The organism is Pseudomonas sp. S1(2024) (genome assembly GCF_046557535.1).
This window is the reverse complement of the sequence record NZ_JBKGFP010000034.1, coordinates 56,009-107,487: the sequence shown is the minus strand read 5'-3', so window position 1 is coordinate 107,487 and position 51,479 is coordinate 56,009. Positions and strand designations below refer to the sequence as shown.

The window sequence follows — 51,479 nt, the reverse complement described above, 5'->3', positions numbered from 1 at the left end:
GAAGCGGGCTTGCCCGCGAAGCCAACACCGTGGTGGATGGCACGGGCTTCGCCCGTGTTCGCGGGCAAGCCCGCTCCCACAGGGATCGCGCCAGCTTTTTGAAATTGAGCAAGACAGTTGCTCCCACCTCGACCGCATCGGCCTCGAGCCAGGTGCTATCCCTGTGGGAGCTGGCTTGCCGGCGATGAGGCCAGTACAGGCAACACAAGACAGTTGCTCCCACAGGGGTCGCACAAGATATTGAGATTTTTGGTTATTAATAAATAGCTTCTTATTCCTTTACTGATATAACTCCCTCCCTATACTTGTCTCCAAGCACGCAAACTCACTGGAGGCGTCCCCATGCGCAATGAGTCGATTCGTTACCTGATTGTGCCGGGCTGGCAAGGATCGCCAGACAACCATTGGCAAAGTCACTGGCAGCGCACCTTGCCCAACAGTGCCCGGGTCGAGCAGCACGACTGGCTGACCCCGCAACGCCAGGACTGGGTGCAGGCACTGGAGCAGGCGATTGCCGCCGAGCGCTCGCCGGTGATTCTGATTGCCCATAGCCTGGGCTGCATAACCGTCGCTCATTGGGCCGCGCAGGCCAGCCCGGCCCTGCTGCGGCGGGTACGTGGCGCGCTGCTGGTGGCACCCGCTGACGTGGAGCGGCCGACCTGCGCGCCAGCTCTGCGCAACTTCGCACCGATCCCGACCGAAGCACTGCCATTCCCCAGCCAGGTGGTCAGCTCGGACAACGACCCGGCCGTGAGCGTGCCAAGGGCGTTGTATCTGGCCCAGGTCTGGGGCGCCGAAGCAGGGCTGCTGACCAACGCCGGGCACATCAACGTCAAGTCCGGCCATGAGCGCTGGGAACAAGGTTTCGCCTACTTGTATCGCTTGCAGAGCCGGGTCGAGCAGCGCGCACTGCGCCGCGCCTGATCGCCCTTACTGTTTACCGTTTGCCTGACGCCCGGCCATTGAAGGCCTGGGGCGGGAGTTCGTCATGACTTTTCAAAACCCTTTTGGCCAGCCGTTGCTGACCTTCCCTGAACTGGACAAGAGCCCGCTGAGCATCCGCGCCAAGGCGCTGGTGTTCATCGACCCACGTTCGCAGCAGTTGCGCGAGGAGCTCGAGCACCTGGCGCCACAATCCTTGCCGGTGCTGATCCGTGGCGAAACCGGCACCGGCAAGGAACTGCTGGCCCGGCAGATCCACCGTGCCAGTGACCGCAGCGGGTTGTTCGTGTCGGTCAACTGCGCTGCCATCAGCCCCACCTACGCCGATGCCGAGCTGTTCGGCTACAGTGCCGGCAGCCAAGGTGGCACAGCCAGCAGCCGTGCCGGCTGGTTCGGCTCGGCCAACGGCGGCACGTTGTACCTGGACGAGATCGCCGACTTGCCGCTGGCCATCCAGGGCAAGCTGCTGGCCGCCCTGGAAAACCGCGAGGTTACCCGGGTGGGCGCGCAGCAGCCGCAACCGGTGGACGTGCGCCTGGTGGCCGCTACCAGCATCGATCTGGCGCGGGTGGTGCGCGCGGGGCGCTTCAACGAGCGCCTGTACCAGTACCTGCGCGAGGGAGCGCTGGAGCTACCGCCACTGCGCGAGCGGCCGGGCGATATCCTGCCGTTGGCCGAGTACTTCGTGGGCATCTACAGCGTGCGCCTGCAGCGGCCTGTGCCGCTGGTGAGCGAGGCGGCGCAGCAGGTGCTGGAGGCACACCCCTGGCCCGGCAACACCCGTGAACTGGAGAATGTCATCCACTTTGCCTTGCTGGTGAATGATGGCGAGGAGATCCTGGCAGAGGACCTGGACCTGCCCGACCCTGAGCGCTAGACACTGCTCAAAAGCAAAATGGCTGATAGCATTTAGTTTTGGAATAAGCAGCTAAATAAAAGATATTTTTACGGAATAAAAAATCTGGGTATTGTCCGCCTCACGCCCGCTGGTGAACCGGTTGGGCACCCGATTCGCCATCGTCGATGGCCCAGAACCAGAACAAGGATCACCATGAAGAAGACCCTGCTGACCACTGCCCTGGCCGCTGCCCTGTCGTTTGCCGGCCTGGCTACCGCCGCCGAGAAACTGGTTGTCGCCGCCACCCCGGTACCGCACGCCGAAATCCTCGAGCTGATCAAGCCGACCCTGGCCAAGGAAGGTGTGGACCTGCAGATCAAGGTTTTCACCGACTACGTGCAGCCGAACGTGCAGGTTGACCAGAAGCGCCTGGACGCCAACTACTTCCAGACACTGCCTTATCTGCAGAACTTCAACGAAGGCAAGGGCACCCACCTGGAAACCGTGATCGGCGTGCATGTCGAACCCTTTGGTGGTTACTCGAAGAAGGTCAAGAGCCTGAGCGAACTGAAAGAAGGCGCTACCGTTGCCATCCCTAACGAGGGCAGCAACAGCGGCCGCGCCCTGCTGCTGTTGCAGAAGGCTGGCCTGATCACCCTGAAGGACCCGAAGAACGCCCTGGCCACCCCCAAGGACATTGCCGAGAACCCGAAGAAGCTGAAGTTCCGCGAGCTTGAGTCGGCCATGCTGCCGCGCGTGCTGGACCAGGTCGACCTGGACATGATCAACACCAACTACGCCCTGGAAGCCGGCCTGAACCCGGCCAAGGACGCGCTGGTGATCGAAGGCAGCGACTCGCCATACGTGAACTTCCTGGTCGCCCGCCCGGACAACAAGGACAGCGAAGCCATCCAGAAACTGGCCAAGGCCCTGACCAGCCCGGAAGTGAAGGAATTCATCGCCAAGAAGTACCAAGGTGCGGTGCTGCCGGCGTTCTGATGCGCTTGCATTACCTTGCATGACCCAACGCCGACACCCTTGTGTCGGCGTTTTTGTTTGTGGCGCAGGACCCTGTGGGAGCGGGCGTGCCCGCGAAGCAAGCGACGCGGTGGATGGCACCGGCTTCGCCGGTGTTCGCGGGCGCGCCCGCTCCCACAGGGTGCTGCGCGACGTCTCGGTGATATGTTTATTCTATAAAGGTATTTATTAAAAAGTTTTTAGATCATTAGAGTCTATCTGTCGTGCCCACGCGCACCCTGCAGACCTGCTTTACCATGACCCTCGACACCGCATTCATCCTCGGCACGCTGCCCGCCTTCCTCAAGGCCGTGGGCGTGACCCTGCAGGTCGGCCTGATCGCCATCGCCACCTCGCTGCTGGTCGCCCTGGTCAACGCCACACTGCTGGTATTACGCACCCCGTACCTGTGGCGCCTGGTAAAAGCCTACGTGGAGCTGGCCCGCAACACGCCGCTGCTGATCCAGCTGTTCTTCGTCTACTTCGCCTTGCCCAGCCTGGGCCTGAAGATTTCCGGCTTTGCCGCAGCGATCATCACCATGACCTTCATGGGCGGTGCCTATCTCACCGAGGTGCTGCGTGCCGGCATCGAGGCCGTGCCCCGTGCCCAGCTGGAGTCCGGGCGCTCCATCGGACTGTCCGAAGGCCAGCTGCTGCGCCATGTGGTGCTGCCCCAGGCCGGCATCCTCAGCCTGCCGGCACTGTTCGCCAACTTCATCTTCCTGCTCAAGGAAACCACCGTGGTGTCGGCGGTGGCCGTGCCGGAAATTCTCTACACCACCAAGAACTACATCGCGCTGTACTACAAGACCTATGAAATGCTCACCGTGCTGACCCTGCTCTGTGTGCTGCTGTTCCTGCCGCTGTCCTTGCTGCTGCGCTATATCGAAAGGAGGCTGCAAAATGGCCAGTTCGGCGTCTGAACTGCTGCTGCAGGCATTGCCGCAGCTGGCTGGCGGCGCGGCGCAGACCCTGGCCATCTCTGCGCTGGGGATCCTCTTCGCGACGCTGGGCGGTGTGCTCTATGGCGTGCTGGCAACCTTGGGCAACCGGGCCCTGAACATTGCCTTGCAGGTGTACCTGGAGCTGTTCCGTGCCATCCCGGTGCTGGTCTGGCTGTACCTGGTGTTCTTCGGCCTGCCGATCTTCCTGGCCCTGAGCATCCCCAGCTTCTGGTGCGCGGTACTGGTGCTGGGCCTGTGGGGCGCCAGCGAGGTGGGCGAGGTGGTGCGTGGCGCGCTGCGCTCGCTGCCGCGCGGCCAGCGCGAGGCGGGGTTGTCGATCGGCCTGGCCGGCTGGCAGCTGTATGGCTACGTGCTGTTGCCACAGGCGCTCAAGCGCATGACCCCGCCGACCATCAACATCTACACGCGGATCATCAAGACCAGCTCGCTGGCGGTGCTGATCGGCGTGGTCGAGGTGATCAAGGCCGGCCAGCAGATTATCGAACGCACCTACGAGTCGGTGCTGATCTACGGCGCCTTGTTCCTGTTCTTTTTCATCGTCTGCTATCCGCTGTCCGCCGCTTCACGCGTGCTGGAACGCCGCTGGGCCCACTCATGAGCGCATTGATCGAATTTCAGGGTTTCAACAAGTTCTTTGGCGAGCAACAGGTGCTCAAGGACGTCGACCTCCAGGTGGCGGCCGGCGAGGTGGTGGTCATCCTCGGCCCCAGCGGTTGTGGCAAAAGCACGCTGCTGCGCTGCCTCAACGGCCTGGAGCAGGCCCACGGCGGCCACCTGCGCCTGGCCGGGCAGGAGCTGCTCGACCCGCGCACCGATTGGCGCGAGATCCGCCAGCGGGTCGGCATGGTGTTCCAGAGCTATCACCTGTTCGGTCACATGAGCGTGATCGACAACCTGCTGCTTGGCCCGCTCAAGGTACAAAGGCGCGAGCGCGCCGAAGCCCAGGCCCAGGCCGAGGCGTTGCTGGCGCGGGTCGGCCTGCTGGACAAGCGCGACGCCTTTCCCCGGCAATTGTCCGGGGGCCAGCAACAGCGCATCGCCATCGTGCGTTCGCTGTGCATGAACCCCGAGGTGATGCTGTTCGACGAGGTTACCGCAGCCCTCGACCCGGAAATGGTCAAGGAGGTGCTGCAGGTGATCCAGGGCCTGGCCCGCGACGGCATGACCTTGCTCATCGTTACCCACGAAATGGCCTTCGCTCGCGCGGTGGCCGACCGCATCGTGTTCATGGAGGCCGGCAGGATCCTTGAACAGGGCGACCCCGAGAGCTTCTTCACACGACCGCGGACCGCACGCGCGCAGCAGTTCCTGGAGAAATTCTCCTTCGTAGAAAGCCTGCCGAAGACACTGCACAAGGAACTGTCATGAAAACTGCCAACCTCACCAAACTGCTGGCGCCGTTGTTCGGCCTGGCCCTGCTGGCCGGCTGCAACAAGGCTGAAGAGCCACCCAAGCCGGCGGCGGCCTCGCCGGCCACCAGCTACCTGGAAACCATCAAGGCCCGCGACAAGCTGATTGTCGGCGTGTTCACCGACAAGCCACCGTTCGGTTTCGTCGATGAGCAGGGCCGCTACGTGGGCTTTGATACCGATATCGGCCGGCGCCTGGCCAAGGACCTGCTGGGTGATGAAAACAAGGTCGAGTTCGTTGCCGTGGAGCCGGCCAGCCGTATCCCGTTCCTGCAGAGCGACAAGGTCGACCTGATTCTCGCCAACATGACCGTGACCCCGGAGCGCAAGGAAGCGGTGGACTTCACCAACCCCAACCTGCGCGTTGCCGTGCAGGCCATCGTCGCGGATGGCAGCCCGGTGCTGAAGCTCGACGACCTGGCCGACAAGACCATCATCGTCACCACCGGCACTACCGCTGATATCTGGCTGACCAAGAACCACCCCGACTGGAAACTGCTCAAGTTCGAGAAGAACAGCGAGTCGCTGCAGGCGCTGGCCACCGGGCGTGGCGATGCCTATGCGCAAGACAACCTGATTCTGTTCAGCTGGGCCAAGCAGAACCCGGGCTACCGCGTGCTGCCTGAGCTGCTGGGTGACGAGGCACCGATTGCACCGGCGGTGAAAAAGGGCAACACCGAGCTGCGTGACTGGGTGAATGCCGAGCTGGCCAAGCTGGGGGAGGAGAAGTTTCTGCTGAAGCTGTATGACCAGTATGTGCGCAAGGAACTGAGCGATGACACCAAGCCGGAAAGCGTGATCGTGGAAGGGGGCAAGTGGCAGGGGTGACTGTGCCATTGGGGCTGCTTTGCACCCTCTTGGGGTTTTCCCCCCCCCCCCGTTGCTGTTCGCAGGCGCCCTTTTGGGGGAGCGGGCGAGCCCGCGAAGGGCCGCAAGGCGGCCCCAATGACTTCAACGGTTACGCGGTAGCCAATTCAGCAAGAATTCATTCACCACCCGCGGGTTCTCCAGGCTGGAGATATGCCCCGCAAACGGAATCTGCGCCGCCAGGCAGCCAACGATTCGCGCCATTTCATTGGACTCTTCCGGCGGCCGCGGAATGTCCTGGTCGCCGCACATCAGGATGGTTCTCTCGCTCGGCAGCTGCTCGAGTCGCTCCAGAAGGTCGTGTCGTCCAAAGATTATCCGCCCCATGGGATCAAGGCTCTCGCGAATGGTTTGTGCACTGCTTGCCTTCAGCTGAGCACGAAACCGCTCACGGATTTCAGGCACGGTCTGGCCGCCTGCGTGGAAAAATATAGGCACGATGATGTCGAGCAGCAGGTCGCTGAATTCGCCGGCTTCGCTGGCGGCATCCAGCAAGGCGAAGTACTTGAGCCGAGTCTCCTCCGGCTCGGCGCCCAGGTAAGTGTCCATGAGCACCAGGCGGTCCACCCGCTCGGGGTGTTCAAGGGCCAGTTGCGCGCCCCACATGCCGCCGACCGACAGGCCGACCAAATGGCATTTGCCAATGTCCAGGGCGTCCAGCAGTGCCAGATGCTGGCGGGCCAGGGCGCTCATGTCGATGGTCGTGGCAGGCGGAGCATCGGAGCCGCCGTGGCCCCAAAGCTCGGGGACGATGACGCGGAAGTGTGCTGACAGGGCTTCGATTTGCGGCTGCCACATCTCGGCGGACCACAGGTAGCTGTGGCCGAGCAGGACCGGGAAGCCTTGGCCCTGGTCGATGTAGCTCATGCGGGCGCCGTCGATTTCGATGAAGTGTCTTTGCATGGAATGGGTCTCGGCTGGGAGCGCTGTAGGGTATTCGAAATTGTCGGGGGCCGCTTTGCGGCCCATTCGCAGCACAAGGCTGCTCCTACAGGGGATCGCGGTCTCTTGTAGGAGCAGCCTTGTGCTGCGAATGGGCTGGCACCAGACGCAAGGTACTCTGCGCCGGAATCACCCCCATCTGCGCCTTCTGGTACTGCCCCTGCACATAACCTTCGGCCTGATCCGCAAAATGCCTGTCGAACGGCACACCACTCTGCCCGACCGGGTTGGTGGTCAGCGCCTGCCCGGCATCGGCAAAGTCGACCAGCCGCCGCGTCGACGGCCCATAGGTCACCGGCCATGGCGCCGGGCCGATCTTCGCCGAGAGGTTGCTCGGCACTTCATGGGTGCCCGGTGCGGCGAACGGGCCGACGTTGAACAGCAGGTTCAGCGGCTTTTTGACCCCCAGCGGGTGGTTGTGGGTCAGGGTATGGGCCTTGCCCCACTGCCAACTGGCCGGGTCGTTGCCCAGGGTTTCCCGCAGGTGCTTCAAGCTGTTCAGCCACGCCATCCGCACCACGGCGTTGCGGTCGGTGCGCTGGTTGGCTCCGCGGGTGTTCCACCACGGTGAATCGGCATCCGCCGCCAGGCGCGGCAGGGCTGCGTCGATGGCGCGGGTGCTGATCAGCACCGGGAACCAGGTGTCGCCCAGCTCGTCATGCAAGGCCGCGAATGCCAGCTCGTAGAGGAACTGGTTGAACAGCGTGGCACTGGTCGAGTCGAGCGGGTAGTCGCCGCTCCAGGCTGCCAGTTGCTCGACCAGCTCCTTCTCTTCGTCACCTTCGGCCACTGCGCGTAGCGTTGCCAGCAGTGGTGCAAGGGTGCGCGGGCCATAGTCGCTGGCAGTGTCCAACTGCAGCGCCTGGCTATTCTGGGTATCCCACTTCACATCGGGGTTGGCCAAGTGGCGATCGAGCTGGCGGCCTCGGTCCGGCAGGTTGTAGTAACCGGGTATCGGCACTGCTGCTGGAGGCTGGTAGTTGGCCGAGACAATGTAGCCGCGTGCCGGGTTCTCCTGCTGCGGGTTGACGCTGAAGGGGTAGAAGCCGAGCTTGTCCGCCTGCGCACTGGCACCATCGAGGATGAACGCGGGGTCGACGCCGTCGGGGCGGATCGGCAACTGCGCCGCCGCCCACCAGCCGATATCGCCACGGGCATTGGCCCAGACCAGGTTCAGCCCTGGCGCATGCACCTTGGCCGCAGCCTCGCGCATCTTGCCCAGGGTATCGGCGCGGTTGAGCTGGTAGAAACCGTCGAGGATCGGGTTTTCGGTTTCCAGGAACGCCCACCACATGGCGACTGGCGTGGGCCCGGCAGTGGCACCCAGCACGTCGTTGACGATCGGGCCATGGGGCGAGCGGCGGAGGCTGAGGGTGACCGGTGCTTCGCCTTTGACGGCAATCTGCTGCTCGGTCTTTTCCAGCGCCTGCCATTTGCCATCGACCATCACCTGGTTGGCGTCGGCAGGGTTGGTTCGCTCGGCGATCAGGTCGACGTCGTCATTCTGGAACATGGTCAGGCTCCAGCCGAAGTCGCGGTTGTGGCCGAGCAGGGCGAACGGGTTGAGCGCCTGGAAGTAGCCATACAGGTTGAAGCCCGGCGCCGACAGCTCGGCCTCGTACCACACCGCCGGCACCGCAAAACCGATGTGCGGGTCGCCGGCCAGCAGCGGCCTGCCGCTGCGGGTGCGGCTGCCGGCCACGGCCCAGGCGTTGCTGCCCTCGAATTGCGGGACGCCCGCATCGCCCAGCGCGTCATGGCTGAGGCGGGCGAGGGCCTCCAGGCTTTGCCAGTCGGCAGCGGCCAGCGGTGTACCCAAGGCGCCCTCGGGCTGCCAGGCGAGATCGAAGATGTTCAGGTACTCAGGGCCCAGCTGGTCGCGGATATAGGTGAGCGCGGGCTCGGTGCGAAACGCGGCTGCGAAGCTGTAGGCCAGGTAGCCGGCGATGCTCAGGGTGTCTTCGGCGCTGAAGGGGCGTGGGGTGATGCCGAGCAGGTCGAACTCCACGGGTTTTGGGTGGCTGGCCTGCCAGCTGTTCACCCCGTCGAGGTAGGCCTGCAGGGCTTGCCAGGCGGGTGACTGGCGGTCCTGACGCTTGGCCATCAGTGCTGCCTGTTCGCGAATGCGCAGGCTGCGGAACAGGGTGTCGGTGGGCAGCAGCTTGTCGCCCAGTACCTCGGCCAGCTCGCCCCGGGCCAGGCGCCGCAGGATCTCCATCTGGAACAGCCGGTCCTGGGCATGCACGTAACCGAGAGCACGATACAGGTCGGGCTCGCTCTGCGCCTGCAGGTGCGGCACCCCACGGGCGTCGTAGCGCACGTTGACCGGCGCCTGCAGGCCGGCGATGGCCACGTCGCCCTCGCGTTGCGGCAGCTTGCCCTGCACATACCAGTATCCGGCGCCGGCGGCCACGGCAACCATCACGGCCAACAGGGTCAAGCTGCGCTTCATGCAGGCTCCTTGTGCGTTCAAGCGAAAAATGTGGTCCGATGATCGGCGGATTCGCGACCAGAGCATAGCCCCAGGAAGGAGTTTCCATGTCCCTCAGCGAAAAACAGAAAATGCTTACAGGCCAGCTCTATCACGCTGGCTGCCCCGAGCTGCAGGCCGAGCAGATCGCCAACAAGCACTGGATGCACCGCTACAACAGCAGTGTCGAATTGCTCAACGACGCACGTCATGGGCTCCTGGTAGAGCACTTTGGCCAGGTCGGCGAAGGCGCGGTGATCCGCCCGCCGTTCTATTGCGACTATGGCTACAACATCAGCGTCGGCCGCAACACCTTCATGAATTTCAACTGCGTGATCCTCGATGTGCTGCCGGTGCGTATCGGTGATGACTGCCAGATCGGCCCCAACGTGCAGATCTATACCGCCGACCACCCGCTCGACCCCGAGGTGCGCCGCACAGGGCTGGAGAGTGGCCGGCCGGTGACCATCGGCAACAACGTGTGGATCGGCGGCGCGGCGATCATCCTGCCGGGGGTGACCATTGGCGATAACGCCGTGGTGGGTGCCGGTAGTGTGGTGACTCGGGATGTGCCGGCTGGGGCGGTGGTGGTGGGCAACCCTGCGCGGGTGCGTCAGCCGGCCCAGGGGCAGTAGCAGCCCACCGCCAGGGTATTTGAGGCACTCACCTGGCGGCCGTCGAGTAGCGCCTTGAGGATCGGCTCGATGAAGCTGTTGCTGGCATTGCACACCGCGCCTTCGCTGTAGGGGCCGAAGTAGGCCAGGTGGCCTTGCCGGTCCCAGATGGCCACGGCCGGGGAGGCGGGCAGGTGTTCGCTGCCGGGCAGGCTGGCGAGTGGCTTGAGGGCGGTGAGGTTGTCGGGCAGCTGGCCGTGGCTGTCGGGCTTTTGCAGCACGTGGAAGGTCACGCCCTGGCTGGCGAACCGGCTGACCAGGTCGCCCAGGTGCTGCTGGTTGCCGACGTTGCACGGGCAGGCCGGGTCCCAGAAATGCACTACCCGGATCGGGCCGGGGCCGGCCAGTTCGGGGGGCAACTGCAGCTGGCTGCCGTCGAACAGCGTGGCCTGGTTGTCGAACGGGCGCAGGTAGCGGGCCTGGAAGGTGGTGTAGGCCTGCCAGACCAAAGTTGTGCAGAGCAGCAAGGCGAGGGCGAGCAGGACTGGTTTGGCAAGGCGGGTCTGCATGGATGTTTGTGGGTGTCTTGTGGTGGGTTCACTGGCCCTATCGCCGGCAAGCCAGCTCCCACAGGATATCACCAGGCCTGAGGCCGGTAGGCAATCTGTGGGAGCTGGCTTGCCGGCGATAGGGCCGGTACAGGTGACACATAGCCCAAGCTTGCCACGACGCCAGCCAGAGCTGAATATCCCAGATCAATACTTGCTTCACTGTGGATGTACCCGATGCCCGCTGCCTTTCACCCAGACCTCCTGCGCACCAGCCTGGCGCCGTTGACCGCCCGCCAGCCGTTGTCGGCGCAAGCGCAGGACTACCAGCGCTTCTATGGCCTGAACCTATCGGCCCACAGCTGGCTGGGCGGCTTCCAGGCCGCAGGCTTCGAGCTGGTCGGGCAGGCCTGGCTACCCGACCAGCCGAGCGCGACGCTGTTCCTGCTGCACGGCTATTACGACCATATGGGCCTCTACAGGCATGTGATCGATTGGGCGCTCAAACAGGGGTTCGCCGTGATCAGTTGCGACCTGCCCGGCCATGGCCTGTCCAGCGGCGAGCGGGCCAGCATCAGTGATTTCGCGGTTTACCAGCAGGTGCTGGAGGCTTTGTTCGAACAGGCGCGCACGCTGCAACTGCCGCGCCCCTGGCACCTGTGCGGGCAAAGCACCGGTGGCGCCATCGCCGTGGACCACTTGTTGAACCAGGGCGCGCGCAGCCCCATCGATGGTCAGGTCATCCTGTTGGCACCGTTGGTACGGCCTTGTGCCTGGCGCTGGTCGAAGCTGAGTTATCGGGTGCTGCGCCACTTCGTGAGTGGCATCGAGCGGCGTTTCAGCGAGAACACCAATGACCCGACCTTCCTGCCGTTCCTCGAAGCCGACCCGCTGCAACCGCGCCGTCTGCCAACCGCCTGGGTGGGCGCCTTGATTGCCTGGGTCAAGCGTATCGAAGCCGCGCCGCGCAGCTCGCGGCGGCCGTTGATCGTGCAAGGAGAAGCGGATGGCACAGTGGACTGGCCGTACAACCTCGAAGTACTCAAGGCCAAGTTTGCCGAGCCGCAGATTCTGATGCTGCCCGAGGCCCGTCACCACCTGGCCAACGAGCTGCCGGGCATTCGCAAGCGCTACTTCGACTTCATCGACCAGCGCCTGAACTGATCACTTCAGGTCGTTGGTGCTCTGGCCAACCGCCAGGCCTGCGCGTACAGCGGCCAGGGCTGCCTGGTAGTAAGCCTTGCCGTCCGGCGACTCGGCAAAGGTGGCGAACTCTTCCAGCTCGGCATCGGACAGGTCGCGATATACATACAGCAGGGTGTTGTTGAGGTCTTCGCCGATCTGGCCCATCAGGCGCTGGCGCTGGCCGTCGAGCAGGTTCTGGGCCTGACCGCCGCCGAACAGGCCGGGGATCATCGAACTGAGGCTGTCGGCAGCCACGCCGGCGATGGCCAGGCTCACTTCGGCGCCGGCTTCGCGCGCCGGCAGTGCCTGGGCCAGATGCCCGATTATCAGCAGGCGATCATCGCTGGCCTGGATCTTCGGCAAGCCCTTGGCATTCCTGGCCAGTTCGTCCTTGCGTGTGGCCTTGAGCTCCGCAGCCACCACCTTGCGCCCCAGCGGCGACCGGAAGAAAGCCAGCGCCGGTGCCGGGTTGGCCAAGGTTGCGCGCAGCTGCGCCTGGGCGCGACGGTCCACCGCCTGGGCCTGGAAGCGCTGGTTGCTGTTGTTTACCAGCGCCTGGTACACGGCGGGTGGCAAACTGTTGCGGTAGCGTTCCTGGGCAGCGGTCAGGGCATCATTGAAATGGGCGCGCTGGTCGGGCCAGCCGGCGGCCTTGTACAGTTGATCCAGGTTGTCTGCCCAGACAGGCACGGTGCAGATCATCAGCAGAATCAGGGAAAACAGACGGCGCATTCAGGACTCCTGTCGGCAGGTGGCTATTGTCCGTGGCCGGGCGCCGGTTTGTCGAGATATCCGCGTGCTTCTCGGCCAAGTGGCGCTGTGCGCCGGCATGGCTAATGGATATGATGCGCGCCATGCACATCTCCCCTGAACACCCGATGCTTGCGGCCGTCGTCGACGATCTGGCCACCCATGGCTGGTCCCAGCAGGCGCTTTTTCTGCCTGCCGACCTGGTGCGTGCGCTCGCGGCCGAGTGCCGGCGCCGTGATGCCGAAGGCGAACTCAACCCTGCAGGGGTTGGGCGCGGTGCTGCCCAGGAGGTGCGCGAGGCCATTCGCGGCGACCAGATCCAGTGGATCGACCCCGGCCAGGCCGAGGCCTGCGACCAGTACCTGAGCGCCATGGACCAGCTGCGCCAGGCCATCAACCAGGGCCTGTTCCTTGGCCTGGAAGACTTCGAGTGCCATTTTGCCTTGTACCCGCCAGGGGCGTTCTATCGCCGGCACCTTGACCGCTTCCGCGATGATGACCGGCGCATGGTGTCGGCAGTCCTGTACCTGAATGAGAACTGGCAGCCGCAGGACGGTGGCCAGTTGCGCATGTTCCTGGCGGACGGTGTCGAGCATGATGTCGAGCCGGTGGCGGGCTGCCTGGTGGTGTTCCTGTCGGGCGAGGTGCCCCATGAGGTGCTGCCGGCAGGGCGTGAGCGGCTTTCGTTGACCGGCTGGTTCCGACGCCGTGGCAATGACCCCTTCTGACCTGCCCAAGGTGCTGGTCAGCGCCTGCCTGCTGGGGCAGCCAGTGCGCTATGACGGCCGCGCCAGTGGCCACCCCGACCTGTTGCAGCGCTGGCAGGCCGAAGGGCGCGTGGTGCCGTTGTGCCCGGAAGTGGCGGGTGGCTTGCCGACTCCACGGCCGCCTGCAGAGATACCGGGCGGGCAGGGTGAGGAGGTGCTCGATGGTGACGCGCAGGTGCTTACGGTGACGGGCGAGAATGTCAGCGCCGAGTTCCTGGCCGGGGCGCAGCGGGCGCTGGACCTGGTGCGCCGGCATGGCATTCGCGTGGCCGTGCTGAAGGCTGGAAGCCCTTCGTGTGGCAACCGGTTGACCTATGACGGCACGTTCAGTGGTGTGAAGGTTGCCGGGGAAGGGGTGACCACGGCATTGCTGCGGCGGGCGGGGGTGCTGGTGTTCAGCGAGCTGGAGCTGGAGCTGGCGGAGCAGGCGCTGGCTGGGCTTTCAGCTTGAGCCTGTTCCGGCCTCTTCGCGGGCTCGCCCGCTCCCACAGGGATAGCACCCGCTCCCGGGCTTGTGATTAACCTGTGGGAGCGGGCGTGCCCGCGAAGAGGCCAGTACAGGCAATAAAGCGCTTACTGCCCGGACGCAGTCTCAGGCAAGCCCTTGAACCACTTCTGCTCAAGTTCGGCAGTCCGCCCGCTGTCCTTGAGCCGCTGCAGTGCATTGTTCACCGCGCTCTCGAACGCCGGGTTGTCCTTCTGGAACGGGATCACCAGCTGCTTCTCGCCAAACGGCAGGCTCATATCGAGCTGGCCGTCAGCTTTGGGCGATTCGCTCGACGGGGTCAGTGCGATGTCGTACTTGCCACTCTCGACACCGGGCAGTACCTCTGCCGCAGGGGCTTCGATGAACTCGGCGCGCAGGTCCAGTTCCTTGGCCAGCGCCTGGCCGAAGTCGATCTCGAAGCCGCTCAGGTGGTCATTTTCCTTGAATGCGTACGGCGAGTTGTCGGCCTGTACGGCTATGCGCAGTTCGCCCCGGTCGGCAATTTCGTCTATCAGCTCGGCCTGAGCCAATGGCGTGATCAGTATCGCCAGCATTACTCCTATGGTCGAACGCATTAAAGCCCCTTTTCTCTTTGGCAGATGAATAACCTTCGCCACGGCTTTCTTCCTCGCCGTGGTCGAGCGCAGCCTATGACCTTGAAGCCTCGGCATTGTTTAACCCTGATTGAAATATTTCTGCCTGAGGATGTGAACATCTGGGCAAACATATCAACTAAGGTGAACCACCGCCGCCACTGGAATACTGGCGGCGGTCAATAAGTGAATCACAGGAGAAGTGAATGAACAGCCTATTTTCGCGTGCTGCCGTTGCTGGTCTGATGATGGGAGCGTCGATGTTCGCCAGTGCCGCAGATGCCCTGAAGAGCCAGGAGCCGCCCAAGGATGCCAAGGTCTTCATCGTTTCCCCCGCCGATGGCGCCACGGTCGACAAGACCTTCACCGTCAAGTTCGGCATCGAGGGCATGGCGCTCAAGCCTGCGGGTGACAACACCCCGCACACCGGCCACCACCACCTGCTGGTGGATGTGGATAAAGAGCCGGTGGCCGACATGGCGATGCCATCCAGCCTGATGCCACAGGCCGGCACCGCGTTGCCGGATGGCCCGCAAGTACTGCACTTCGGCAAGGCGCAGACCGAAACCAGCATTACCCTGACCCCGGGCAAGCACACCCTGCAGCTGGTGCTGGGTGACCAGTATCACGTGCCGTTCAAGCCGAGCGTCGTGTCGCAGAAGATTACTGTCGACGTGAAATAGTTGTCGGGTTCTTCGCGGGCTCGCCCGCTCCCACATGATCACCACTGGCTTCAAGGCTGGTGTGGACCCTGTGGGAGCGGGGGACACCAATGTCACAGGCAAAAAAAGGGAGGCCACCAGGGCCTCCCTTTTTTCATGCCGCCAGCGAACTTAGAACAGCACGCGGGAACGGATGGTGCCCTTGACCTGTTGCAGCTTCTCTTGCGCCAGGTCGGAGTACTCGGCGTCAACGTCGATCACCACGTAACCGACTTTCTCGTTGGTCTGCAGGAACTGACCAGAGATGTTGATGCCGTTCTCGGCGAAGACCTTGTTGATCTCGCTGAGCACGCCCGGGATGTTTTCGTGGATGTGCAGCAGGCGGTGCTTGCCTGGGTGCGCCGGCAGGGCCACTTCCGGGAAGTTGACCGAGGATACCGAGGTACCGTTGTCGCTGTACTTGACCAGCTTCTCGGCCACTTCCAGGCCGATGTTGGCCTGGGCTTCGGCAGTGGAACCACCGATGTGCGGGGTCAGGATCACGTTGTCCAGACCACGCAGCGGGCTTTCGAACTGCTCGTCGTTGGAGCGCGGCTCCACCGGGAACACGTCGATAGCGGCGCCGATCAGGTGCTGGTCCTTGATGGCGGCGGCCAGGTGGTCCAGCTCGACCACCGTGCCGCGTGCGGCGTTGATCAGGATCGCGCCCTTCTTCATCGCGCGGATTTCCTTCTCGCCGATCATCCACTGGGTGGACGGCAGCTCAGGCACGTGCAGCGAAACGATGTCGGCCAGGCCCAGCAGCTCGTGCAGGCTGGTGACCTGCACGGCGTTGCCCAGTGGCAGCTTGGTCAGCGGGTCGTAGAAATACACCTGCATGCCCATGTTCTCGGCCAGGACCGACAGCTGGGTGCCGATCGAGCCGTAACCGACGATACCCAGCTTCTTGCCGCGGATTTCGAAGGAATTGGCCGCGCTCTTGATCCAGCCGCCACGGTGGCAGGAAGCGTTCTTCTCGGGGATGCCGCGCAGCAGCAGGATGGCTTCGGCCAGTACCAGTTCGGCTACCGAACGGGTGTTGGAGTATGGCGCGTTGAACACGGCGATACCGCGCTCGCGGGCAGCTTCCAGGTCGACCTGGTTGGTGCCGATGCAGAAGCAGCCAACGGCGACCAGTTTCTTGGCGCAGTCGAAGATCTCTTCGGTCAGCTGGGTGCGCGAACGGATGCCGATGAAGTGGGCATCTGCGATCTTTTCCTTCAGCTCGGCTTCCGGCAGCGAACCAGTGAGGTATTCGATGTTGGTGTAGCCGGCGGCCTTGAGGGTATCGACCGCGTTCTGGTGCACACCTTCAAGAAGAAGGAACCGGATCTTGCTCTTGTCGAGAGAAGTCTTGCTCATCTGCGTAAACCTGTATCCCGGAGAAAAAATGGCGAGGGTGATGCCAGGCGCAAAGGCGGCCTTAGCATGAACAGCGGGAGGGCTATGCTAGCATACGCGACACAATCTGAGCTTATCCCGACAGGTGAAGAGTGCTCAGGGTGACTATGAATAAGTCGAGAGTTCCAGCGATGACCCACCCCGCTGTAATTGATGAACTGATGACCCTTGTCGACCCTGGCAAGGTCCTGACCGACGCGGCTTCCCTGGAAGCCTATGGCAAGGACTGGACCAAGCATTACCCACCGGCACCCAGCGCCATCGTCTTTCCCAAGACGGTGGAGCAGGTGCAGGCGATCGTGCGCTGGGCCAATACGCACAAGGTGGCGCTGGTGCCGTCTGGCGGGCGTACCGGGCTTTCCGCAGGCGCCGTGGCGGCCAATGGCGAAGTGGTGGTCGCCTTCGACTACATGAACCAGATTCTCGGCTTCAATGCCTTCGACCGCACCGTGGTCTGCCAGCCAGGGGTGATTACCCGCCAGCTGCAGGCCTACGCCGAAGAACAGGGCCTGTATTACCCCGTGGACTTCGCCTCCAGCGGTTCCAGCCAGATTGGCGGCAATATCGGCACCAATGCCGGCGGAATCAAGGTGATTCGCTACGGCATGACCCGCAACTGGGTGGCCGGGTTGAAAGTGGTGACCGGCAAGGGTGAGCTGCTGGAGCTGAACAAGGACCTGATCAAGAACGCCACCGGCTACGACCTGCGCCAGCTGTTCATCGGTGCCGAAGGTACCCTGGGCTTTGTGGTCGAGGCCACCATGCGTCTGGACCGTGCGCCGCGCAACCTCACCGCGATGGTGCTGGGGACCCCGGATTTCGACTCGATCATGCCGGTGCTGCATGCCTTCCAGGGCAAGCTGGACCTGACCGCCTTCGAGTTCTTTTCCGACAAGGGCCTGGTCAAGATCCTGGCGCGTGGCGACGTGCCGGCGCCGTTCGAGACCGACTGCCCGTTCTATGCGCTGCTGGAGTTCGAGGCCAGCACCGAGGAGGTGGCCAACGAAGCCCTGGCCACCTTCGAGCACTGCGTCGAGCAAGGCTGGGTGCTGGACGGGGTGATGAGCCAGAGCGAGACCCAGCTGAAAAACCTGTGGAAACTGCGCGAGTACCTGTCGGAAACCATCTCGCACTGGACCCCGTACAAGAACGACATTTCTGTCACGGTGTCGAAAGTGCCAGCGTTCCTGCGCGATATAGATGCCATCGTCACCGAACATTACCCGGATTACGAAGTGGTGTGGTACGGCCACATCGGCGACGGCAACCTGCACCTGAACATCCTCAAGCCCGAGCACATGAGCAAGGACGACTTCTTCGCCTCGTGCACCAAGGTCAACAAGTGGGTGTTCGAGATCGTCGAGCGCTACAACGGCTCGATCTCCGCCGAGCATGGTGTGGGCATGACCAAGCGTGACTACCTGGGCTACAGCCGCTCGCCCGAAGAAATTGCTTGCATGAAGGCAATAAAGGCCGTGTTCGACCCTAATGGCATCATGAATCCGGGTAAGATCTTCGCACCTGAATAGAAAGCAGTATCCAGAGGAGTCGGCCATGAGTTACCAGCATCAGTACGTAGACGGCACACGCATTCACTTCCCGCTGGGAAAGGTGGTGTGCATCGGCCGTAACTATGCCGAGCATGCCAAGGAGCTGGACAATCCGATCCCCACCGAACCGCTGCTGTTCATCAAGCCGGGCAGCTGCGTGGTACCAGCCGAGGGCGGCTTCAAGATCCCGACGGAGCGTGGCTCGGTGCACTATGAGGCGGAAATTGCCGTGCTGCTGGGCAAGCCGCTGTCGACTCACCCGAGTGAGGAAGAGGTGCTGGACGCCATTTCCGGCTATGCACCGGCGCTAGACCTTACCCTGCGTGACGTGCAGGCCAAGCTGAAAGAGAAGGGCCTGCCCTGGGAGTTGGCCAAGTGCTTCGATGGCGCCTGCGTACTGCCGCCGTTCGTGTCGGCTGCCAGCTTCGAGGATGTGACCGACATCCCGGTGCGTCTGACAGTCAACGGCGAAGTTCGCCAGGATGGTAACAGCGCGATGATGCTCAACCCGATCGTGCCGATGATCCAGCACATGGCCGCGCATTTCTCGCTGCAGGCGGGGGATGTGATCCTCACCGGTACCCCGGCGGGTGTGGGGCCGTTCAATGTCGGTGACGAATTGGTGCTGGAGTTGCCGGGTGTGAGCCGCTTCGAAAGCCGGGTGCTCTGACTCGAGACCGCGTCGCCTTCTTCGCGGGTAAACTCGCGAAGAGGCCGGTCCTGTTTACCGATTTTTCACACCTGATCCGGATAATGCGCGAATCTTCGCCCATTTCCCCAGGACCCCTGCATGCCATCTCCCTCCAGCGCCCCCGCAACCCCCAAGCGTCGTTTCTTTCTGCGCTGGCCCTTCGGCCTGGCTGTGGCGGCGGTAGTCGGCTATGGCGTGGCCGTAGCCATGCACTGGGATGACCGCGGTGCGCTGTGGGTCAAAGAGAGTTTCGAAAGCGCCGCCGAGCGCAGCGAGAGCGTATGGCTACCAGACTACAAGGTCGACATCGATGCCAAACCGTTGCCGGGCATGGACGACGATGAAGCTTCAGATGTGGCCTTCAACCCGCGTACCCGCACCCTGTTCGCAGTCATGGGCAAGAACCCGATCCTGGTCGAACTGAGCCTGGATGGCGATGTACTGCGCAAGATCCCCCTCAACGGCTGGAACAACCCGGAAGGCGTCGCCGTACTGGAAGACGGCTACCTGGCAATCACCGATGAGCGCCTGCACGACCTGACCGTGGTCAAGGTGGATGCGCAGACCACCTCGTTGAACCATGATGATTTCCAGAGCCACGACCTGGGCCCGTCGGTGAAGAGCAACAAGGGCTTCGAGGCGGTGGCCTGGGACCCGCTGCGCCAGCGCCTGGTCATCGGCGAGGAGCGCCCGCCCAGGCTGTATACCTGGAATACCGACGGCCGCAGCCCGCTCACGGGTGAAAAACAGCTTTTGCCCAGTGATGAACTGGACCTGCGCAACCTCTCGGCGCTTGGCGTGGATCCGCGTACCGGCCACTTGTTGGTGCTGTCGTCCGACTCCAACATGCTTCTGGAACTGGACGAGCAGGGCCAGCAAGTCAGTTTCATGACCCTGCTCGGCGGTTTCAACGGCCTGCAGGACACCATCCCGCGTGCCGAAGGGGTGGCCATGGACGACAAGGGCAACCTGTACATGGTCAGCGAGCCTGCACTGTTCTATCGCTTCAGCAAAAACTGACCCAAACATCCGACTTTTCGGATGCTGGCATTAAGCTTTACTTCAGTTGTTCGTGATTAGATTCGTCACCCCTGTGTCGAGTCTTCCCTCATGCGCCGTTTTGTTCGTCCGTTCCCTGTTCTGGTCGTTATCGGCCTGATCCTGCTCGGCTTGGCCGGGCAGGAGTTTCGCCTGTTCGAGCGTGGCTGGTTCAACCTCAAGGCCTGGTGGCAGCCAGCCGAGCAAAGCATCGGCCTGGACCGTTACCGGGTGGTGGTGGAGGCGCAGCCGATCGAGGGGCTGGATGACGACATCTCGGCGCTGACCTACGACCCCGACCGCAAGACTCTGTTTACCGTTACCAATGCACGCTCGGAGCTGATCGAGCTGTCGCTGGACGGGCGCATCCTGCGCCGAGTGCCGCTGACCGGCTTCGGCGACCCGGAAGCCGTGGAGTACGTCGGGCCCAACAGCTATGTGATCACCGACGAGCGTCAGCAGCGGCTGATTCGCGTGCGCCTGGAGGACGACACGATGTTCCTCGATGCCGGCGATGCCGAGCAGCTGACCCTGGGCATTGGCCTGAATGGCAACAAGGGCTTCGAGGGGCTGGCCTATGATTCGGCGGGCAAGCGCCTGTTCGTGGCCAAGGAGCGTGACCCAATGCTGATCTACGAGGTGCATGGCTTCCCGCACGACAATCCTGAGCAGCCCTATGCGGTGCATGTGGTGCAGGACCGCAAGCGCGATTCGCGGCTGTTCGTGCGGGACCTGTCGAGCTTGCAGTTCGATGAGCGCAGCGGGCACCTGCTGGCGCTGTCGGACGAGTCGCGGCTGGTGCTGGAGCTGGATGTGGAGGGCCGGCCGCTGAGTACCTTATCGTTACGCAAGGGGTTCCAGGGGTTGCAGGCGACGGTGCCGCAGGCGGAGGGGATTGCGATGGATGAGGCGGGGACCATCTATCTGGTCAGTGAGCCGAACCTGTTCTATGTGTTCAAACAGCCAGCGGAGTGAGTGCCTGTGAGGGCCTATTCGCGGGCATGCCCGCTCCCACAGGTACGCCACAGGTTTCGGACCCTGTGCAATACCTGTGGGAGCGGGCGCGCCCGCGAAGAAGGTTACTCGGCCTTCAGGCTTTTCACGCCCTCAGAGGTACCCAGCAGCAGCAAATCCGCCGGCCGTGCCGCGAACAGGCCGTTGGTCACCACGCCAACAATGGCATTGATCTGCGCTTCCAGCTCCACCGGGTTGGTGATCTGCAGGTTGTGCACATCGAGGATCACGTTGCCGTTGTCGGTAACCACGCCCTCACGGTACACCGGGTCACCGCCCAGTTTGACCAGCTGGCGCGCCACGTGGCTGCGGGCCATCGGGATCACTTCGACCGGCAGCGGGAACGCGCCCAGCACCGGTACCAGCTTGCTGGCATCGGCGATGCAGATGAAGGTCTTGGCCACGGCGGCGACGATCTTCTCGCGGGTCAGGGCTGCGCCGCCGCCTTTGATCAGGTTCAGGTGCGCGTCGCTCTCGTCGGCGCCGTCCACGTAGAACTCCAGTTCGCTGACGCTGTTCAGCTCGTAGACCGGGATGCCATGGCCCTTCAGACGCTGGGCAGTGGCTTCGGAGCTGGCGACCGCGCCGTCGAAGGCGGTCTTGTGCTGAGCCAGGGCGTCGATGAAGAAGTTGGCGGTCGAACCGGTGCCGACGCCGACGACGCTCTTTTCATCCAGCTTGGGCAGAATGAAGTCTACAGCGGCCTGGGCGACGGCCTGTTTGAGTTGGTCCTGGGTCATGCGGGCTCCGAGAGGGGCAGGGCGGTTTTGAAAAGAGCCTAGTATAACGGCTCGGGCGGCTTTGCTGTGGTCGCCTGACGTAGCGCTGGGGTAGACTCCCAGCCCTTGTCCCGCGGCCCAGTGATGCATTCCCGATGCTCGAACAGTACGTCAAGAAGATCCTCACCTCGCGCGTCTACGACGTCGCGGTCGAAACCCCGCTGCAGAGCGCCGGGCAGCTGAGCAAGCGCCTGGGCAACCAGATTCTGCTCAAGCGCGAAGACCTGCAGCCGGTGTTCTCGTTCAAGATCCGCGGGGCCTACAACAAGCTGGCCCAACTGACCCCGGAAGAACTGGCCCGTGGCGTGGTCACTGCCTCGGCCGGCAACCACGCCCAGGGCTTGGCCCTGGCTGCGCGCGAGATGGGTATCAAAGCCACTATCGTGATGCCCAAGACCACCCCGGAAATCAAGGTCGAAGGCGTGCGTTCGCGGGGCGGCAAGGTGGTGCTGCATGGCGACTCGTTCCCCGAGGCGCTGGCCTATTCGCTGAAACTGGTCGATGAAAAGGGCTTCGTCTACGTGCACCCCTACGACGACCCGCACACCATCGCCGGGCAGGGCACCGTGGCCATGGAGATCCTGCGCCAGCACCCAGGCCAGCTGGACGCGATCTTCGTGCCGGTGGGTGGGGGTGGCCTGATCGCCGGCATTGCTGCCTACGTGAAATACCTGCGCCCGGAAATCAAGGTGATTGGCGTCGAGCCGGACGACTCCAACTGCCTGCAGGCGGCCATGGCGGCCGGCGAGCGCGTGGTGCTGCCGCAGGTCGGGCTGTTCGCCGACGGCGTGGCGGTGGCGCAGATCGGTCAGCACACCTTCGATATCTGCCGCCATCATGTGGATGAAGTGGTCACCGTCAGTACCGACGAGATCTGCGCGGCTATCAAGGATATCTACGATGATACCCGCTCGATCACCGAACCTGCCGGTGCCCTTGGCGTGGCGGGCATCAAGAAGTACGTCGAGTTGTACGGTGTGGCCGGGCAGACCCTGGTGGCCATCGACTCCGGTGCCAACGTCAACTTCGACCGCCTGCGCCATGTGGCCGAGCGTGCCGAGCTGGGCGAAAAGCGCGAAGCGATCATCGCCGTGACCATCCCTGAGCGCCCGGGCAGCTTCAAGGCCTTCTGCGAGGCTATCGGCAAGCGCCAGATCACCGAGTTCAACTACCGCAAGCACACCTCCGACGAGGCGCATATCTTCGTCGGCGTGCAGACCCACCCGGAAAACGACCCACGTGCGGCGCTGGTACAGCAACTGACCGAGCAGGGCTTCCCGGTTACCGACCTGACCGACAACGAGCTGGCCAAGCTGCATATTCGCCACATGGTTGGTGGCCATTCGGCCGGTGCCAGTGACGAGATGGTGCTGCGCTTCGAGTTCCCCGAGCGGCCGGGGGCGCTGTTCAACTTCCTCAACAAGCTGGGCGGGCGCTGGAACATCTCGATGTTCCATTACCGCAACCATGGTGCCGCTGACGGGCGCGTGGTGGCGGGGTTGCAGGTGCCGGAGGACGAGCGCCACATGGTGCCGGCGGCGCTGGCGAAGATCGGCTACCCGTACTGGGACGAAACCGACAACCCGGCTTACAAGCTGTTCCTGGGCTGAGCGGCTAAGCTGGGGCTGATGGCCCTTTCGCGGGCTTGCCCGCTCCCACAGGTACTGCGCAGGCTTCAGGGCCTGTGATATCCCTGTGGGAGCGGGCAAGCCCGCGAAGAAGCCTGCACAAAATGGCCTGCTTAAGGACAACCGAGACATGGAACACCTGACCACCCTCAAGACCCTGCACATCATCGCCACCGCGCTCCTGCTGCTGGGTGCTCTGGGCCTGGCGCTCTGGACCGTGCGCGCCCGCCGCCAGGGCGATGCCGAGGCCTACGCCAAGCTGCTGCGTCGGCCGCTGGTGTTCGTCTGGCTGGTGATGGGCCTGTGCCTGGTGAGTATGCCGTTTACCGGCTGGTGGCTGGTGCACCTGGTGGGCTGGCCGCTGGGGCAGACCTGGGTGCTGGCGTCCAGCGTCATCTATACGCTGGGCGCGTTTGCCGTGTGGTGGCTGCTGCTGCGGTTGAACCGGCTGCGCAAGGCCGAGGTGGTGGGGTTGCGCTTTACCTTGGCACTGGCGGTGTTCAGTGGGGTTTGCTTCCTGTCCATCGCCGGGCTGATGGGGGCCAAGCCGGTCTGACAGCTTTGTGCTGTATGTGCTGGCCTCTTCGCGGGTAAACCCGCTCCTACAGGATCTGAGCAAGGCTTGAGGGCTGTGCAGTACCTGTGGGAGCGGGTTTACCCGCGAAGAGGCCGGCACAGGAAAACCTCAATCCCGCAGCGAAACCACAGGCCACCCACGCATCTCGGCCTCCGCCCGCAGCTTCGGGTCGGGGTCCACCGCCACCGCATGCGCCACCCGCTGCAACAGCGGCAAATCGTTCATCGAGTCGCTATAGAAATAGCTGTCCTCAAGGTCGAAGCCGTTTTCCAGCATCCAGCGCTCCAGCCGCGTCACCTTGCCTTCACGGAAACACGGTATATCGGTACTACGTCCGGTATAGCGGCCATCACGCGTTTCGCATTCGGTCGCCAGCAACACGCGAACCCCCAGGCGCCGGGCAATCGGTGCGGTGACGAAGCGGTTGGTGGCGGTGATGATCACCAGCTGGTCGCCGGCCTCGCGGTGCTGCTGCAGCAAGGTCAGCGCCTTGGGCAGGATGATCGGCTCGATGCAGGCGCGCATGAAGTCGCGGTGCCATTCGTCGAGCTGGGCTACCGGTGTTGCCGCAAGGATTTCCATGGAAAAGGCCAGGTAGGCCTGCAGGTCCAGGGTGCCGTTCAGGTATTCCTGATAGAAGCCATCGTTGCGTTGCTTGTAGGTAACCGGGTCGAGGATGCCGCGCTGGCAAAGGTAGTCACCCCAGGCATGGTCGCTGTCGCCACCGAGGAGGGTATTGTCCAGGTCGAATAAAGCCAGGCGCATCGCGGTCACTCGCATAAGCCACAGGGTAGGCCCGCAGAATACGGAGTTTTCACGCTGCTGCACATAAGCTTGGCGGGCGCGTTGCTGCGCTCGCAAGCTTTGTGGAACAATGCGGTGACATGCGTTTGCGAGGTTGCTGCCGTGATCGACCCGGATGGTTTTCGCCCCAATGTCGGGATCATTCTCACGAATGATGCCGGGCAGGTGCTATGGGCTCGACGGATCAACCAGGATGCCTGGCAGTTTCCCCAGGGTGGCATCAACCCTGACGAGACGCCGGAAGATGCCCTGTACCGCGAGCTGAACGAAGAAGTTGGCCTTGAACGCGATGATGTGGAAATTCTTGCCTGCACCCGTGGCTGGTTGCGTTATCGTTTACCCCAGCGACTGGTGCGTACGCATAGCCAGCCGCTGTGCATTGGCCAGAAGCAGAAATGGTTCCTGCTGCGCCTGGTCAGCAACGAACAACGGGTGCGGATGGACCTGACCGGCAAGCCGGAATTCGACGGCTGGCGCTGGGTCAGCTATTGGTACCCGCTGGGCCAGGTTGTGACATTCAAGCGCGAGGTCTACCGACGCGCCCTGAAAGAGCTAGCACCGCGTCTGCTGACGCGCGACTGACGACGGAGTTCGACCCCGAGCCATGCTCAATACGCTGCGCAAGATCGTCCAGGAAGTAAACTCCGCCAAAGATCTCAAGTCGGCGTTGGGGATCATTGTCTTGCGTGTCAAGGAGGCCATGGGCAGCCAGGTCTGCTCGGTCTACCTGCTCGACCCGGAAACCAACCGCTTCGTGCTGATGGCCACCGAAGGCCTGAACAAGCGTTCCATCGGCAAGGTCAGCATGGCCCCCAACGAAGGCCTGGTCGGCCTGGTCGGTACCCGGGAAGAGCCGCTGAACCTGGAAAACGCTGCCGACCACCCGCGTTACCGCTACTTTGCCGAAACCGGCGAGGAAAAATTCGCCTCCTTCCTCGGTGCGCCGATCATCCACCACCGCCGCGTGGTCGGGGTATTGGTCATCCAGCAAAAGGAGCGCCGCCAGTTCGACGAGGGCGAAGAAGCCTTCCTGGTCACCATGAGCGCCCAGCTCGCAGGGGTTATCGCCCACGCCGAGGCTACTGGCTCGATCCGTGGCCTCGGCCGCCAGGGCAAGGGCATCCAGGAAGCGCGCTTCGTCGGCGTACCGGGCTCGCCTGGCGCCGCTGTGGGGCGCGCAGTGGTGATGCTGCCGCCAGCCGATCTGGAAGTGGTGCCGGACAAGACCGTCGATGACATCGACGCCGAACTGAAGCTGTTCCAGAACGCCCTCGAAGGTGTGCGCGACGATATGCGCAAGCTGTCGGCCAAGCTGGCCACCCAGCTGCGCCCGGAGGAGCGTGCACTGTTCGATGTGTACCTGATGATGCTCGAAGACGCGGCTCTGGGCGGTGAGGTGACCGAAGTCATCAAGACCGGCCAGTGGGCCCAGGGCGCACTGCGCCAGGTGGTGGGCGAGCACGTCAACCGCTTCGAGCTGATGGACGATGACTACTTGCGCGAGCGCGCCTCCGACGTCAAGGACCTGGGCCGGCGCCTGCTGGCCTACCTGCAGGAAGCCCGCGCGCAGTCGCTGGTGTATGCCGACAACACCATCCTGGTCAGTGAAGAGCTGACCCCGGCGATGCTCGGCGAAGTGCCTGAAGGCAAGCTGGTCGGCCTGGTCTCGGTACTGGGCTCGGGCAACTCCCACGTCGCCATCCTGGCTCGCGCCATGGGCATCCCCACGGTGATGGGCCTGGTCGATTTGCCTTATTCCAAGGTCGACGGCATCGAGATGATCGTCGACGGCTACAAGGGTGAGGTGTTCACCAACCCCAGCGAAGTGCTGCGCAAGCAGTACAGCGATGTGGTCGAGGAGGAGCGCCAGCTGGCCCAGGGCCTGGATGCCCTGCGCGAACTGCCGTGCGTTACCCCGGACGGCCACCGCATGCCGCTGTGGGTCAACACCGGCCTGCTCGCCGACGTGGCCCGTGCCCAGCAGCGTGGCGCCGAAGGGGTGGGGCTGTACCGCACCGAAGTGCCGTTCATGATCAACCAGCGCTTCCCCAGCGAGAAAGAGCAGCTGGCCATCTACCGCGAGCAGCTGGCGGCCTTCCACCCGCTGCCGGTGACCATGCGTACCCTCGACATCGGTGGCGACAAGTCGCTGTCGTACTTCCCGATCAAGGAAGAAAACCCGTTCCTCGGCTGGCGCGGCATTCGCGTCACCCTCGACCACCCGGAAATCTTCCTGGTGCAGACCCGCGCCATGCTCAAGGCCAGCGAGGGGCTGAACAACCTGCGTATCCTGCTGCCAATGATTTCCGGCATCCATGAGCTGGAAGAGGCGCTGCACCTGATCCACCGCGCCTGGGGCGAGGTGCGTGACGAAGGCACCGATGTGCCGATGCCACCGGTTGGCGTGATGGTGGAAATTCCTGCGGCGGTGTACCAGACCAAGGAGCTGGCGCGGCAGGTGGACTTCCTGTCGGTTGGTTCCAACGACCTGACCCAGTACCTGCTGGCGGTGGACCGCAACAACCCGCGGGTCGCCGACCTTTACGACTACCTGCACCCGGCGGTGTTGCAGGCGCTGAACACGGTGGTGCGCGACGCCCATGGCGAAGGCAAGCCGGTGAGTATCTGTGGTGAGATGGCCGGTGACCCGGCAGCGGCGATCCTGTTGATGGCCATGGGCTTCGACAGCCTGTCGATGAACGCCACCAACCTGCCGAAGGTGAAGTGGATGCTGCGCCAGATCAACCTGGGCAAGGCCAAGGAATTGCTCACCGAGGCCCTGAGCCATGACAACCCGCAGGTTATCCACAGCTCGCTGCAACTGGCCCTGAAAAACCTTGGGTTGGCGCGGATGATCGGGCCTGGGGCCAATAAGACCCTCTGAATGCGGGGTGCCTGTTCCGGCCTCTTCGCGGGTTTGTGGGAGCGGGCTTGTGGGAGCGGGCGTGCCCGCGAAGCAGGCGATTTGTTGTGTGGCACCGGCTTCGCCGGTGTTCGCGGGCTCGCCCGCTCCCACAAAGGCCAGCACAGTGCTCAGACCGAAAGCTCAACTTCCCCCAAGTGCCCGCCAAATGGCCCGAAACTGCGCTCAATAAGCCGCCTTTTCCCCTGATCATCCAAAATCAGCACCGTGCTCGCCCGCGTCCCGTAGTTCTGGCTGGCAATAAACACGCTCGACAGCAACTTCTCGGTCGCCAACCCCACGCCCGTCTCCGGCAACTCGCCCTCCGGCGCCGGTTCGGCATCGGCCAGCAACGCCAGCAAGCGCTGTGGCTCTGGCGTTTCCAGTAACCCTTCCAGCCCACTGCGCGCCTTCACCAGCTTAGGCCAAGGCGTATCCAGCCCGGCATTGGAAAGCCCGTAAACCCCAGCCTCCAGTAAGCGCGGCGCCGCGTCTCGGGCATGCAAATAGCCCAGCTGCCGTCCATCGCCCACCAGCAGGTTGAACCCTGAATATTGCCTGCTGCGGCTGGCCACCTGGTCCAGATAGGCCTCGACCCCCAACTCCCCCTGCAGATACGCCGCCACCAGCTCGCCCCGCGAGCGCGGCCCCAAAGCCTGCGCCGGGTCGCGAATATTGGTCAGCGCCGCGACCCGCCCCTGCGGACCGACGCCCAGCCAGGTGCCGCCTGCCTCCAGGTCCCGCCCGGCATATACCCCGGGAGCATCCTCCCAGGCCGCCAGGGCCTGGGTGGGGCGGGCATAGAATTCATCGCGGTTGGCCGCCACGATCAGCGGCAGGGCGTGCCCCGGTCGCCAGGCGAATACGATCAGGCACATCGGTAGGGCCTCCGGTTTTTTTCCACTGTACCCACTCCGACGGGGCACTTCCAACCTGACACACAGTTCACTAGAGCCGTGAGCCCGGCTTCCGTTACCATGCCGGATTGATTTCTTGGGGAAGACGAATGGAATTCGTGCTCTATCTGCTGTTGGGCGCTTGCGCCGGTGTACTGGCCGGGTTGTTCGGCGTGGGCGGCGGTATCATCATCGTGCCGGTGCTGGTGTTCAGCTTCACCTTGCAGGGTTTCGATGCCTCGGTGCTGACCCACCTGGCTGTCGGTACGTCGCTGGCAACCATCGTCTTCACCTCGATCAACGCCGTGCTCGAGCACCATCGCAAGGGTGCGGTGCAATGGCCGATCTTCGCCTGGATGACCCTCGGCATCCTCCTTGGGGCCGGTGTCGGCGCCAAGACCGCCTCGCTGATACAGGGGCCGTTGCTGCAAAAGATCATCGGTGTGTTCGCCCTGGTCATCGCCGCGCAGATGGCCCTGGACCTCAAACCCAAGGCCAGTCGTGGCATCCCCGGCAAGCCCGCGCTGATCGGTGCAGGTGGGGTGATCGGCTGGGCTTCGGCCATTTTCGGCATTGGCGGCGGTTCGCTGACCGTGCCGTTCCTGACCTGGCGCAGCCTGCCCATGCAGCAGGCAGTGGCCACGTCTTCGGCCTGTGGCCTGCCCATTGCCTTGGCCAGTGCCCTGAGTTTCATGCTGCTGGGTTGGCACGAAGAGCACCTGCCGGCCCACAGCCTGGGTTACGTGTACCTGCCGGCGCTGCTCGGCATTGCCGTGACCAGCATGTTTTTCGCCCGCTTCGGCGCGCGCCTGGCGCACAAGCTGTCGCCACGTTTGTTGAAACGCCTGTTCGCAGCCCTGCTGTTCTGTGTCGGCCTCAGCTTTTTGATTTGAATCGAGAGGAAGTTCCATGCTGCCTTACCCGCAGATAGACCCCGTGGCCGTGGCCATCGGGCCGCTGAAAATCCATTGGTACGGCCTGATGTACCTGGTCGGCATCGGCGGTGCCTGGCTGCTCGCCTCGCGCCGGCTGAACCGCTTCGACCCCACCTGGACGCGCGAAAAGCTCTCCGACCTGGTGTTCTGGCTGTCGATGGGTGTGATCGTCGGTGGTCGCCTGGGCTACGTGCTGTTCTACGACCTGCACGCCTACCTGGCCAATCCGACGCTGATCTTCGAGGTGTGGAAGGGTGGCATGTCGTTCCACGGCGGTTTCATCGGCGTGATGCTGGCGGCCTTGTGGTTCGGCAAGCGCAACAACAAGTCGTTCTTCGAGCTGATGGACTTCGTCGCGCCGCTGGTGCCGATCGGCCTGGGGGCCGGGCGCATCGGCAACTTCATCAACGCCGAGCTGTGGGGCAAGGCCACCGACGTGCCATGGGCGATGGTCTTCCCGCCGTTCAGCGACCCGGCGCAGCTGCCGCGTCACCCATCGCAGCTGTACCAGTTCGCACTCGAAGGTGTGGCGCTGTTCCTGATCCTCTGGGCGTTCTCGCGCAAGCCGCGGCCGACCATGGCGGTATCCGGCATGTTCGCGCTGTTCTACGGCATCTTCCGCTTCATCGTCGAATTCGTCCGCGTACCGGATGCCCAGCTTGGCTACCTGGCCTGGGGCTGGCTGACCATGGGTCAGATTCTGTGCGTGCCGATGATCCTGGCTGGCCTTGGCCTGATCTGGTGGGCTTATAATCGCAAGCCTACGGCGAAACCCGCCTGATTAATCCCACGGCAGGGGCGATCCCCCTGCCGTTTTTGCTACAGGTAAGCCATGAAACAGTATCTGGACCTGGTCCGCGACGTCATCGACAACGGCACGCTGCAGGGCAACCGCACCGGCATCCGCACCATCAGCCTGCCGGGCGCCATGCTGCGTTTCGACTTGCAGAAGGGCTTTCCGGCCATTACCACGCGCAAACTGGCGTTCAAGTCGGCGATCGGCGAAATGGTCGGTTTCCTGCGTGGCGTGAAGAACGCCGGTGAATTCCGCGAACTGGGCTGCAAGGTCTGGGACCAGAACGCCAACGAGAACGCCCAGTGGCTGGCCAACCCGTTCCGCCAGGGCCATGACGACCTGGGCGAGATCTACGGCGTGCAATGGCGTCAGTGGCCGGGCTACAAGCGCATCCCGCTGAGCAACCCGGCGGCCATCGAGATGGCCGAGAAGGCGGGCTTCCGCCGCATCGCCCAGGACGAGGAGGACGGCGTCGCGTTCGTCATCCTGTACAAAGCCATCGACCAGGTGCGCCAGTGCCTGGACACCATCGCCAACGACCCGGGCAGCCGCCGTATCCTGTTCCACGGCTGGAACTGTGCGCAGCTCGACGAGATGGCCCTGCCGCCGTGCCACCTGCTGTACCAGTTCCACCCGAATGTGGAGACCAGGGAGATTTCCCTGACCCTCTACATCCGCTCCAACGACCTGGGCCTGGGCACGCCGTTCAACCTCACCGAAGGCGCGGCGCTGCTGTCGCTGTTCGGCCGCCTGACCGGCTACACCCCGCGCTGGTTCACCTACTTCATCGGCGATGCCCATGTGTATGAGAACCACCTGGACATGCTCAACGAGCAGCTCAAGCGTGAGCCGCTGGAGGCGCCGAAGCTGGTGATCAGCGACCGCGTGCCGGCGTTTGCCGAGACGGGCAAGTACGAGCCGGAGTGGCTGGAGAAGATCGAGCCGAGCGATTTCTGGCTGGAAGGGTATGAGCACCATGCCCCGATGACGGCGCCGATGGCGGTGTGATCTTTTAGATTGCCGGGGCTGCTCTGCAGCCCTTTCGCCGGCAAGCCAGCTCCCACAGGACGGCGCTGCCAGTGGGGGCTGTGCAAAACCTGTGGGAGCCGGCTTGCCAGCGATTAGGCCCTTGGATCTTTCAATGCCCGTGACTTCGCCCCACATGCGAATGCTCGGTTTCCGGCACCGATACCGCCCCGTTCGTCTCCAGTTGCTGCAAGATCGCACACTCCGCCCCTTGCGCATTGCAGCGCCGCCGCAGCTCCACCAACTGCTCCTGCAACGCCACCAATCCATCGATCCGCGCCTGCACATGCTCGATATGCTCGTCGATCAGCGCATTGACACTGCCGCACGAATCATCGGGGCTGTCGCGCAGGCGTAGCAGGCTGCGGATTTCATCCAGGGTCATGTCCAGGGTGCGGCAGTTGCGGATGAACGTCAGCCGCTCGACGTGGGCCTGGGTGTACAGCCGGTAGTTGCCGTCGCTTCGCGCCGGCTCCGGCAGCAGCTGTTCACGCTCGTAGTAGCGGATGGTTTCCACGGCGCAGTCGGTGGCTTTGGCCAGTTCTCCGATCTTCATCACGAAATTCTCCAGCAAGTGGCTTGACCCTATAGTGGCTACAGGGTGTTCACTTGGCAACAGGCTCAAATTAAGGATGACCCCATGAACCAGCCTGTCAGCCACGAACACAAGCATGATCACCACGCCCACAGCTGCTGTGGCAGCGCTGCTACGCCAGCGTTGGTCCAGCTGAGCGAAAAGGCCAGCAGCCACGCCCAGTTCAGCCGTTTCCGCATCGAGGCCATGGACTGCCCTACCGAGCAGACCCTGATCCAGGACAAGCTGGGCAAGCTGGCCGGTATTGAGCAGCTGGAGTTCAACCTGATCAACCGTGTGCTTGGCGTGCGCCACACCCTGGGTGGTACTGCTGAAATCGAGCAGGCCATCGACAGCCTGGGCATGAAAGCCGAGCCGCTTGGCGCCGAAGACGATAGCACTGCCAGCGCACCGCAAGTGGCCAAGACCCGCTGGTGGCCCCTGGCGCTGTCCGGTATTGCCGCGATCGCCGCCGAAATCGTGCACTTTGCCGCGCTGGCCCCGGAGTGGGTGGTGGCGGCGCTGGCGCTGGCAGCGATCCTCGGCTGTGGCCTGGGTACCTACAGGAAGGGCTGGATCGCCCTGAAAAACCGCAACCTCAACATCAATGCGCTGATGAGCATTGCCGTGACTGGCGCGGTGCTGACCGGCCAGTGGCCGGAAGCGGCCATGGTGATGGTGTTGTTCACCGTCGCCGAGCTGATCGAAGCCCGCTCGCTGGACCGCGCGCGCAACGCCATTGGTGGGCTGATGCAGCTCACCCCGGACATGGCTACCGTGCGCCAGGCCGATGGCCAGTGGCGGGAAGTGGAGGTGCGGGAGGTGGCCATCGGGGCCTTGGTGCGGGTACGCCCCGGCGAACGCATTGGCCTGGACGGTGAAGTGACCAGCGGGCAATCCACCGTCGATCAGGCGCCGATCACCGGCGAAAGCCTGCCTGTGGAGAAGACCGTGGGCGACAAGTTGTTCGCCGGCACCATCAACCAGGCGGGGGCGCTGGAGTTCCGCGTTACCGCTGCTGCCGGGCAATCGACCCTGGCGCGGATCATCAAGGCCGTCGAGGAAGCGCAAGGCGCGCGGGCGCCTACCCAGCGTTTCGTCGACCGCTTCTCGCGCATCTACACCCCAGTGGTGTTTGCCATTGCCCTGGCCGTTGCGGTGATACCGCCGCTGTTCATGGCCGGTGCCTGGTTCGACTGGGTCTATCGCGCCCTGGTGCTACTGGTGGTGGCCTGCCCGTGTGCCCTGGTGATCTCGACCCCGGTGACCATCGTCAGCGGCCTGGCTGCCGCCGCGCGCAAGGGCATCCTGATCAAGGGTGGCGTGTACCTGGAAGGCGGGCGCCAGCTGGACTTCCTGGCTCTGGACAAGACCGGCACCATCACCCACGGCAAGCCGGTGCAGACCGATGCCAAGGTACTGGAGCCGCTGTTCGAAGGCCGCGCGCAAGCCCTGGCCGCCAGCCTGGGCGAGCGTTCGGACCACCCGGTTTCCCGCGCCATTGCCCAGTTCGGCAAGGAGCAAGGCCTGGCTTTGAGCGAGGTCGATGACTTCGCCGCCCTGGCCGGGCGCGGCGTGCGCGGTACCATCGCGGGTGAGGTTTACCACTTGGGTAACCACCGTCTGGTCGAGGAGCTGGGGCTGTGCTCGCCCGAGCTCGAAGCCCAGCTGGATGCGCTGGAGCGCCAGGGCAAGACCGTGGTGCTGCTACTCGACCGCTCCGGCCCGTTGGCGCTGTTCGCGGTGGCCGACACGGTCAAGGAAAGCAGTCGCCAGGCCATCGCCGAGCTGCATGAACTGGGCATCAAGACTGTCATGCTGACCGGTGACAATCCGCATACCGCCCAGGCCATCGCCACCGTGGTGGGTATCGACCGTGCCGAAGGCAACCTGCTGCCTGCCGACAAGCTCAAGAGCATCGAAACCCTGTACGCCCGGGGCCATCGGGTGGGCATGGTCGGTGACGGCATCAACGACGCCCCGGCGCTGGCCCGCGCCGAGATCGGTTTTGCCATGGCGGCAGCCGGTACCGACACCGCCATCGAGACCGCCGATGTGGCGCTGATGGACGACGACTTGCGGAAAATCCCGGCCTTCGTCAGGCTGTCGCGCCAAAGTGCGGCGATCCTCATGCAGAACATCGTTCTGGCGTTGGGCATCAAGGCGATATTCCTGGCGATCACCTTTGCCGGCATGGCCACCATGTGGATGGCGGTGTTTGCCGACATGGGCGTGAGCCTGCTGGTGGTGTTCAACGGCTTGCGCCTGTTGCGCAAATAGAGGACGTGCATGCTGAGTTCTGAGCTTAAAGCCTTCTACATGGTGGCCCGCCTGGGCAGCATCACCCTGGCGGCGAAGAAGCTCGGCCTCAGCCAGCCCACGGTGACCACGCAGATTCGCAACCTGGAGAGCCAGTACGCGGTGGAGCTGTTCTACCGCGGCGGGCGGCGCCTGGTGCTGAGCGAGGAGGGCGTGCGCCTGCTGCCGATGGTCAAGGCACTGCTGCAGCAGGAGGCCGACATCGAGTTCGAACTGCGCAACAGCGGCCAGGCACAGGGCAGCCTGCGCATCGCGGCCACGGCGCCTTACTACATCCTCGACCTGGTGAAGATCTACCGCGAACGCCTGCCGCAGGTGGAAGTGGCGGTGGAAATCGGCAACTCGCAGCAGGTACTGGAGATGCTCGAGGACTACCGGGTGGATATCGCCGCTTCGTCGCAACTGCTGGAAGATGCTCGGCTGGTGCGGCGGGTGCTGGGGACCGACCCGTTGGTGGTGGCGGTGCATCGCAACCACCCGTTGGCACACCGCCAGGCGGTGTCCATTGACGTGGTGGCCGGGCATTGCCTGCTGATGCGCGAGAAGGGCTCGACCACACGCAAGCTGACCGAGCAGATGATGCAAGAGGCCGGGGTGAAGGCCGGGGCGTTGCTGGAGATTGGCAGCCGCGAATCGATCCGCGAGGCGGTGCTGCGCAATATCGGCATCAGCGTGATTGCCCGGCACGAGGTGCCGCACAACCCTGAGTTGCGGGTGCTGGCGCTGGAGAACGCGCCGGTGATGCATGAGTACCTGTATTGCCTGAAGGAGCGGCGCCAGGCCCGGTTGCCGGCGATAGGGCCCTTGAAGGCCACTACAAAATCTGCCTATACCACTATCACCCGCTTTTGCCCTAAAGCCACAGAACCTTCGCACAGCCTTCCTAGCATGGCCTCCATCTCTTCGATGAGGCCCTGCCATGAACCACACCACCCCCGGCGCACAGATGAAAGTGCGCAACATCCACAAGCGCTTCGGCGCCTTCACGGCGCTGAATGATGTCTCGCTGGACATCGCCGCCGGCGAACTGGTGTGCCTGCTCGGGCCTTCCGGCTGCGGCAAGACCACATTGCTGCGCTGCATCGCCGGCCTGGAGCGCCAGGACCGCGGTACGTTGTACATCGGCGAGCGCGATATCTCCGAGCTGCCACCCCAGGCCCGTGACTACGGCATCCTGTTCCAGTCCTACGCGCTGTTCCCCAACCTTACCGTCGAAGCCAACATCGCCTATGGCCTGACTGGCAGCGGCCGTGAACAGGCTCGCCAGCGAGTGGCCGAAATGCTCGAACTGGTGGGCCTGGCCGGCAGCGAGAAGAAATACCCCGGTCAGCTTTCCGGGGGCCAGCAGCAGCGTGTGGCCCTGGCCCGCGCGCTGGCACCATCGCCGTCGTTGCTGCTGCTGGACGAGCCGATGTCGGCGCTGGATGCCCGGGTGCGCGAGCACCTGTGCACCGAACTGCGCCAGCTGCAGCGCCAGCTGGGTATCACCACGCTGATGGTCACCCACAACCAGGACGAGGCCATGCTGATGGCCGACCGCATTGCGGTGATGAACAACGGCCAGGTCGAGCAATACGCCACCCCGCAGGAAATCTACGACCAGCCGGCCACGCCGTTCGTTGCCGAGTTCGTCGGCCAGGGCAACTGGTTGCCGTTCCAGCGCAGCAGTAACAGCCATGCCCAGGTCGGTGGCATGAACATGCGTCTGGCACCAGGTTCAGCCCGACCCAGTAGCGGTCGGCTGTTCTGCCGCCCGGAGGCGATCACGGTCAACCCGGCGGTGCACGAAGAAAACCTGTTCCCGGCCATGGTTCGTGAAATCACCTTCCTCGGTAACCGCTGCCGCATGAGCTTCGAGCTCAAGGCGCTGCCTGGCCATGCACTGCTGGCGGAACTGGCTCCCGAGGCCATGCCGCGGCTGGGCTCGCAGGACATCTGGGTGGCGCTGCCGCCGCAGAGCCTGCAGGTGTTTGCCTGAGATGGCCGCGCCAATGTCCCTGCCGCTGAGCCAGGCCAAGGCCACGCCGCGTGCTGGCGTCGCCCTGGGCGACCGGTTGTTCGTCGTCGGCGGCAAGAGCCTGCTGCTGATCCTTCTGGTGCTGGCGGTGCTGATGCCGCTGCTGGCGATCTTCTGGCGCGGCTTCAGCGCAGAAGCGGGCCAGGGTGGCGGCCTGCTGGCGGCCCGCGAACTGTTCGCCAGTGAAAACTTCCACTGGCTGCTGGGCAACAGCCTGTCGGTGGCCTTCACGGTGGCAGCCATCGTGGTGCCGCTGGCCTACCTGTTCGCCTATGCCCTGCAACGCACGTTGATTCCGGCCAAAGGTCTGTGGCGGGGGATTTCGCTGCTGCCGCTGTTGGCGCCGTCGATGCTGCCGGCCATCGCCCTGGTCTACCTGTTCGGTAACCAGGGGCTGCTGCGCGGGTTGCTCAGCGACAACATCTATGGCTTCTGGGGCATTGTGCTGGGCGAGGCCATCTACACCTTCCCGCATGCCCTGATGATCCTGCTGTCGGCGCTATCGCTGGCCGATGCACGCCTGTTCGACGCAGCGTCCAGCATGGGTGCCGGCCCTTGGCGAGCGTTCACCAGCATCACCTGGCCGGCCACGCGCCAGGCAGTATTCGCGGCGTTCTGCCTGGTATTTACCCTGACCATCACCGACTTCGGTGTACCGGTCGTGGTCGGCGGCGACTATCAGGTGCTGGCGCTGGAAGCCTACAAGGCGGTGGTCGGCCAGCAGCAGTTCGGCCGCGGCGCGCTGATCGGCATGGTGCTGCTGTTGCCGGCGCTGTTCAGCTTTACCGTCGATGCCTGGCTACGTCGGCGCGAGGGCGAGGCCATGAGCGGCCGTGCCCAGGTGTTCGAGCCCAAGCCGTCGCGGGGCCGTGATGCCTGCTTCCTGGCGATCGTGCTGCTGGTGTGCGCGGCATTGCTGTTGGTGATCGGCATGGCGGTGTATTCGTCGCTGGTCACGTTCTGGCCCTACAACCTGTCGTTGTCGCTGCGTCACTACATGTTCGAGGACACCGCCGGTGGTGGCTGGCTGGCCTACCGCAACAGCGTGACCATGGCCATCGGCACCGCGCTGATCGGCAGCATCGTGATCTTCACCGGCGCCTACCTGATGGAGAAGACCCAGGGCCAACGCCTGCTCAACCAGGCGCTGCGCCTGCTCAGCTTCATCCCCATGGCCGTGCCGGGCCTGGTGCTGGGCCTGGGCTACGTATTCTTCTTCAACCTGAACGGCAACCCGCTGCATGTGTTCTATGGCGGCATGGGGTTGCTGGTGGTGTGCACCATCGCTCACTACCTGACCACCGCGCAGATGACCGCGACCACCGCCCTGCGCCAGCTCGACGGCGAGTTCGAGGCCGCCGCGCTGTCGCTGAAGGCGCCGCTGTACAGGCACTTCCTGCGGGTGACTGTGCCGATCTGCCTGCCGGCGCTGCTGGACATCATTCGCTACCTGTTCGTATCGGCGATGACCACCGTGTCGGCGGCGATCTTCCTGTACAGCCCCGACACCATCCTGGCTGCCGTCGCCGTGCTGAACATGGACGATGCCGGCAACGTCGGTGGTGCCGCCGCCATGTCCACCCTGATCCTGCTGACCAGTGCCGGCGCTTCACTGCTGCTGGCTGCAGCCTCACGCGGCCTGCTGCGCCGCTCCCAAGCCTGGCGCCAACGCGCCGCGACCGTCTGACCTGTAAGGAACCTACCCATGTACAAGCACCTTGCACTTGCTGCTGCCGTTTCCGCCGTGTTCAGCCTGCAGGCTTCGGCCGCTGGCACCCAGCTGACGGTCTACACCGCCCTGGAAGCCGAACAGCTGAAGAGCTACAAGCAGGCCTTCGAGAAGGCCAACCCGGACATCGAGATCAAGTGGGTTCGTGACTCTACCGGCATCATCACCGCCAAGCTGCTGGCCGAGAAAGACCGCCCGCAAGCCGACGCAGTGTGGGGCCTGGCTGCTTCCAGCCTGGCTATCCTCGACCAGAACGGCATGCTCGAAGCCTACGCACCGAAGGACCTGGGCAAGATTGCCGCCAACTACCGCGATGCTGCCAACCCGCCAGCCTGGGTCGGTATGGACGTGTGGGCCGCGACCATCTGCTTCAATACCATCGAGGCCGAGAAGCAGGGCCTGAGCAAGCCGGTGAGCTGGCAGGACCTGACCAAGCCCGAGTACAAGGGCAAGATCGTCATGCCGAACCCGGCTTCGTCCGGCACCGGCTTCCTGGATGTCAGTGCCTGGCTGCAGACCTTTGGCGAGCCACAGGGTTGGGCGTACATGGATGCACTGCACCAGAACATCGGCCAGTACGTTCATTCCGGTTCCAAGCCGTGCAAGCTTGCCGCAGCGGGTGAATTCCCGATCGGTATCTCGTTCGAGTACCCGGCCGTGCAGCTCAAGCGCCAGGGCGCGCCGCTGGACATCGTGCTGCCGAAGGAAGGCCTGGGCTGGGAGATCGAGGCGACTGCGGTGATCAAAGGTTCGCCAAAAGCGGATGCGGCCAAGCGCCTGGCTGATTTCTCGGCAAGCCCGGCGGCCATGGAGCTGTACAAGGAGAACTTCGCCGTGCTGGCTGCCCCGGGTATTGCCAAGCCGCAGACCGAACTGCCGGCGGACTATGAACAGCGCCTGATCAAGAACGACTTTGCCTGGGCCTCGAAGAACCGTGACCAGATCCTGGCCGAGTGGCGCAAGCGCTATGACGGCAAGTCGGAGAAGGTGGCTCAGCAGTAACCTGCACCGGCCTCTTCGCGGGCGCGCCCGCTCCCACAGGTACCGCGCAGTCCTTCAGCTGTGTGCGATCTTTGTGGGAGCGGGCATGCCCGCGAAGAAGCCACTGCTGCAATCCAGCCAGGAATAAACAGTGATGCCCACCCCAGCCCAGATCATCGACAGCACCTTCGCGCTGTACGAACGCCACGGCAGTGACGACTACATCGGCGAAGCCATCACCCAGCTCGAACACATGTCCCAGGCCGCGCAACTGGCCATGGCCGAAGGCTTCGACGACGAAGTGGTGCTGGCGGCGTTCTTCCACGACATCGGCCACCTGTGCGGCGGTGACGCCAGCATGGGCGGCTATGGCGTGGTCAGCCATGAGCGCATCGGCGCCGAGTATTTACGCCGCTGTGGCTTCGGCGAACGCATGGCGCGGCTGGTGCAGTATCACGTGGAGGCCAAGCGCTACCTGACTTTGCGCCAGCCTGGGTATTACCAGCGGTTGAGTGAAGCGAGCCGGCGGACTTTGGAGTATCAGGGGGGCGTGATGAGCGAGGACGAGGCGGATGTGTTCGAGCGGGATCCGCTGTTCGAGGTGAGCTTGCGGATGAGGGAGTGGGATGAAATGGCCAAGGAGATTGGGGTGCCGGTGGTTGATCTGGATGGGTTGAAGCAGAGGGCTTTGGCACTGCTTTGAGAGATGGGCTGCCTGTGCCGGCCTCTTCGCGGGCACGCCCGCTCCCACAAGTACCACGCGCAAACCCTGTGGGAGCGGGCATGCCCGCGAAGAGGCCAGACCTGCTTGATCAAAACTGTGAAACCAGCGCCTCCAGCTGTTCCTGCCGCTCAGCCTGGTTCAGCTTCGCCCCAGGGTTCAGGGTGGACCACTGCGGATGCGCCCGCGCCTTGCTCAGCGCCTCCGGCAACTTGCCCTCCCGCCAGGCCTTCTCATCCAGCTCCCCCAGCCGAATGCTGTCCTGCGCCGCGTGCCCGCGGTTTTCCAGCGCCACCATCAACTGCTGCTGACGCAACGCCAGCAGGCGCAACACCGTATCGTCCACCGTCAGCTCGCGCTTGCCCTTGAGCTTGCCCATCAGCCGCGACCCATAGTTGCGCGCCGTCTGCAGCGCGCCGCCGGCAATTGCCCCGGCCAGGGCGGCAGCCCCCAGTGTCAGGCCGCCGACCAGCAGGTCCACCCCGGCACCCGCCGCAGCACCGGCGGCCACACCGCTGCCCAAGCGCACGCCCAGCAGCTTCAAGGTTTCGGGATTGAAGAGGTCATCGCCCCAACGGCCATCCAGCAACGGCAGGTCGCTGGCATGGGCGTCCTCGCGGCGGAAGGCATACAGCTTGAGCAGTGCCTCGACACAGCGCTGCTCGCGCTGGCGCACCTCTTGCCGCAATGCCTCGATGGCCCGGGCTTCGGCAGCCGGCTCGGCCTCGACGCTGCGCCGGCAGGCGGCGCAGTCCAGCAGCAGCTCGGCAATCAGGCGCTTGCCGCTGTGGCGGCGTGCCAGGCGCTGTGCCTGCTGGTCGTCGATCAGCCGCTGCAGGGCCGGGCGGGCGTCTTCCAGCAGCAGGGCCAGGCTTTCGTACAACCGGCGCTCGCCATCCTCTGGCGGGGCCACGCTGTCGAACCGCACCAACGCGTGAAGCCCAAGCCTGGCAAGGGCTTCACGCCATTGCGGCTCGCGGTGCTGATGGCTGGCGACGAAATTGAGCACCGGTAGCAGCGGCTTGCCGCAGCTGGCCAGCACTTCCAGTTCGTCGCGGTATTTGGCCAGCACTGGTTCGCGGGCGTCGATCACATACAAGCCGGCATTGCTGGCCAGCAGCTGGCGTAGCACCTTGGCCTCCTGCTCGAAACGCTGACGTGCCTCGCTGCCTTGTAGAAAGCGATCGAGGCGGGCCGGGCCGTCCAGGCGCTCGCCCGGGCGCTCCAGGCGTTCGAGATAGTCGAGCAGGGCGATGGCGTCTTCCAGGCCCGGGGTGTCATACAACTCGAGCAAAGGTTCGCCATCCACCGACAGCCGCGCACCTTCCACATGGCGGGTGGTGCTGGGGCGGTGGGAAACTTCGCCAAAGCCGACGTCACGGGTCAGGGTGCGCAGCAGCGAGGTCTTGCCGACGTTGGTGTGGCCGACCACGGCCAGTTTCAGCGGCTCAGTCATGGCCATGCTCCAGCCAGGTCAGCGGCGAGGTATCGGCATGCGCCAGACCAAGGCGGTCGAGGGCTTCGTGCCAGTCGCCCAGGCGCTGGGCGTCCAGGGCCTCGCCCGGTGCGGCCTGCAGTAGCCATATACGGGTGGCACCGGCGTTGCGTGCCAGTTCGGCGAGCAACGCCAGGCTGCCACGATCGGGAGAGCGGCGCGGGTCGCAAGCGATGGCCAGGCGTGCTGGCGGGAAACGGCTGAGCTGTTCCAGCAGGCGGTTACGCGATTCGCGGCTGTCGAGCACGCCGGCACTGGTTACGCTTTTTGGCAGCGCGGGTGGCCAGGGGTGCTGGTCGTCCAGTTCCAGGCCGACCAGCAGGGCACCGCTGCTGCCGCTTTCCAGCTGGCCAGCGGCAAACTGCGGCAAGGCCTCGGGCGCGGCATCCTGGACGCCGATGCGTTCGCTGCGCGGCATCAGCGCTTCACGCAGCTGCGCGTAGCCGGGCAGGCTGAGGTCCAGCGCCAGGCGTTGGCGGCCTTGACGCCATCGCCACAGGCACAGCCCGGCCAACAGTAGGCGCGGAAGCAGGCCGTACACCAGCACCACGCCAAGCAGCCAGCTGGCCCAGGCCTGGCGCGCCAGGTCCAGGGCCGGCTGGCTGTCGCCGCTGGCGCGGATCATGGCCTCGTCGGGTACCGTGAAGCCCAGCAACGAGGGCAGCGCGCCCAAGGCCTGGGTCAGGTGGATGAACGGGTCGGCGGCGAGCAGGGTGGTCTCCCAGACAAAGCCATAGCGCCGGGTCGCCAGCAAGGCCAGCAGCATGCCCAGCGCGGTGATCATCGCCAGCAGCCACAGGCCATGCACCAGCAGGCCGAGCAGCCAGCGGTTGAGGCGTTGACGTTGCAGCAGCACCAGCAGCGCCGGTGCCAGGTGCGCGGCCTTGGCGTCACGGGCAAAGCGTTCGCTCAGCCACAGCCACAAACGGCCCAGCCCCGCGCCATGCTCGCCGCTCAGGGCAAAGCCGATGGCCCAGCCCAGCAGCATCAGCAGGTTCAGCCCGAGCAGGCTGCCGAGGGCCCAGAACACATTCACCGGGCGCTGCCCGTCGCTCAAGGCGGCCAGGGCCAACCCTGCGCCGCTGAGCACGGCCAGCACCAGCAAGGCCAGCAGCGCCAGGCGTGCGCCCTGTTTCCAGTGGCGCAGGGCGGTGGTGATGCCGTCGCGTTCGGCCAGGAACAGGGCACGGGTTTCGATGCGGGCCGCCAGGTCACCGCCTGCCTGGCGGGCGCGGCGGTTGGCTTCCTGGTCCTCCAGGGGGCCGGCATGTTCCTCGCGCAGGCGTACCGCTTCGGTGAGCCAGCGCTTGTCCAGTGAAGTGGGTGCAGTCACAAGGTCTTCCATTGCACAGGTCAGGGCAGAAGCATAACCCACACGCCCGGTGCTATCCTCGCTGGCATGAATACATCACTCCCCCTCAGCCTGATCGCGGCTCACGCCGAGAACCGCGTGATCGGCATCGACAACTCCATGCCCTGGCATCTGCCGGGGGACTTCAAGTACTTCAAGGCCACTACCCTGGGCAAGCCGATCATCATGGGGCGCAAGACCTGGGACTCGCTGGGCAGGCCATTGCCCGGGCGGTTGAATATCGTCGTCAGCCGGCAGGCAGGGCTGGAACTGGCGGGGGCCGAGGTGTTCGGCTCGTTGGAAGAGGCGCTGGTGCGGGCCGAGCAGTGGGCGCGTGAGCAGGGCGTTGATGAGCTTATGCTGATTGGCGGGGCGCAGCTGTATGGGCAGGCGCTGGAGAAAGGGTTGGTCAGCCGCATGTACCTGACGCGAGTCGAGTTGTCGCCGGAAGGGGATGCGTGGTTCCCTGAGTTCGATCGGGGGCAGTGGAAGCGGGTATCGAGCGAGGCGCAGGCTGAGGAAGGCAAGCCTGGGTATCATTTCGAGGTCTGGGACAAGGTTTGAGATTGCCGGGGCTGCCTTGCAGCCCTATCGCGACACAAGGCCGCTCCTACAGGGGGCCGCGCAAGACAGACATGCGCGGTCCGTTGTAGGAGCGGCCTTGTGTCGCGACAGGGGCGCAACGCGCCCCCGGCAATCTATCAGGAATGACTCAGCTCGGCATGTTCATCGCCAGCCAGCACATCCTTGTCGGTCTCTTTCAGCAGTTGGCTGGTCACCACCCCTGCGGTCATCGAACCGTTCACGTTCAACGCCGTGCGGCCCATGTCGATCAGCGGCTCCACCGAAATCAGCAACGCCACCAGTTCCACCGGCAAGCCCATGGCCGGCAGCACGATCAGCGCGGCGAAAGTTGCACCGCCACCTACGCCGGCAACACCTGCCGAACTCAGGGTGACGATGGCCACCAGGGTGGCGATCCACAGCGGGTCGAAGGTATCGATGCCCACCGCCGGCGCCACCATCACCGCCAGCATCGCGGGATAGAGCCCGGCGCAGCCGTTCTGGCCAATGGTGGTACCGAACGATGCGCTGAAGCTGGCAATCGACTGCGGTACGCCCAGGCGGCGGGTTTGCGCTTCGATGTTCAGCGGAATGCTGGCGGCGCTGGAGCGGCTGGTGAAGGCGAAGGTCAGCACCGGCCACACCTTGCGGAAGAAGCGCAGCGGGCTCACGCCGGTAGCGGCGAGGATAACGCCGTGCACCACGAACATCAGCGCCAGGCCCAGGTACGACACCACCACGAAGCTGCCCAGCTTGAGGATGTCTTCCATGTTCGAGCTGGCCACCACCTTGGTCATCAGCGCCAGTACGCCATACGGGGTCAACTTCATTACCACCCGCACCAGGCGCATCACCCAGGCCTGCAGGGTGTCGATGGCCGACAGCGCGCGTTCGCCTTTCTCGGCATCGTCCTTGATCAACTGCAGCGCGGCCAGGCCGAGGAACACGGCAAAGATCACCACGCTGATGATCGAGGTCGGCTTGGCCCGTGCCAAGTCACCTACCGGGTTGCTGGGGATGAACGACAGCAGCAGTTGCGGAATGTTGAGATCGGCGACCTTGCCGGCGTAGTCGCTGTGGATAACCTGCATGCGCGCGCTTTCCTGGGCGCCGGCCACCAGGCCTTCGGCGCTGAGGCCGAACAGGTTGGTCAGGACGATGCCGATCAACGCAGCGATGGCGGTGGTCAGCAGCAGGGTGCCGATGCTCAGCACACTGATGCGGCCCAACGACGAGGCATTGTGCAGGCGCGCCACGGCACTGAGGATCGAGGCGAAGATCAGCGGCATGACGATCATCTGCAGCAAGCCGACGTAGCCGTTGCCGACCAGATCGAGCCAGGCGATGGTGGCCTTGAGCACAGGGTGGCCCGCGCCATAGACGGTATGCAGGATCAGGCCGAACACTACGCCCAGCACCAGGCCCAGCAATACTTTCCTGGCCAGGCTCCAGTCGGTGCGGCGGGTTTGTGCCAGGCCCAGCAACAGGGCCAGGAACGCCAGCAGGTTAAGGGACAGCGGCAGGTTCATTGAAGCTCCAGCAGTAAAAAGCAGAAGAGGCATCGCCCCTGTGAGCGATTGCGAACGGAAATGCTAACAGCCTGAAAACAAACGAATTTATACCCAAATGGAATGTGGATAGTCGTTTATGGAATAACGATGTGTCGCGGATTGCAATGAACGCGGCGTTTGCAGCTGCATGGAGGTCGTTATCGAGGGCTGCCAGCGGAGATTGTTGCACTAGCGTTTCTGGGTCATTTCAGGAGATTCGTACATGAAGTTTGCTCCGAAAGCCGTCGCCGTCGGCCTGTCCCTGTTGTTCAGTATCGAAACCTTCGCCACCGAGCTCAAACACTGGCCCGCCGAGGCGGCCAAGCAGCTCGACAGCATGATCGCCGCCAATGCCAACAAGGGTAACTACGCGGTGTTCGATATGGACAACACCAGCTACCGCTACGATCTTGAAGAGGCCTTGCTGCCTTTCATGGAAAACAAGGGCCTGTTGAGCCGTGACAAGCTCGACCCGTCGTTGAAGCTGATGCCGTTCAAGGACACCGCCGAACATAAGGAAAGCCTGTTCAGTTACTACTACCGGCTGTGCGAAGTCGATGACATGGTCTGCTACCCGTGGGTGGCCCAGGTGTTCTCCGGCTTTACCCTACAGGAGCTGAAAGTGCAGGTGGATGAGCTGATGGCCTCCGGCAAGCCGATCCCCAGTACCTATTACGAAGGCGATCAGGTCAAGACCATCGAGGTACAGCCCCCCAAGGTCTTCAAGGGCCAGGCCGAGCTGTACAACAAGCTCATGGAGAACGGTATCGAGGTCTATGTGATTTCCGCTGCTTCCGAGGAGCTGGTGCGCATGGTCGCGTCGGACCCCAAGTACGGCTACAACGTGAAGCCGCAGAATGTGATTGGCGTGAGCCTGTTGCTGAAGGACCGCGCCAGCGGCCAGTTGACCACCGCGCGCAAGCAGATCAGCGCCGGGCACTATGATGCCAAGGCCAACGTGGGGCTGGAGCTGACCCCGTACCTGTGGACTCCGGCCACCTGGATGGCGGGCAAGCAGGCGGCGATCCTCACCTATATCGATGAGTGGAAAAAGCCGGTGCTGGTCGGCGGCGATACGCCGACCAGTGATGGCTACATGCAATTCCATGGCGTGGATGTGGGCAAGGGCGGCATTCACCTGTGGATAAATCGCAAGGCCAAGTACATGGACCAGCTGAACGGGATGATTGCCAGGAATGCTGCGGCGCAGGCCAAGGAAGGGCTGCCAGTGACCGCCGACAAGAACTGGGTGATCGTGACACCGGAGCAGATCCAGTAACGAGGCCTGTCAGCCGTTGCGGCCCACGATGAGAGTCCGGGCCGCTTCCTGATCGATGTTCTGTGCCAACAAGGTCACTGCTTCGATGGCGCTTGCACGGACGCTGGCCCCCACCGGGCCAAGCGTCTGTTCGACCACGACACTGTGCACCTGGTTAATCCCGACGAAGCGGAACCACGTATCGATGAAGGGTTTTTCCAGTCCAAAAGCCTGGTCGGGTGTCTGTGAGTCAGAGCCGTAACCAAGTCCACGGGAGTAGATTGCAACAGCTCGACGTCCGCCCAGCATGCCATTCAACCCTTGCTCATCGAAGGTGAACAGGACGCCTTTGTGCGAAATTGCGTCGATCAGATGCTTGAGCTTGTACGGGATGCCGAAATTCCACAGCGGTACGCTGAACACCAAGGTATCAGCCCGGTGGAACCGTTCAGCGAGTGCCTTGATCTGCCCCCATGCTGCAGCCTGGGCGGTTGACAGTGGGGCATCGGCAAGCCCTGCGTACTTTGCCGCGAGCAAAGCGCCATCCACTTCGGGGAGCTCGCATTCCCAAGGATCAAGGCAGTCAATCTCCACGGCTTTGCGCTCGGCCAATGCCGTCAGGAACACTTCTGCAATCTGAGTGGAAACGGACCGCTCTCCTCTCGGTGAGGCACAAACATACAAGATACGTTCAACCATTGGGCTTCTCCTTGGCAGCGTTGGTGACACTTCCCCTGGCGTTCGACTGCACAGGTGCTTGGCGCAAAGTCTGATTCAGAATGATTGTTTATAGAAATGACGTATGCTCTGCATATTGAGTGAGATAGGTGATTAATCTGTGTTCGATACTGTGCTTTTGCGTAGCTTGCTTGCCGTTGCCGACAACGGTGGTTTCACGCGCGCGGCGCAGAGGCTGCATCTAACGCAGTCGGCGATCAGCGCTCACATCAGGCGGCTGGAGAGTGAAGCTGGGCACAAATTGCTGGAGCGCACGACCCGTTCGGTCAGCCTGACGCCAGCGGGCGCCCGGCTGGCAGGTTATGCCCGCACTATCCTGGCGTTGCATGATGATGCTCGCGCGAGCCTTGGCGCAGGCCGTCGGGTGTCAGGTACAGTGTTTGTCGGGTTGAGCGAGGAGGTGGTGAAACCGCCCATCATCGACTGTCTGCGTCGATTCTCGGTGACACATCCCGATGCAGAGATCTCCCTGAAAGTCGGCCTGACCGGTGATCTGCTTGCCCTTCTGCAATCGGGTGGGCTCGATATCGTATTGGGAAGCAGCTGCGGCGATGAGGACCGAGGCGAACTGCTTTGGTCCGAGCCGTTGGTCTGGGCGACAGGGCCGGTTGCAGTGAACCCCGATGATGCAACTGCCCCGATACCCTTGGCGGTGTTTTCCGATCAATGCCCATATCGTGCTGCAGCCATCGAAGCCCTGGCGCGTGCGGGGCGACAATGGCGGATCGTTTGCCAGAGCCCAAGTGCCGGTGGGCTGATGACCGCTGTCAGCGGTGGGCTGGGTGTAACGCCAATCACCCGATCGTCTGCACTGGCTTCAGGTTTACAGGAAGTGCCAACGCTGCCATCCCTTCCTCTAGCGCAGTTCATTTTGACCTCGGTGGCGAAGCCGAAGCGCTCAGTTGCCCTGCTGCTGGCGCAATTGCGCCAATGTGCTTCGAGGGGGGAGCTTTGACTCAGCATTTCTCTAGCGCCATAAAAAAGCCGGCGCACAAGGCGCCGGCTTTTTCAAACGCCAGAAAGCCTTACAACCCTTCCAGCATCGCCTTGTTACGCACAGCACCCTTGTCGGCACTGGTCGCCAGCAGGGCGTAGGCCTTCAGCGCGGTGGTCACCTTGCGTGGGCGTACTTCAGCCGGTTTCCAGCCTTTCTTGTCCTGTTCGACACGGCGCTCAGCCAGCTCTTCATCGCTGACCTGCAGGTTGATCGAACGATTCGGGATGTCGATCAGCACCTTGTCGCCGTCGCGCACCAGGCCGATTGCACCGCCAGCGGCGGCTTCCGGCGAGGCGTGGCCGATCGACAGGCCCGAGGTGCCGCCCGAGAAGCGGCCGTCGGTGAGCAGGGCGCAAGCCTTGCCCAGTCCCTTGGACTTGAGGTACGAGGTCGGGTACAGCATTTCCTGCATGCCCGGGCCACCTTTCGGGCCTTCGTAGCGGATGATCACGATGTCGCCGGCCTTCACTTCGTCGGCGAGGATGCCGCGTACGGCGCTGTCCTGGCTCTCGAAGATCTTCGCGGTGCCTTCGAACACCAGGATCGACTCGTCGACACCGGCGGTTTTCACCACGCAGCCATCCAGCGCGATGTTGCCGTACAGCACGGCCAGGCCGCCTTCCTGCGAATAGGCGTGCTCGACACTGCGGATGCAGCCGTTCTCACGGTCGTCATCCAGGGATTCCCAACGGGTCGACTGGCTGAATGCCGTCTGGGTCGGGATGCCGGCAGGGCCGGCCTTGAAGAAGGTGTGCACGGCTTCGTCATCGGTCTGGGTGATGTCCCACTTGGCGATGGCTTCTTCCATGCTGCGGCTGTGCACGGTCGGCAGGTCGGTGTGCAGCAGGCCGCCACGGGCCAGCGAGCCGAGGATGCTGAAGATGCCGCCGGCACGGTGCACGTCTTCCATGTGATATTTCTGGATGTTCGGCGCAACCTTGCACAGCTGCGGCACCTTGCGCGACAGGCGGTCGATGTCGCGCAGGTCGAACGCCACCTCGGCTTCCTGGGCGGCAGCCAGCAGGTGCAGGATGGTGTTGGTCGAGCCGCCCATGGCGATGTCGAGCATCATGGCGTTCTCGAACGCCTTGAAGTTGGCGATGTTGCGCGGCAGTACCGACTCATCGTTCTCGCCGTAGTAGCGCTTGCACAGCTCGACGATGGTGCGGCCGGCAGTGAGGAACAACTGCTCGCGGTCGGCGTGGGTGGCCAGGGTCGAACCGTTGCCCGGCAGGGCCAGGCCCAGGGCTTCGGTCAGGCAGTTCATCGAGTTGGCGGTGAACATGCCGGAGCACGAACCGCAAGTCGGGCAGGCGCTGCGCTCGTATTCGGCGACTTTTTCGTCGGAAGCCGAGGAGTCGGCGGCAATGACCATGGCGTCGACCAGGTCCAGGCCGTGGCTGGCCAGCTTGGTCTTGCCGGCTTCCATCGGGCCGCCGGAGACGAATATTACCGGGATGTTCAGGCGCAGGGCGGCCATCAGCATGCCGGGGGTGATCTTGTCGCAGTTGGAGATGCACACGATGGCGTCGGCGCAATGGGCGTTGACCATGTACTCCACGGCGTCGGCGATGATCTCGCGGCTTGGCAGCGAGTAGAGCATGCCGTCGTGGCCCATGGCGATGCCGTCATCGACCGCGATGGTGTTGAATTCCTTGGCCACGCCACCGGCGCGTTCGATTTCGCGGGCGACCAGCTGGCCCAGGTCCTTCAGGTGCACGTGGCCCGGGACAAACTGGGTGAACGAGTTGGCGATGGCGATGATCGGTTTCTTGAAATCTTCGTCCTTCATCCCGGTGGCGCGCCACAGGGCACGGGCGCCGGCCATGTTGCGGCCTTGGGTGGAAGTCTTGGAACGATAATCAGGCATGAAACACTCCTGGCGGCTTAATCAGGTCACAAAAAGGGGAGTGAGCTTCTCTTGTCCTTTGTACCGCAGGCCGGTTGCCACTGGCACGGATGGGGCCGAAGACCGCGCGGGATCGCCGCGTGCTTGGGCAGAGCTCATAAACCCGCCGGGGATGACTGGCGATGAATAGGCCGATTCTACACCGCTGGCGCGGCGAGGGAATGCAGATGTGGATAGCTGGCGGGGAGATTGCAGCAGGAAAGGGCCGCTTGGCGGCCCTTTTTAGCGGATATCAGCTGTTTGGCAGCAACCGGCAGGTGATGCTCTTGATGTAGCGGGTTTCGGCGATGGCCGGGTGCACCGGGTGGTCCGGGCCTTGGCCGCCGCGTTCGAGCAACTGCAGGTTGCGGTCCAGGTGACGGGCGCTGGTCAGCAGGATGTTGTGCAGGTCGTCCTCGGGCAGGTGCATCGAGCACGAGGCACTGACCAGGATGCCGTCCTTGGTCAGCATGCGCATGGCCTGTTCGTTCAGGCGGCGGTAGGCCGCTTCGCCGTTCTTCAGGTCTTTCTTGCGCTTGATGAAGGCGGGTGGGTCGGCAATGATCACGTCGAAGCGCTCTTCGGCGGCCTTCAGTTCGCGCAGGGCCTCAAACACATCGCCTTCGATGCAGGTCAGTTTCTCGCTGATGCCGTTCAGGGCTGCGTTACGCTCGACGCCGTCCAGGGCAAAGCTCGAGGCATCGACGCAGAACACTTCGCTGGCGCCGAAGGCACCGGCTTGCACGCCCCAGCCACCGATGTAGCTGAACAGGTCGAGCACGCGCTTGCCTTTCACGTACGGCGCCAGGCGTGCACGGTTCATGCGGTGGTCGTAGAACCAGCCGGTCTTCTGGCCTTCGCGTACCGGGGCTTCGAACTTGACGCCGTTTTCTTCCAGCGGCACCCAGTCCGGCACTTCGCCATAGACGGTCTCGACATAGCGCTGCAGGCCTTCGGCGTCACGCGCGGAGGAGTCGTTCTTGAACAGGATGCCGCTTGGCTTGAGCACCTGTACCAGGGCTGCAATCACGTCGTCCTTGTGCGCTTCCATGGTGGCGGAGGCCAATTGCACCACGAGGATGTCGAAGAAGCGGTCGACCACCAGGCCTGGCAACAGGTCGGAATCGCCATAGACCAGGCGGTAGCACGGTTGGTCGAACAGGCGCTGGCGCAGCGACAGGGCGACGTTCAGGCGGTGCACCAGCAGCGACTTGTCCAGCGGCAGCTTGGCGTCGCGCGACAGCAGGCGGGCGCAGATCAGGTTGTTCGGGCTCAGTGCGACGATACCCAGCGGCTTGCCGTTGGCCGCCTCGAGAACAGCCTGCTGGCCGGCCTGGAAGCCTTGCAGCGGGGTCGCGCTGACGTCGACTTCGTTGCTGTAGACCCACAGGTGGCCGGCGCGCAGGCGGCGGTCGGCATTGGCTTTGAGGCGTAGGCTGGGCAGGGACATGACGTCGCTCCGGGAAAAAGAGCGGGATTATAGCGTGTCTGCTGGGCTTTCGCCTTTAGAGGTGCAGCGCCTGGGAGATCGAGCGCCGCCCGCGCGGCGCATCGCTGGCAAGCCAGCTCCCACATTTGTTTCGGGCCAGTATCGCCTGTGCCATCGCGCGCGACCGCATTGTTTGCTCAACGCGATATCGAGGTGGACGCCAAGGGGCCGCGCGCGCATGCCTCAGGAAAAACTGGCCCGAAACAGATGTGGGAGCTGGCTTGCCGGCGATGCGCCGCGCGGGCGGCGCTCGATCTCCCAGGCGCTGCACCTGTCAAGGCGAGCCTCAGGGGGTTAAAATCGCCGGTCCCAAACGAGTGTGCACGTATGTCCCAAGAACTCAGCGCCGAACAGATCCAGCAAGCCTTGCAAGGCATCACCATCCCGCCGCAACCGCAGATAATGGTCGACCTGCAGTTCGAGCAGTACATGCCTGACCCGGACCTGGAAACCATCGCCAAGCTGATTTCCCAGGACCCGGGCCTGTCGGGCGCCTTGCTCAAGCTGGTCAATTCCCCGCATTTCGGCCTTTCCAACAAGATCGGTTCGATCCAGCGCGCGGTGAACCTGCTGGGCAGCCGTTCGATCATCAACCTGATCAACGCCCAGTCGATCAAGGGTGAAATGACCGACGAGACCATCGTTACCCTCAACCGCTTCTGGGACACTGCCCAGG

General features: G+C 63.7%; 49 protein-coding genes and 1 pseudogene (1 of these 50 cut by a window edge). 34 read left to right on the top strand and 16 right to left on the bottom strand.

What is annotated here, in order from left to right:
- The 8 genes from ACLCGK_RS10445 to ACLCGK_RS10410 form a co-directional block, all read left to right on the top strand.
- Nucleotides 1-188, top strand: a 188-nt coding sequence (locus tag ACLCGK_RS10445; RefSeq protein ID WP_410951949.1) for a hypothetical protein, incomplete at its 5' end; no start/stop codon positions are given.
- Between the two features lie 154 nt (nucleotides 189-342).
- On the top strand, nucleotides 343-924 hold the full coding sequence (locus ACLCGK_RS10440; protein WP_013974692.1) for an alpha/beta hydrolase: 582 nt from the start codon (nucleotides 343-345) through the stop codon (nucleotides 922-924).
- A gap of 64 nt (nucleotides 925-988) precedes the next feature.
- The gene (locus ACLCGK_RS10435) at nucleotides 989-1,819 is read left to right on the top strand and encodes a sigma 54-interacting transcriptional regulator (RefSeq protein WP_410951948.1); all 831 of its coding nucleotides are present in this window, start codon (nucleotides 989-991) and stop codon (nucleotides 1,817-1,819) included.
- Between the two features lie 174 nt (nucleotides 1,820-1,993).
- Nucleotides 1,994-2,779, top strand: coding sequence for a MetQ/NlpA family ABC transporter substrate-binding protein (locus ACLCGK_RS10430; protein WP_013974690.1), 786 nt, complete (start codon nucleotides 1,994-1,996; stop codon nucleotides 2,777-2,779).
- A gap of 275 nt (nucleotides 2,780-3,054) precedes the next feature.
- Complete coding sequence (locus ACLCGK_RS10425; protein ID WP_410951953.1) at nucleotides 3,055-3,720, top strand: amino acid ABC transporter permease; 666 nt, start codon at nucleotides 3,055-3,057, stop codon at nucleotides 3,718-3,720.
- Complete coding sequence (locus ACLCGK_RS10420) at nucleotides 3,701-4,360, top strand: amino acid ABC transporter permease (protein ID WP_025341019.1); 660 nt, start codon at nucleotides 3,701-3,703, stop codon at nucleotides 4,358-4,360. The genes ACLCGK_RS10425 and ACLCGK_RS10420 overlap by 20 nt, the downstream gene beginning before the upstream one ends.
- Complete coding sequence (locus tag ACLCGK_RS10415; RefSeq protein ID WP_085721360.1) at nucleotides 4,357-5,130, top strand: amino acid ABC transporter ATP-binding protein; 774 nt, start codon at nucleotides 4,357-4,359, stop codon at nucleotides 5,128-5,130. Before ACLCGK_RS10420 ends, ACLCGK_RS10415 begins: the two co-directional genes overlap by 4 nt.
- A complete protein-coding gene (locus ACLCGK_RS10410; protein ID WP_410951947.1) occupies nucleotides 5,127-5,999 on the top strand; it encodes a transporter substrate-binding domain-containing protein in 873 nt (290 codons plus the stop codon). Before ACLCGK_RS10415 ends, ACLCGK_RS10410 begins: the two co-directional genes overlap by 4 nt.
- A 123-nt stretch (nucleotides 6,000-6,122) precedes the next feature.
- Here ACLCGK_RS10410 and ACLCGK_RS10405 read toward each other — a convergent pair whose 3' ends face one another.
- Both ACLCGK_RS10405 and ACLCGK_RS10400 read right to left on the bottom strand, forming a co-directional pair.
- The gene (locus tag ACLCGK_RS10405; RefSeq protein ID WP_054573433.1) at nucleotides 6,123-6,941 is read right to left on the bottom strand and encodes an alpha/beta fold hydrolase; all 819 of its coding nucleotides are present in this window, start codon (nucleotides 6,939-6,941) and stop codon (nucleotides 6,123-6,125) included.
- An 85-nt stretch (nucleotides 6,942-7,026) separates the two neighbouring features.
- Nucleotides 7,027-9,432 (bottom strand): penicillin acylase family protein, encoded by a 2,406-nt coding sequence (locus ACLCGK_RS10400; protein WP_410951946.1) that lies wholly within the window; start codon nucleotides 9,430-9,432, stop codon nucleotides 7,027-7,029.
- Nucleotides 9,433-9,518: 86 nt separating this feature from the next.
- On the opposite strand from ACLCGK_RS10400, the gene ACLCGK_RS10395 reads away from it, so the two are divergent.
- Nucleotides 9,519-10,085 carry a sugar O-acetyltransferase gene (locus tag ACLCGK_RS10395; protein ID WP_015272200.1) on the top strand — a complete coding sequence of 189 codons (567 nt, stop codon included), beginning with the start codon at nucleotides 9,519-9,521 and terminating at the stop codon, nucleotides 10,083-10,085.
- Here the strand turns inward: ACLCGK_RS10395 and ACLCGK_RS10390 are convergent.
- Nucleotides 10,064-10,633, bottom strand: a complete 570-nt coding sequence (locus tag ACLCGK_RS10390; protein ID WP_410951945.1) for a DUF6436 domain-containing protein — start codon at nucleotides 10,631-10,633, stop codon at nucleotides 10,064-10,066. The genes ACLCGK_RS10395 and ACLCGK_RS10390 overlap by 22 nt on opposite strands.
- Before the next feature lie 216 nt (nucleotides 10,634-10,849).
- Here ACLCGK_RS10390 and ACLCGK_RS10385 point away from each other — a divergent pair, with 216 nt between their 5' ends.
- Nucleotides 10,850-11,776 carry an alpha/beta hydrolase gene (locus tag ACLCGK_RS10385; protein WP_410951944.1) on the top strand — a complete coding sequence of 309 codons (927 nt, stop codon included), beginning with the start codon at nucleotides 10,850-10,852 and terminating at the stop codon, nucleotides 11,774-11,776.
- Here the strand turns inward: ACLCGK_RS10385 and ACLCGK_RS10380 are convergent, their stop codons facing one another.
- Nucleotides 11,777-12,529 carry a hypothetical protein gene (locus ACLCGK_RS10380; protein ID WP_410951943.1) on the bottom strand — a complete coding sequence of 251 codons (753 nt, stop codon included), beginning with the start codon at nucleotides 12,527-12,529 and terminating at the stop codon, nucleotides 11,777-11,779.
- Nucleotides 12,530-12,642: 113 nt separating this feature from the next.
- On the opposite strand from ACLCGK_RS10380, the gene ACLCGK_RS10375 reads away from it, so the two are divergent.
- Both ACLCGK_RS10375 and ACLCGK_RS10370 read left to right on the top strand, forming a co-directional pair.
- Entirely contained in the window at nucleotides 12,643-13,275 is a 633-nt protein-coding gene (locus ACLCGK_RS10375; protein ID WP_367245126.1) for a 2OG-Fe(II) oxygenase, read from the top strand.
- Nucleotides 13,262-13,765, top strand: coding sequence for a DUF523 domain-containing protein (locus ACLCGK_RS10370; protein WP_410951942.1), 504 nt, complete (start codon nucleotides 13,262-13,264; stop codon nucleotides 13,763-13,765). The genes ACLCGK_RS10375 and ACLCGK_RS10370 overlap by 14 nt, the downstream gene beginning before the upstream one ends.
- Before the next feature lie 122 nt (nucleotides 13,766-13,887).
- Here ACLCGK_RS10370 and ACLCGK_RS10365 read toward each other — a convergent pair whose 3' ends face one another.
- On the bottom strand, nucleotides 13,888-14,376 hold the full coding sequence (locus tag ACLCGK_RS10365) for a transporter substrate-binding domain-containing protein (RefSeq protein ID WP_410951941.1): 489 nt from the start codon (nucleotides 14,374-14,376) through the stop codon (nucleotides 13,888-13,890).
- Between the two features lie 224 nt (nucleotides 14,377-14,600).
- On the opposite strand from ACLCGK_RS10365, the gene ACLCGK_RS10360 reads away from it, so the two are divergent.
- Nucleotides 14,601-15,077: a DUF4399 domain-containing protein gene (locus ACLCGK_RS10360; RefSeq protein ID WP_410951940.1), complete on the top strand. Its 477-nt coding sequence runs from the start codon at nucleotides 14,601-14,603 to the stop codon at nucleotides 15,075-15,077.
- Nucleotides 15,078-15,227: 150 nt separating this feature from the next.
- Here the strand turns inward: ACLCGK_RS10360 and serA are convergent, their stop codons facing one another.
- Nucleotides 15,228-16,457, bottom strand: a complete 1,230-nt coding sequence (gene serA / locus ACLCGK_RS10355) for a phosphoglycerate dehydrogenase (protein WP_003258542.1) — start codon at nucleotides 16,455-16,457, stop codon at nucleotides 15,228-15,230.
- A 170-nt stretch (nucleotides 16,458-16,627) separates the two neighbouring features.
- On the opposite strand from serA, the gene ACLCGK_RS10350 reads away from it, so the two are divergent.
- From ACLCGK_RS10350 to ACLCGK_RS10335, 4 genes are all read left to right on the top strand, one after another.
- The gene (locus tag ACLCGK_RS10350; protein WP_410951939.1) at nucleotides 16,628-18,025 is read left to right on the top strand and encodes an FAD-binding oxidoreductase; all 1,398 of its coding nucleotides are present in this window, start codon (nucleotides 16,628-16,630) and stop codon (nucleotides 18,023-18,025) included.
- A gap of 25 nt (nucleotides 18,026-18,050) precedes the next feature.
- Entirely contained in the window at nucleotides 18,051-18,716 is a 666-nt protein-coding gene (locus tag ACLCGK_RS10345) for a fumarylacetoacetate hydrolase family protein (protein ID WP_015272191.1), read from the top strand.
- A gap of 120 nt (nucleotides 18,717-18,836) precedes the next feature.
- Complete coding sequence (locus ACLCGK_RS10340) at nucleotides 18,837-19,757, top strand: SdiA-regulated domain-containing protein (RefSeq protein WP_085721361.1); 921 nt, start codon at nucleotides 18,837-18,839, stop codon at nucleotides 19,755-19,757.
- 90 nt (nucleotides 19,758-19,847) lie between these two features.
- Nucleotides 19,848-20,750: an SdiA-regulated domain-containing protein gene (locus tag ACLCGK_RS10335; protein WP_013974674.1), complete on the top strand. Its 903-nt coding sequence runs from the start codon at nucleotides 19,848-19,850 to the stop codon at nucleotides 20,748-20,750.
- A 104-nt stretch (nucleotides 20,751-20,854) separates the two neighbouring features.
- Here ACLCGK_RS10335 and rpiA read toward each other — a convergent pair whose 3' ends face one another.
- Complete coding sequence (gene rpiA / locus ACLCGK_RS10330; protein ID WP_013974672.1) at nucleotides 20,855-21,529, bottom strand: ribose-5-phosphate isomerase RpiA; 675 nt, start codon at nucleotides 21,527-21,529, stop codon at nucleotides 20,855-20,857.
- A gap of 134 nt (nucleotides 21,530-21,663) precedes the next feature.
- On the opposite strand from rpiA, the gene ilvA reads away from it, so the two are divergent.
- On the top strand, nucleotides 21,664-23,178 hold the full coding sequence (gene ilvA, locus ACLCGK_RS10325; RefSeq protein ID WP_410951938.1) for a threonine ammonia-lyase, biosynthetic: 1,515 nt from the start codon (nucleotides 21,664-21,666) through the stop codon (nucleotides 23,176-23,178).
- 148 nt (nucleotides 23,179-23,326) lie between these two features.
- Nucleotides 23,327-23,752, top strand: a complete 426-nt coding sequence (locus ACLCGK_RS10320) for a DUF2269 family protein (RefSeq protein WP_410951937.1) — start codon at nucleotides 23,327-23,329, stop codon at nucleotides 23,750-23,752.
- A 129-nt stretch (nucleotides 23,753-23,881) separates the two neighbouring features.
- Here ACLCGK_RS10320 and ACLCGK_RS10315 read toward each other — a convergent pair whose 3' ends face one another.
- On the bottom strand, nucleotides 23,882-24,538 hold the full coding sequence (locus ACLCGK_RS10315; RefSeq protein WP_003258535.1) for an HAD family hydrolase: 657 nt from the start codon (nucleotides 24,536-24,538) through the stop codon (nucleotides 23,882-23,884).
- A gap of 141 nt (nucleotides 24,539-24,679) precedes the next feature.
- On the opposite strand from ACLCGK_RS10315, the gene ACLCGK_RS10310 reads away from it, so the two are divergent.
- Both ACLCGK_RS10310 and ptsP read left to right on the top strand, forming a co-directional pair.
- On the top strand, nucleotides 24,680-25,159 hold the full coding sequence (locus ACLCGK_RS10310) for an RNA pyrophosphohydrolase (protein ID WP_003249017.1): 480 nt from the start codon (nucleotides 24,680-24,682) through the stop codon (nucleotides 25,157-25,159).
- A 22-nt stretch (nucleotides 25,160-25,181) separates the two neighbouring features.
- On the top strand, nucleotides 25,182-27,461 hold the full coding sequence (gene ptsP / locus ACLCGK_RS10305) for a phosphoenolpyruvate--protein phosphotransferase (protein ID WP_023660917.1): 2,280 nt from the start codon (nucleotides 25,182-25,184) through the stop codon (nucleotides 27,459-27,461).
- Nucleotides 27,462-27,610: 149 nt separating this feature from the next.
- Here ptsP and ACLCGK_RS10300 read toward each other — a convergent pair whose 3' ends face one another.
- Entirely contained in the window at nucleotides 27,611-28,357 is a 747-nt protein-coding gene (locus tag ACLCGK_RS10300; RefSeq protein ID WP_410951936.1) for an NRDE family protein, read from the bottom strand.
- Nucleotides 28,358-28,485: 128 nt separating this feature from the next.
- On the opposite strand from ACLCGK_RS10300, the gene ACLCGK_RS10295 reads away from it, so the two are divergent.
- The 3 genes from ACLCGK_RS10295 to ACLCGK_RS10285 are packed head-to-tail and all read left to right on the top strand — an operon-like array spanning nucleotide 28,486 to nucleotide 31,114.
- Entirely contained in the window at nucleotides 28,486-29,268 is a 783-nt protein-coding gene (locus tag ACLCGK_RS10295) for a sulfite exporter TauE/SafE family protein (RefSeq protein ID WP_024087873.1), read from the top strand.
- 16 nt (nucleotides 29,269-29,284) lie between these two features.
- A complete protein-coding gene (lgt, locus tag ACLCGK_RS10290; RefSeq protein WP_013974665.1) occupies nucleotides 29,285-30,091 on the top strand; it encodes a prolipoprotein diacylglyceryl transferase in 807 nt (268 codons plus the stop codon).
- A gap of 51 nt (nucleotides 30,092-30,142) precedes the next feature.
- The gene (locus ACLCGK_RS10285; RefSeq protein WP_013974664.1) at nucleotides 30,143-31,114 is read left to right on the top strand and encodes a thymidylate synthase; all 972 of its coding nucleotides are present in this window, start codon (nucleotides 30,143-30,145) and stop codon (nucleotides 31,112-31,114) included.
- Between the two features lie 130 nt (nucleotides 31,115-31,244).
- Here the strand turns inward: ACLCGK_RS10285 and cadR are convergent, their stop codons facing one another.
- Nucleotides 31,245-31,688, bottom strand: coding sequence for a cadmium resistance transcriptional regulator CadR (gene cadR, locus ACLCGK_RS10280; protein WP_015272183.1), 444 nt, complete (start codon nucleotides 31,686-31,688; stop codon nucleotides 31,245-31,247).
- 84 nt (nucleotides 31,689-31,772) lie between these two features.
- Between cadR and ACLCGK_RS10275 the strand changes: the two genes are divergently transcribed.
- The 6 genes and pseudogenes from ACLCGK_RS10275 (at nucleotide 31,773) to ACLCGK_RS10250 (ending at nucleotide 39,455) form a co-directional block, all read left to right on the top strand.
- Complete coding sequence (locus ACLCGK_RS10275; RefSeq protein ID WP_410951935.1) at nucleotides 31,773-33,986, top strand: heavy metal translocating P-type ATPase; 2,214 nt, start codon at nucleotides 31,773-31,775, stop codon at nucleotides 33,984-33,986.
- 9 nt (nucleotides 33,987-33,995) lie between these two features.
- A pseudogene (locus ACLCGK_RS10270) lies at nucleotides 33,996-34,820 on the top strand (LysR substrate-binding domain-containing protein); the annotation flags it as partial.
- Nucleotides 34,821-34,944: 124 nt separating this feature from the next.
- Entirely contained in the window at nucleotides 34,945-36,003 is a 1,059-nt protein-coding gene (locus ACLCGK_RS10265) for a putative 2-aminoethylphosphonate ABC transporter ATP-binding protein (RefSeq protein WP_367245092.1), read from the top strand.
- A 1-nt stretch (nucleotide 36,004) separates the two neighbouring features.
- Nucleotides 36,005-37,729, top strand: a complete 1,725-nt coding sequence (locus ACLCGK_RS10260; RefSeq protein WP_410951934.1) for a putative 2-aminoethylphosphonate ABC transporter permease subunit — start codon at nucleotides 36,005-36,007, stop codon at nucleotides 37,727-37,729.
- Nucleotides 37,730-37,747: 18 nt separating this feature from the next.
- Nucleotides 37,748-38,773, top strand: a complete 1,026-nt coding sequence (locus ACLCGK_RS10255) for a putative 2-aminoethylphosphonate ABC transporter substrate-binding protein (RefSeq protein WP_085592463.1) — start codon at nucleotides 37,748-37,750, stop codon at nucleotides 38,771-38,773.
- Between the two features lie 133 nt (nucleotides 38,774-38,906).
- Nucleotides 38,907-39,455, top strand: a complete 549-nt coding sequence (locus tag ACLCGK_RS10250) for a phosphonate degradation HD-domain oxygenase (protein WP_410951933.1) — start codon at nucleotides 38,907-38,909, stop codon at nucleotides 39,453-39,455.
- 109 nt (nucleotides 39,456-39,564) lie between these two features.
- Here the strand turns inward: ACLCGK_RS10250 and ACLCGK_RS10245 are convergent, their stop codons facing one another.
- Nucleotides 39,565-40,929 carry a GTPase/DUF3482 domain-containing protein gene (locus tag ACLCGK_RS10245; RefSeq protein WP_410951932.1) on the bottom strand — a complete coding sequence of 455 codons (1,365 nt, stop codon included), beginning with the start codon at nucleotides 40,927-40,929 and terminating at the stop codon, nucleotides 39,565-39,567.
- On the bottom strand, nucleotides 40,922-42,313 hold the full coding sequence (locus ACLCGK_RS10240) for a DUF2868 domain-containing protein (RefSeq protein ID WP_024087865.1): 1,392 nt from the start codon (nucleotides 42,311-42,313) through the stop codon (nucleotides 40,922-40,924). Before ACLCGK_RS10240 ends, ACLCGK_RS10245 begins: the two co-directional genes overlap by 8 nt.
- 54 nt (nucleotides 42,314-42,367) lie before the next feature.
- Here ACLCGK_RS10240 and ACLCGK_RS10235 point away from each other — a divergent pair, with 54 nt between their 5' ends.
- Nucleotides 42,368-42,883, top strand: coding sequence for a dihydrofolate reductase (locus ACLCGK_RS10235; RefSeq protein WP_039612552.1), 516 nt, complete (start codon nucleotides 42,368-42,370; stop codon nucleotides 42,881-42,883).
- Nucleotides 42,884-43,020: 137 nt separating this feature from the next.
- Here the strand turns inward: ACLCGK_RS10235 and ACLCGK_RS10230 are convergent, their stop codons facing one another.
- Nucleotides 43,021-44,412, bottom strand: coding sequence for an L-cystine transporter (locus ACLCGK_RS10230; protein ID WP_085691442.1), 1,392 nt, complete (start codon nucleotides 44,410-44,412; stop codon nucleotides 43,021-43,023).
- A 244-nt stretch (nucleotides 44,413-44,656) separates the two neighbouring features.
- Between ACLCGK_RS10230 and ACLCGK_RS10225 the strand changes: the two genes are divergently transcribed.
- The gene (locus ACLCGK_RS10225) at nucleotides 44,657-45,712 is read left to right on the top strand and encodes a haloacid dehalogenase-like hydrolase (protein WP_410951931.1); all 1,056 of its coding nucleotides are present in this window, start codon (nucleotides 44,657-44,659) and stop codon (nucleotides 45,710-45,712) included.
- Nucleotides 45,713-45,721: 9 nt separating this feature from the next.
- On the opposite strand, the gene ACLCGK_RS10220 is transcribed toward ACLCGK_RS10225, so the two are convergent.
- Entirely contained in the window at nucleotides 45,722-46,390 is a 669-nt protein-coding gene (locus ACLCGK_RS10220; RefSeq protein WP_015272171.1) for an FMN-dependent NADH-azoreductase, read from the bottom strand.
- Between the two features lie 139 nt (nucleotides 46,391-46,529).
- On the opposite strand from ACLCGK_RS10220, the gene ACLCGK_RS10215 reads away from it, so the two are divergent.
- Nucleotides 46,530-47,384 (top strand): LysR family transcriptional regulator, encoded by an 855-nt coding sequence (locus tag ACLCGK_RS10215; protein WP_410951930.1) that lies wholly within the window; start codon nucleotides 46,530-46,532, stop codon nucleotides 47,382-47,384.
- Nucleotides 47,385-47,454: 70 nt separating this feature from the next.
- Here the strand turns inward: ACLCGK_RS10215 and ilvD are convergent, their stop codons facing one another.
- Both ilvD and ACLCGK_RS10205 read right to left on the bottom strand, forming a co-directional pair.
- The gene (gene ilvD / locus ACLCGK_RS10210; RefSeq protein WP_025340988.1) at nucleotides 47,455-49,296 is read right to left on the bottom strand and encodes a dihydroxy-acid dehydratase; all 1,842 of its coding nucleotides are present in this window, start codon (nucleotides 49,294-49,296) and stop codon (nucleotides 47,455-47,457) included.
- Nucleotides 49,297-49,567: 271 nt separating this feature from the next.
- The gene (locus ACLCGK_RS10205; protein WP_238067036.1) at nucleotides 49,568-50,764 is read right to left on the bottom strand and encodes a class I SAM-dependent rRNA methyltransferase; all 1,197 of its coding nucleotides are present in this window, start codon (nucleotides 50,762-50,764) and stop codon (nucleotides 49,568-49,570) included.
- Between the two features lie 420 nt (nucleotides 50,765-51,184).
- Between ACLCGK_RS10205 and ACLCGK_RS10200 the strand changes: the two genes are divergently transcribed.
- Nucleotides 51,185-51,479: the beginning of an HDOD domain-containing protein gene (locus tag ACLCGK_RS10200; RefSeq protein ID WP_350013434.1), read on the top strand. It continues 524 nt past the right edge of the window; the window shows 295 of its 819 coding nt (coding positions 1-295); it begins with the start codon at nucleotides 51,185-51,187; its stop codon lies beyond the right edge, outside the window.

Bases quoted from the DNA above. Each gene is read 5' to 3' on its own strand.
- ACLCGK_RS10440 (WP_013974692.1), top strand. From the start codon at position 343: ATGCGCAATGAGTCGATTCGTTACCTGATTGTGCCGGGCTGGCAAGGA.
- ACLCGK_RS10435 (WP_410951948.1), top strand. From the start codon at position 989: ATGACTTTTCAAAACCCTTTTGGCCAGCCGTTGCTGACCTTCCCTGAA.
- ACLCGK_RS10430 (WP_013974690.1), top strand. From the start codon at position 1,994: ATGAAGAAGACCCTGCTGACCACTGCCCTGGCCGCTGCCCTGTCGTTT.
- ACLCGK_RS10425 (WP_410951953.1), top strand. From the start codon at position 3,055: ATGACCCTCGACACCGCATTCATCCTCGGCACGCTGCCCGCCTTCCTC.
- ACLCGK_RS10420 (WP_025341019.1), top strand. From the start codon at position 3,701: ATGGCCAGTTCGGCGTCTGAACTGCTGCTGCAGGCATTGCCGCAGCTG.
- ACLCGK_RS10415 (WP_085721360.1), top strand. From the start codon at position 4,357: ATGAGCGCATTGATCGAATTTCAGGGTTTCAACAAGTTCTTTGGCGAG.
- ACLCGK_RS10410 (WP_410951947.1), top strand. From the start codon at position 5,127: ATGAAAACTGCCAACCTCACCAAACTGCTGGCGCCGTTGTTCGGCCTG.
- ACLCGK_RS10405 (WP_054573433.1), bottom strand. From the start codon at position 6,941: ATGCAAAGACACTTCATCGAAATCGACGGCGCCCGCATGAGCTACATC.
- ACLCGK_RS10400 (WP_410951946.1), bottom strand. From the start codon at position 9,432: ATGAAGCGCAGCTTGACCCTGTTGGCCGTGATGGTTGCCGTGGCCGCC.
- ACLCGK_RS10395 (WP_015272200.1), top strand. From the start codon at position 9,519: ATGTCCCTCAGCGAAAAACAGAAAATGCTTACAGGCCAGCTCTATCAC.
- ACLCGK_RS10390 (WP_410951945.1), bottom strand. From the start codon at position 10,633: ATGCAGACCCGCCTTGCCAAACCAGTCCTGCTCGCCCTCGCCTTGCTG.
- ACLCGK_RS10385 (WP_410951944.1), top strand. From the start codon at position 10,850: ATGCCCGCTGCCTTTCACCCAGACCTCCTGCGCACCAGCCTGGCGCCG.
- ACLCGK_RS10380 (WP_410951943.1), bottom strand. From the start codon at position 12,529: ATGCGCCGTCTGTTTTCCCTGATTCTGCTGATGATCTGCACCGTGCCT.
- ACLCGK_RS10375 (WP_367245126.1), top strand. From the start codon at position 12,643: ATGCGCGCCATGCACATCTCCCCTGAACACCCGATGCTTGCGGCCGTC.
- ACLCGK_RS10370 (WP_410951942.1), top strand. From the start codon at position 13,262: ATGACCCCTTCTGACCTGCCCAAGGTGCTGGTCAGCGCCTGCCTGCTG.
- ACLCGK_RS10365 (WP_410951941.1), bottom strand. From the start codon at position 14,376: ATGCGTTCGACCATAGGAGTAATGCTGGCGATACTGATCACGCCATTG.
- ACLCGK_RS10360 (WP_410951940.1), top strand. From the start codon at position 14,601: ATGAACAGCCTATTTTCGCGTGCTGCCGTTGCTGGTCTGATGATGGGA.
- serA (WP_003258542.1), bottom strand. From the start codon at position 16,457: ATGAGCAAGACTTCTCTCGACAAGAGCAAGATCCGGTTCCTTCTTCTT.
- ACLCGK_RS10350 (WP_410951939.1), top strand. From the start codon at position 16,628: ATGACCCACCCCGCTGTAATTGATGAACTGATGACCCTTGTCGACCCT.
- ACLCGK_RS10345 (WP_015272191.1), top strand. From the start codon at position 18,051: ATGAGTTACCAGCATCAGTACGTAGACGGCACACGCATTCACTTCCCG.
- ACLCGK_RS10340 (WP_085721361.1), top strand. From the start codon at position 18,837: ATGCCATCTCCCTCCAGCGCCCCCGCAACCCCCAAGCGTCGTTTCTTT.
- ACLCGK_RS10335 (WP_013974674.1), top strand. From the start codon at position 19,848: ATGCGCCGTTTTGTTCGTCCGTTCCCTGTTCTGGTCGTTATCGGCCTG.
- rpiA (WP_013974672.1), bottom strand. From the start codon at position 21,529: ATGACCCAGGACCAACTCAAACAGGCCGTCGCCCAGGCCGCTGTAGAC.
- ilvA (WP_410951938.1), top strand. From the start codon at position 21,664: ATGCTCGAACAGTACGTCAAGAAGATCCTCACCTCGCGCGTCTACGAC.
- ACLCGK_RS10320 (WP_410951937.1), top strand. From the start codon at position 23,327: ATGGAACACCTGACCACCCTCAAGACCCTGCACATCATCGCCACCGCG.
- ACLCGK_RS10315 (WP_003258535.1), bottom strand. From the start codon at position 24,538: ATGCGCCTGGCTTTATTCGACCTGGACAATACCCTCCTCGGTGGCGAC.
- ptsP (WP_023660917.1), top strand. From the start codon at position 25,182: ATGCTCAATACGCTGCGCAAGATCGTCCAGGAAGTAAACTCCGCCAAA.
- ACLCGK_RS10300 (WP_410951936.1), bottom strand. From the start codon at position 28,357: ATGTGCCTGATCGTATTCGCCTGGCGACCGGGGCACGCCCTGCCGCTG.
- ACLCGK_RS10295 (WP_024087873.1), top strand. From the start codon at position 28,486: ATGGAATTCGTGCTCTATCTGCTGTTGGGCGCTTGCGCCGGTGTACTG.
- lgt (WP_013974665.1), top strand. From the start codon at position 29,285: ATGCTGCCTTACCCGCAGATAGACCCCGTGGCCGTGGCCATCGGGCCG.
- ACLCGK_RS10285 (WP_013974664.1), top strand. From the start codon at position 30,143: ATGAAACAGTATCTGGACCTGGTCCGCGACGTCATCGACAACGGCACG.
- cadR (WP_015272183.1), bottom strand. From the start codon at position 31,688: ATGAAGATCGGAGAACTGGCCAAAGCCACCGACTGCGCCGTGGAAACC.
- ACLCGK_RS10275 (WP_410951935.1), top strand. From the start codon at position 31,773: ATGAACCAGCCTGTCAGCCACGAACACAAGCATGATCACCACGCCCAC.
- ACLCGK_RS10265 (WP_367245092.1), top strand. From the start codon at position 34,945: ATGAACCACACCACCCCCGGCGCACAGATGAAAGTGCGCAACATCCAC.
- ACLCGK_RS10260 (WP_410951934.1), top strand. From the start codon at position 36,005: ATGGCCGCGCCAATGTCCCTGCCGCTGAGCCAGGCCAAGGCCACGCCG.
- ACLCGK_RS10255 (WP_085592463.1), top strand. From the start codon at position 37,748: ATGTACAAGCACCTTGCACTTGCTGCTGCCGTTTCCGCCGTGTTCAGC.
- ACLCGK_RS10250 (WP_410951933.1), top strand. From the start codon at position 38,907: ATGCCCACCCCAGCCCAGATCATCGACAGCACCTTCGCGCTGTACGAA.
- ACLCGK_RS10245 (WP_410951932.1), bottom strand. From the start codon at position 40,929: ATGACTGAGCCGCTGAAACTGGCCGTGGTCGGCCACACCAACGTCGGC.
- ACLCGK_RS10240 (WP_024087865.1), bottom strand. From the start codon at position 42,313: ATGGAAGACCTTGTGACTGCACCCACTTCACTGGACAAGCGCTGGCTC.
- ACLCGK_RS10235 (WP_039612552.1), top strand. From the start codon at position 42,368: ATGAATACATCACTCCCCCTCAGCCTGATCGCGGCTCACGCCGAGAAC.
- ACLCGK_RS10230 (WP_085691442.1), bottom strand. From the start codon at position 44,412: ATGAACCTGCCGCTGTCCCTTAACCTGCTGGCGTTCCTGGCCCTGTTG.
- ACLCGK_RS10225 (WP_410951931.1), top strand. From the start codon at position 44,657: ATGAAGTTTGCTCCGAAAGCCGTCGCCGTCGGCCTGTCCCTGTTGTTC.
- ACLCGK_RS10220 (WP_015272171.1), bottom strand. From the start codon at position 46,390: ATGGTTGAACGTATCTTGTATGTTTGTGCCTCACCGAGAGGAGAGCGG.
- ilvD (WP_025340988.1), bottom strand. From the start codon at position 49,296: ATGCCTGATTATCGTTCCAAGACTTCCACCCAAGGCCGCAACATGGCC.
- ACLCGK_RS10205 (WP_238067036.1), bottom strand. From the start codon at position 50,764: ATGTCCCTGCCCAGCCTACGCCTCAAAGCCAATGCCGACCGCCGCCTG.